This window comes from Streptomyces sp. NPDC001920, assembly GCF_053594495.1.
In genome coordinates, this window is sequence record NZ_JBSFEP010000015.1 from 110,590 (window position 1) to 166,228 (window position 55,639).

53 protein-coding genes and 1 pseudogene (2 of these 54 running past the window's edge) are annotated in these 55,639 nt (G+C 71.1%); 39 read left to right on the forward strand and 15 right to left on the reverse strand.

What is annotated here, in order from left to right:
* Together ACWCPI_RS25890 and ACWCPI_RS25895 are read right to left on the reverse strand one after the other, a co-directional pair.
* Positions 1 to 631, reverse strand: the 5' portion of a protein-coding gene (locus ACWCPI_RS25890; RefSeq protein ID WP_451040374.1) for an NAD(P)H-binding protein. It extends 302 nt beyond the left edge of the window; 631 of the gene's 933 nt are visible here — the first part of the coding sequence; it begins with the start codon at positions 629 to 631; its stop codon lies off the left edge, out of view.
* Positions 632 to 743: 112 nt separating this feature from the next.
* Positions 744 to 2,009, reverse strand: a complete 1,266-nt coding sequence (locus ACWCPI_RS25895) for an FG-GAP repeat domain-containing protein (RefSeq protein WP_451040375.1) — start codon at positions 2,007 to 2,009, stop codon at positions 744 to 746.
* A 301-nt stretch (positions 2,010 to 2,310) separates the two neighbouring features.
* Between ACWCPI_RS25895 and ACWCPI_RS25900 the strand changes: the two genes are divergently transcribed.
* Positions 2,311 to 2,634 (forward strand): ANTAR domain-containing protein, encoded by a 324-nt coding sequence (locus tag ACWCPI_RS25900; protein ID WP_451040376.1) that lies wholly within the window; start codon positions 2,311 to 2,313, stop codon positions 2,632 to 2,634.
* Between the two features lie 38 nt (positions 2,635 to 2,672).
* Here the strand turns inward: ACWCPI_RS25900 and ACWCPI_RS25905 are convergent, their stop codons facing one another.
* Complete coding sequence (locus tag ACWCPI_RS25905) at positions 2,673 to 3,632, reverse strand: helix-turn-helix transcriptional regulator (RefSeq protein WP_451040377.1); 960 nt, start codon at positions 3,630 to 3,632, stop codon at positions 2,673 to 2,675.
* 259 nt (positions 3,633 to 3,891) lie between these two features.
* On the opposite strand from ACWCPI_RS25905, the gene ACWCPI_RS25910 reads away from it, so the two are divergent.
* Both ACWCPI_RS25910 and ACWCPI_RS25915 read left to right on the forward strand, forming a co-directional pair.
* Entirely contained in the window at positions 3,892 to 4,440 is a 549-nt protein-coding gene (locus ACWCPI_RS25910) for a YciI family protein (protein WP_451040378.1), read from the forward strand.
* Between the two features lie 517 nt (positions 4,441 to 4,957).
* On the forward strand, positions 4,958 to 5,668 hold the full coding sequence (locus ACWCPI_RS25915; RefSeq protein WP_451040379.1) for a DUF2637 domain-containing protein: 711 nt from the start codon (positions 4,958 to 4,960) through the stop codon (positions 5,666 to 5,668).
* Between the two features lie 2 nt (positions 5,669 to 5,670).
* Here ACWCPI_RS25915 and ACWCPI_RS25920 read toward each other — a convergent pair whose 3' ends face one another.
* Both ACWCPI_RS25920 and ACWCPI_RS25925 read right to left on the reverse strand, forming a co-directional pair.
* Positions 5,671 to 5,970 carry a zinc-ribbon domain-containing protein gene (locus tag ACWCPI_RS25920; protein WP_451040380.1) on the reverse strand — a complete coding sequence of 100 codons (300 nt, stop codon included), beginning with the start codon at positions 5,968 to 5,970 and terminating at the stop codon, positions 5,671 to 5,673.
* Between the two features lie 105 nt (positions 5,971 to 6,075).
* Complete coding sequence (locus ACWCPI_RS25925; protein ID WP_451040381.1) at positions 6,076 to 8,370, reverse strand: heterodisulfide reductase-related iron-sulfur binding cluster; 2,295 nt, start codon at positions 8,368 to 8,370, stop codon at positions 6,076 to 6,078.
* A gap of 227 nt (positions 8,371 to 8,597) precedes the next feature.
* Between ACWCPI_RS25925 and ACWCPI_RS25930 the strand changes: the two genes are divergently transcribed.
* The 5 genes from ACWCPI_RS25930 (at position 8,598) to ACWCPI_RS25950 (ending at position 13,942) form a co-directional block, all read left to right on the forward strand.
* A complete protein-coding gene (locus ACWCPI_RS25930; RefSeq protein ID WP_451040382.1) occupies positions 8,598 to 9,641 on the forward strand; it encodes an MraY family glycosyltransferase in 1,044 nt (347 codons plus the stop codon).
* 115 nt (positions 9,642 to 9,756) lie between these two features.
* A complete protein-coding gene (gene dnaK / locus ACWCPI_RS25935; protein ID WP_388803989.1) occupies positions 9,757 to 11,604 on the forward strand; it encodes a molecular chaperone DnaK in 1,848 nt (615 codons plus the stop codon).
* A complete protein-coding gene (gene grpE, locus ACWCPI_RS25940; RefSeq protein WP_451040383.1) occupies positions 11,604 to 12,266 on the forward strand; it encodes a nucleotide exchange factor GrpE in 663 nt (220 codons plus the stop codon). The genes dnaK and grpE overlap by 1 nt, the downstream gene beginning before the upstream one ends.
* Before the next feature lie 42 nt (positions 12,267 to 12,308).
* Positions 12,309 to 13,490, forward strand: coding sequence for a molecular chaperone DnaJ (gene dnaJ, locus ACWCPI_RS25945; RefSeq protein ID WP_019753993.1), 1,182 nt, complete (start codon positions 12,309 to 12,311; stop codon positions 13,488 to 13,490).
* 5 nt (positions 13,491 to 13,495) lie between these two features.
* Positions 13,496 to 13,942, forward strand: coding sequence for a heat shock protein transcriptional repressor HspR (locus ACWCPI_RS25950; RefSeq protein ID WP_451040384.1), 447 nt, complete (start codon positions 13,496 to 13,498; stop codon positions 13,940 to 13,942).
* Positions 13,943 to 14,014: 72 nt separating this feature from the next.
* Here the strand turns inward: ACWCPI_RS25950 and ACWCPI_RS25955 are convergent, their stop codons facing one another.
* Positions 14,015 to 14,527, reverse strand: a complete 513-nt coding sequence (locus ACWCPI_RS25955; protein ID WP_451040385.1) for a hypothetical protein — start codon at positions 14,525 to 14,527, stop codon at positions 14,015 to 14,017.
* Between the two features lie 515 nt (positions 14,528 to 15,042).
* Between ACWCPI_RS25955 and ACWCPI_RS25960 the strand changes: the two genes are divergently transcribed.
* Both ACWCPI_RS25960 and ACWCPI_RS25965 read left to right on the forward strand, forming a co-directional pair.
* On the forward strand, positions 15,043 to 16,176 hold the full coding sequence (locus ACWCPI_RS25960; protein ID WP_451040386.1) for a sugar ABC transporter substrate-binding protein: 1,134 nt from the start codon (positions 15,043 to 15,045) through the stop codon (positions 16,174 to 16,176).
* 430 nt (positions 16,177 to 16,606) lie between these two features.
* The gene (locus ACWCPI_RS25965; protein ID WP_451040387.1) at positions 16,607 to 17,686 is read left to right on the forward strand and encodes a LuxR C-terminal-related transcriptional regulator; all 1,080 of its coding nucleotides are present in this window, start codon (positions 16,607 to 16,609) and stop codon (positions 17,684 to 17,686) included.
* Here the strand turns inward: ACWCPI_RS25965 and ACWCPI_RS25970 are convergent.
* Positions 17,613 to 17,918 (reverse strand): annotated as a pseudogene (locus ACWCPI_RS25970) (response regulator transcription factor); the annotation flags it as partial. The gene ACWCPI_RS25965 and the pseudogene ACWCPI_RS25970 overlap by 74 nt on opposite strands.
* 148 nt (positions 17,919 to 18,066) lie before the next feature.
* The gene (locus tag ACWCPI_RS25975) at positions 18,067 to 19,101 is read right to left on the reverse strand and encodes a helix-turn-helix transcriptional regulator (protein WP_451040388.1); all 1,035 of its coding nucleotides are present in this window, start codon (positions 19,099 to 19,101) and stop codon (positions 18,067 to 18,069) included.
* Positions 19,102 to 19,491: 390 nt separating this feature from the next.
* On the opposite strand from ACWCPI_RS25975, the gene ACWCPI_RS25980 reads away from it, so the two are divergent.
* Positions 19,492 to 19,788 carry a (2Fe-2S)-binding protein gene (locus ACWCPI_RS25980; protein WP_451040461.1) on the forward strand — a complete coding sequence of 99 codons (297 nt, stop codon included), beginning with the start codon at positions 19,492 to 19,494 and terminating at the stop codon, positions 19,786 to 19,788.
* Between the two features lie 170 nt (positions 19,789 to 19,958).
* Here ACWCPI_RS25980 and ACWCPI_RS25985 read toward each other — a convergent pair whose 3' ends face one another.
* On the reverse strand, positions 19,959 to 20,372 hold the full coding sequence (locus ACWCPI_RS25985) for a pyridoxamine 5'-phosphate oxidase family protein (protein WP_451040389.1): 414 nt from the start codon (positions 20,370 to 20,372) through the stop codon (positions 19,959 to 19,961).
* 128 nt (positions 20,373 to 20,500) lie between these two features.
* On the opposite strand from ACWCPI_RS25985, the gene clpB reads away from it, so the two are divergent.
* From clpB to ACWCPI_RS26000, 3 genes are all read left to right on the forward strand, one after another.
* Complete coding sequence (clpB, locus tag ACWCPI_RS25990) at positions 20,501 to 23,098, forward strand: ATP-dependent chaperone ClpB (protein WP_451040390.1); 2,598 nt, start codon at positions 20,501 to 20,503, stop codon at positions 23,096 to 23,098.
* Positions 23,099 to 23,237: 139 nt separating this feature from the next.
* Positions 23,238 to 23,765 (forward strand): YbjN domain-containing protein, encoded by a 528-nt coding sequence (locus ACWCPI_RS25995; protein ID WP_019756423.1) that lies wholly within the window; start codon positions 23,238 to 23,240, stop codon positions 23,763 to 23,765.
* A 328-nt stretch (positions 23,766 to 24,093) separates the two neighbouring features.
* A complete protein-coding gene (locus tag ACWCPI_RS26000; protein ID WP_451040391.1) occupies positions 24,094 to 24,648 on the forward strand; it encodes a Uma2 family endonuclease in 555 nt (184 codons plus the stop codon).
* Between the two features lie 82 nt (positions 24,649 to 24,730).
* Here ACWCPI_RS26000 and ACWCPI_RS26005 read toward each other — a convergent pair whose 3' ends face one another.
* Positions 24,731 to 25,933, reverse strand: coding sequence for a pyridoxal phosphate-dependent aminotransferase (locus tag ACWCPI_RS26005; RefSeq protein WP_451040392.1), 1,203 nt, complete (start codon positions 25,931 to 25,933; stop codon positions 24,731 to 24,733).
* Between the two features lie 332 nt (positions 25,934 to 26,265).
* On the opposite strand from ACWCPI_RS26005, the gene ACWCPI_RS26010 reads away from it, so the two are divergent.
* From ACWCPI_RS26010 to kynU, 12 genes are all read left to right on the forward strand, one after another.
* Complete coding sequence (locus ACWCPI_RS26010) at positions 26,266 to 26,901, forward strand: hypothetical protein (protein ID WP_451040393.1); 636 nt, start codon at positions 26,266 to 26,268, stop codon at positions 26,899 to 26,901.
* A 229-nt stretch (positions 26,902 to 27,130) separates the two neighbouring features.
* The gene (locus ACWCPI_RS26015; RefSeq protein ID WP_451040394.1) at positions 27,131 to 27,379 is read left to right on the forward strand and encodes a hypothetical protein; all 249 of its coding nucleotides are present in this window, start codon (positions 27,131 to 27,133) and stop codon (positions 27,377 to 27,379) included.
* Between the two features lie 388 nt (positions 27,380 to 27,767).
* Positions 27,768 to 28,301, forward strand: a complete 534-nt coding sequence (locus tag ACWCPI_RS26020; RefSeq protein ID WP_451040395.1) for a DUF2617 family protein — start codon at positions 27,768 to 27,770, stop codon at positions 28,299 to 28,301.
* A gap of 119 nt (positions 28,302 to 28,420) precedes the next feature.
* Positions 28,421 to 30,064 carry a polyamine aminopropyltransferase gene (locus tag ACWCPI_RS26025; protein WP_451040396.1) on the forward strand — a complete coding sequence of 548 codons (1,644 nt, stop codon included), beginning with the start codon at positions 28,421 to 28,423 and terminating at the stop codon, positions 30,062 to 30,064.
* Between the two features lie 230 nt (positions 30,065 to 30,294).
* The gene (locus ACWCPI_RS26030; protein ID WP_451040397.1) at positions 30,295 to 31,152 is read left to right on the forward strand and encodes an SRPBCC domain-containing protein; all 858 of its coding nucleotides are present in this window, start codon (positions 30,295 to 30,297) and stop codon (positions 31,150 to 31,152) included.
* A 75-nt stretch (positions 31,153 to 31,227) separates the two neighbouring features.
* Positions 31,228 to 32,025 (forward strand): aldose epimerase family protein, encoded by a 798-nt coding sequence (locus tag ACWCPI_RS26035; protein WP_451040398.1) that lies wholly within the window; start codon positions 31,228 to 31,230, stop codon positions 32,023 to 32,025.
* 19 nt (positions 32,026 to 32,044) lie between these two features.
* On the forward strand, positions 32,045 to 32,593 hold the full coding sequence (gene pyrE, locus ACWCPI_RS26040) for an orotate phosphoribosyltransferase (RefSeq protein WP_451040399.1): 549 nt from the start codon (positions 32,045 to 32,047) through the stop codon (positions 32,591 to 32,593).
* 171 nt (positions 32,594 to 32,764) lie between these two features.
* Positions 32,765 to 33,787 (forward strand): class II fructose-bisphosphate aldolase, encoded by a 1,023-nt coding sequence (gene fbaA / locus ACWCPI_RS26045; protein WP_451040400.1) that lies wholly within the window; start codon positions 32,765 to 32,767, stop codon positions 33,785 to 33,787.
* 92 nt (positions 33,788 to 33,879) lie between these two features.
* Positions 33,880 to 35,358 carry an MFS transporter gene (locus tag ACWCPI_RS26050; RefSeq protein ID WP_451040401.1) on the forward strand — a complete coding sequence of 493 codons (1,479 nt, stop codon included), beginning with the start codon at positions 33,880 to 33,882 and terminating at the stop codon, positions 35,356 to 35,358.
* A 64-nt stretch (positions 35,359 to 35,422) separates the two neighbouring features.
* Positions 35,423 to 35,836, forward strand: a complete 414-nt coding sequence (locus tag ACWCPI_RS26055) for a DUF3151 domain-containing protein (RefSeq protein ID WP_451040402.1) — start codon at positions 35,423 to 35,425, stop codon at positions 35,834 to 35,836.
* 151 nt (positions 35,837 to 35,987) lie between these two features.
* A complete protein-coding gene (locus tag ACWCPI_RS26060; RefSeq protein WP_451040403.1) occupies positions 35,988 to 36,848 on the forward strand; it encodes a tryptophan 2,3-dioxygenase family protein in 861 nt (286 codons plus the stop codon).
* Complete coding sequence (gene kynU, locus ACWCPI_RS26065) at positions 36,841 to 38,100, forward strand: kynureninase (protein ID WP_451040404.1); 1,260 nt, start codon at positions 36,841 to 36,843, stop codon at positions 38,098 to 38,100. The genes ACWCPI_RS26060 and kynU overlap by 8 nt, the downstream gene beginning before the upstream one ends.
* Positions 38,101 to 38,107: 7 nt before the next feature.
* On the opposite strand, the gene ACWCPI_RS26070 is transcribed toward kynU, so the two are convergent.
* On the reverse strand, positions 38,108 to 38,710 hold the full coding sequence (locus ACWCPI_RS26070) for a TetR/AcrR family transcriptional regulator (RefSeq protein WP_451040405.1): 603 nt from the start codon (positions 38,708 to 38,710) through the stop codon (positions 38,108 to 38,110).
* 198 nt (positions 38,711 to 38,908) lie between these two features.
* Here ACWCPI_RS26070 and ACWCPI_RS26075 point away from each other — a divergent pair, with 198 nt between their 5' ends.
* The 10 genes from ACWCPI_RS26075 to ACWCPI_RS26120 all read left to right on the forward strand — a co-directional run bounded on the left by ACWCPI_RS26075 (position 38,909) and on the right by ACWCPI_RS26120 (position 49,188).
* Positions 38,909 to 39,847, forward strand: a complete 939-nt coding sequence (locus ACWCPI_RS26075) for an alpha/beta hydrolase (RefSeq protein WP_451040406.1) — start codon at positions 38,909 to 38,911, stop codon at positions 39,845 to 39,847.
* Positions 39,848 to 40,122: 275 nt separating this feature from the next.
* A complete protein-coding gene (locus ACWCPI_RS26080; protein ID WP_451040407.1) occupies positions 40,123 to 41,220 on the forward strand; it encodes an alpha/beta hydrolase in 1,098 nt (365 codons plus the stop codon).
* Positions 41,213 to 42,421 carry an acyltransferase family protein gene (locus tag ACWCPI_RS26085; protein ID WP_451040408.1) on the forward strand — a complete coding sequence of 403 codons (1,209 nt, stop codon included), beginning with the start codon at positions 41,213 to 41,215 and terminating at the stop codon, positions 42,419 to 42,421. Before ACWCPI_RS26080 ends, ACWCPI_RS26085 begins: the two co-directional genes overlap by 8 nt.
* Positions 42,414 to 43,829 carry a histidine kinase gene (locus ACWCPI_RS26090; RefSeq protein WP_451040409.1) on the forward strand — a complete coding sequence of 472 codons (1,416 nt, stop codon included), beginning with the start codon at positions 42,414 to 42,416 and terminating at the stop codon, positions 43,827 to 43,829. The genes ACWCPI_RS26085 and ACWCPI_RS26090 overlap by 8 nt, the downstream gene beginning before the upstream one ends.
* Complete coding sequence (locus tag ACWCPI_RS26095) at positions 43,826 to 44,500, forward strand: response regulator (protein WP_451040410.1); 675 nt, start codon at positions 43,826 to 43,828, stop codon at positions 44,498 to 44,500. The genes ACWCPI_RS26090 and ACWCPI_RS26095 overlap by 4 nt, the downstream gene beginning before the upstream one ends.
* A gap of 287 nt (positions 44,501 to 44,787) precedes the next feature.
* Positions 44,788 to 46,122 (forward strand): sensor histidine kinase, encoded by a 1,335-nt coding sequence (locus ACWCPI_RS26100; RefSeq protein WP_451040411.1) that lies wholly within the window; start codon positions 44,788 to 44,790, stop codon positions 46,120 to 46,122.
* The gene (locus ACWCPI_RS26105) at positions 46,122 to 46,787 is read left to right on the forward strand and encodes a response regulator (protein ID WP_451040412.1); all 666 of its coding nucleotides are present in this window, start codon (positions 46,122 to 46,124) and stop codon (positions 46,785 to 46,787) included. Before ACWCPI_RS26100 ends, ACWCPI_RS26105 begins: the two co-directional genes overlap by 1 nt.
* 23 nt (positions 46,788 to 46,810) lie before the next feature.
* Complete coding sequence (locus ACWCPI_RS26110) at positions 46,811 to 47,245, forward strand: VOC family protein (RefSeq protein WP_451040413.1); 435 nt, start codon at positions 46,811 to 46,813, stop codon at positions 47,243 to 47,245.
* Positions 47,246 to 47,286: 41 nt separating this feature from the next.
* A complete protein-coding gene (locus ACWCPI_RS26115) occupies positions 47,287 to 48,507 on the forward strand; it encodes a cytochrome P450 (protein ID WP_451040414.1) in 1,221 nt (406 codons plus the stop codon).
* Positions 48,508 to 48,594: 87 nt separating this feature from the next.
* Entirely contained in the window at positions 48,595 to 49,188 is a 594-nt protein-coding gene (locus ACWCPI_RS26120; RefSeq protein WP_451040415.1) for a Uma2 family endonuclease, read from the forward strand.
* A 6-nt stretch (positions 49,189 to 49,194) separates the two neighbouring features.
* Here ACWCPI_RS26120 and ACWCPI_RS26125 read toward each other — a convergent pair whose 3' ends face one another.
* The gene (locus ACWCPI_RS26125) at positions 49,195 to 50,799 is read right to left on the reverse strand and encodes an ABC transporter permease (RefSeq protein WP_451040416.1); all 1,605 of its coding nucleotides are present in this window, start codon (positions 50,797 to 50,799) and stop codon (positions 49,195 to 49,197) included.
* A complete protein-coding gene (locus ACWCPI_RS26130; RefSeq protein WP_451040417.1) occupies positions 50,796 to 51,698 on the reverse strand; it encodes an ABC transporter ATP-binding protein in 903 nt (300 codons plus the stop codon). Before ACWCPI_RS26130 ends, ACWCPI_RS26125 begins: the two co-directional genes overlap by 4 nt.
* 73 nt (positions 51,699 to 51,771) lie before the next feature.
* Here ACWCPI_RS26130 and ACWCPI_RS26135 point away from each other — a divergent pair, with 73 nt between their 5' ends.
* Positions 51,772 to 52,278, forward strand: coding sequence for a GbsR/MarR family transcriptional regulator (locus tag ACWCPI_RS26135; RefSeq protein WP_451040418.1), 507 nt, complete (start codon positions 51,772 to 51,774; stop codon positions 52,276 to 52,278).
* A 79-nt stretch (positions 52,279 to 52,357) separates the two neighbouring features.
* On the opposite strand, the gene ACWCPI_RS26140 is transcribed toward ACWCPI_RS26135, so the two are convergent.
* Positions 52,358 to 53,218: a diacylglycerol kinase gene (locus ACWCPI_RS26140; RefSeq protein ID WP_451040419.1), complete on the reverse strand. Its 861-nt coding sequence runs from the start codon at positions 53,216 to 53,218 to the stop codon at positions 52,358 to 52,360.
* Between the two features lie 196 nt (positions 53,219 to 53,414).
* Here ACWCPI_RS26140 and ACWCPI_RS26145 point away from each other — a divergent pair, with 196 nt between their 5' ends.
* Together ACWCPI_RS26145 and ACWCPI_RS26150 are read left to right on the forward strand one after the other, a co-directional pair.
* Complete coding sequence (locus tag ACWCPI_RS26145; RefSeq protein ID WP_451040420.1) at positions 53,415 to 54,698, forward strand: adenylosuccinate synthase; 1,284 nt, start codon at positions 53,415 to 53,417, stop codon at positions 54,696 to 54,698.
* A gap of 132 nt (positions 54,699 to 54,830) precedes the next feature.
* A complete protein-coding gene (locus ACWCPI_RS26150) occupies positions 54,831 to 55,121 on the forward strand; it encodes a hypothetical protein (RefSeq protein WP_451040421.1) in 291 nt (96 codons plus the stop codon).
* A gap of 16 nt (positions 55,122 to 55,137) precedes the next feature.
* Here the strand turns inward: ACWCPI_RS26150 and ACWCPI_RS26155 are convergent, their stop codons facing one another.
* Positions 55,138 to 55,639 carry the 3' portion of a hypothetical protein gene (locus ACWCPI_RS26155; RefSeq protein WP_451040422.1) on the reverse strand. 149 nt of this gene lie beyond the right edge of the window, so the window shows 502 of its 651 coding nt (coding positions 150-651); the start codon falls outside the window, past its right edge; it ends in the stop codon at positions 55,138 to 55,140.

A 55,639-nucleotide genomic window follows, 5' to 3' on the forward strand; every position in this document is an offset into this window, starting at 1 on the left:
GGCCCTCCTCGGTGAGCGCGACCGCGGCGACGGCGCCGATGTCGCCCTCGTGCACCATGGCGCTCAGCCGGGCGACGAACGGCTCGCGGACCTCGTCCGAACTCCGGATCCCGTCCGCCCACTCCAGGGCGTTCGCCATGAACTCGACCGGCATGAGTACGGTCCACCCCACGCCCTCGTCGGCGCGTACGGCGTCCTCCAGCGGGGTGGGGCCGCCGCCGTGCAGCACGGTGACCCGGTGGACGCCGGCCGCACGGGCCAGCTCCAGGATCCGGGGGCCCGTCTCCAGCGGGGCGAAGTAGGGCCCGCCGAAGGTGATCAGGTGGAGGCCGGTGACGCCCTCCAGGGCCGGGATCAGGGTGTCGGGCTCGGTCAGGTCTCCCCGGACGACCTCGACGCCGGCCGGGAAGGCGGCCTTGGCGGGGTCCCGGGTGAGGGCGCGGACCTCGTGCCCGCGGGCCAGCAGCTCGGCGACGATCCGGCGGCCGACCGTGCCGGTGGCTCCACCGACAAGGATCTTCTGGTCCTGGTCCTGGTTCTGGTCCTTGGCCTGGGCCTGGTCCTGTGTGGTGGCCTGAGCCAGAGCCTGGGTCTGCTCCTGCTTCTGCTTCTGCGGCTGCGTCTGCGTCATGAAAGGAACGTAGAAGGACTTGCGGTCAGCTTCGGTCCGCAAGTCCGGTCGCCGCGGAGGACGGCCCGGCCCGGGTGGTCGGCGCGCGGGCCGGTGACCGACGGGGCGGTGCCTACGGCGTGAGGAACTCCGACGTGGAGAAGGAGACCGACGGCTCCGTCGCCACCAGCCCCTTCTTCACCCCCGGATACACGGCCACCGTGTCCTTGGTCTCGTCGGAATACGTCCGCACCACCAGCTCGTCCCGCCCGTCGCCGTCGAAGTCGCCGACCGTGACGACACGTGTGGTACCCCGGGCGGGCGGCCGCACGGTCACCATGCCCGCCGCCGTGAGACCGGCCGCCCGGCCCCGGAAGACGCGGACCTGCGAGCCGCTGGAGACGAGTTCGCTCAGACCGTCGCCGTCGAAGTCGGCGGCGTCGAGCACGGAGCCGGGGACGTCGAGAGTGCCGCGTACGGCCACTGCCGTGAGGTCGTAGCGCAGTGACGTTTCGCCCATGGTGCCGACCGCCGCGTCCAGGCCGTCCTCGCCCTTGCCGAAGGCGCCGAGGGCGACGTCGATGCCGGACGGCAGCGCCACTGCGGTGCGGGCGGGGCCGGCCGCGCCGCCGAGGACGAGGGCCGAAGGGCCCGCGCCCTGTGCCGTACGGACCACCAGGTCGTCGTATCCGTCGTCGTTGACGTCGGCGGACGGACCCGTCGGGGCGTTGCCGGGTGCCTGGACCGGCGCTCCCGCCGCCCTCGGGCCGCCCTCGCGGGTGAACGGGCCGCGCAGGAAGGACAGTCGGCCGCCCGACGCGTGGACGACCAGGTCCTGCGTGCCGTCGCCGTCGAAGTCGCCGCACACCGGCTGGTCGGGCCAGTCGTTGCCGACGCGGGCGGCATCGGGGATGGCGAGCTTGACCGCCTTGCCCGTGAGGCCCTGCGGGGAGCCGAAGAGGAGCTGGAGGGGGACCGGGGGCCTGCCCTGGCCGTCGAAGGGCGGGTCGGTGGAGACGACGAGGTCCGTGAAGCCGTCCTTGTCCAGATCGCAGGTGGCCTCCGCGTCGAACACCGCCGGCAGCCGGCCCTTGGTCGGGGCGGCCTGCCGCCCGGGGCTGAGCAACTGCCGGGCGCCCGGAGTGAGTCCGCGCTCGCTGCCGTAGACGATGCCGATGCCCGCGTCATCGGCGTGGGCATCGGCCTTGGCCAGGTCGTTGAGGACCAGGTCGCGGTGGCCGTCGCCGTTGAAGTCGTCCGGTGTCCTGCTGCCCTTGCCCCGGGGCACGGGCAACTGCGCGGGGGCGTCGGCGATCTGGACGGGGGTGTGCCGGGCCGGCGCGGCCTCCTTGTCCGGGGTGGGGCCGCAGGCCGCAGCGAGCAGGAGGGTGGTGCTCATGACCGCCGTACACATCCCGGCTCTTCGCGTGCGCACCGCTCACCTCGTCAGCACCAGGGGAAACAACCGGGTAATCATGCACGTGTGCGAGTCAGGGCGACAGTCCTGTGCCGGGATTTCGGCCCGGCGCCGGGCGGCCGGGCGCGCATTTCGGCCAGGGCGCCCATCCGGAGGCTGTGCGTGTTCGTTTTCCGGCCTGTGGCGGCGGCACGTTTCGTTTCACGCGCCACTGCGGCCGTGTGACCGGGGCAGGCGACCGTCAGGGGACACGACGATCCGATCGGAGAGCAGGACCCGCGGCATGACAGAGCAAGAGGAGCGGCTCAGGAGGGTCGCCGCCCTGGAGGAAGAGCTGGCGCAGATGCGGCACGCCCTCGTCTCGCACGCCGTCGTCGACCAGGCCATCGGGGTGGTGATCGTCTACGGGGGCCTGCCGCCCGAGGACGGCTGGGAGATCCTCAGGGAGATCTCCCAGCACACGAACACCAAGCTGCGTGAGGTGGCCGAGCAAATGGTGCGGTGGCCGCACCGCGGGTGGCTGCCGCCGGAGATCCGCCACCAGTTGGACGCCGCGCTGGGACGTCGCAGACCGCCCTCCCCCGAGTTCCGGACGGCCGCCGTGTGACCGCCGTCCGACCTCGCGCCCCGTCCGCCTCCGGCCGCTCAGCCGTGCAGGGTGCGCGAGGGGCTGGTGCCGTAGGTGTCCCGGTACAGCGCTGCGAAACGGCCGGGATGCGCGAAGCCCCAGCGCGCGGCGATGTCGCTGACGGTGACGTCGCCGGACGGCTGGGCGGCCCGCAGTTCGCGGTGGGCGTGCGCGAGCCGGGCCCGGCGCAGATAGGCGAGCGGGGTGGTGTCCAGGTGCCGGCGGAAGGCGTACTGCAGGGCTCGTACGGTGACGTGGGCCGCCGCCGCGATGTCGGCGACGGTGAGGGGCTGATCGGCGTGGTCGTCGATGAAGGCGACGGCCCGCCGCAGGGTGGTGGAGCGTGCGTCGGTGCGGTCCTGCGCGCTGTCGTCCGTGTCCGCCGCCGTGTTGGGGAAGGCCGCCAGGACCGAGGCGGCCAGCATCTGACTGCTCGTCGACGCGACCAGCGGCTGCTCGCGGACCGCCGGGTCGGCGAGCACATGGTCGCGCAGATAGATGATGGTCTGCCGCAGGTGCTCCGCCGCGGCGGGGGAGTGCGGGCGGTGCCCGGTCAGACGTACCGGCTCCCGGGGGGCCTCGGCACCGGTGGCGGCGACCCGGTCCAGCAGACGGGGGTCCAGCATCGTGATGTTGTAGCGGGCGGAACAGATGCGGCCCGCGTACGACAGATGGGGCGGCGCGAACATCACCAGGTCGCCGGGCCCGAAGTTGTCCCGGACACCTGGCAGGACGTGGTCCTGGATCGTCCCCTCGTGGACCATGCACAGGCAGATCTTCCCGAGCGGTGTGACCGAGTAGCTCATCTCGAAGTTCAGGTCGAGCTCGTCGACGCTGACCGACGCGATGGCGTCGCGCTGGATACGGGCCCTGCTGGCGCCGGGGGAGCCGCTGCCGATGCGCATCCGCGCGTAGGCACGACTGAGGAAGTCCTCCGTCACCTGGAGGTCGTCGCTGTCGAAGACCAGCGATTCCATCGCATCACCGCCCTGGCCGGCTTCTTTCCCACGCTGCCGCTCGCCCCGCAGGGCACGGGCCGACCCGTCCGCACGGTGGACGGCCGTGGGTACTCCTCCTGCTGCGCCTTCCCGCACAGCCGCGACCGACACCCGTCCGGTGCGCGGGCCCCGTCCGGCCGCGGAGTCGTCGAGCACGGAAGTGCCCCCCACGGGCGTGAAGTCCCGCTACGCGAAAGCCCGTTGAGAAGAAGGCCTGCCTTGGGCAGGGTCTGGGGCCATGGAGTTCTTCTGCTACCACCGTGACCGCCCCGGTTCGCTCGCCCTGCGCGAGGAGCTGCAGGAAGCCCACTGGACCTATATGGACGGGTACGCGAAGGAGCTGATCGCCCGCGGCCCGACCTTCGCCGCCGACGGCGAGACGCCCACGGGCAGTGTGCACGTCGTCGACCTGCCGGGCCCGGCCGCCGCCCGCGCGTTCGCCTTCGACGAGCCCAACCAGCGGGCCGGGGTGTACCGGGACGTGCTGCTGCGCAGGTGGCGCAACCTGCTGGGCCGCACGATGTGGGACTTCCCCGGTGGCCCGACCGGCGGCGACCGCTATCTGGTGCTCGGCCTCGGCGCGGGACGGGCCGTCGACCTCACCGTGCCGGCCGACCGCGACGAGCTGGTCGCGTACGGGCCGCTGCTCTCCGACGACGGCACCGCCTGGCTGGGCACGGCCGTGCTGCTCAGGGCTCCGGACCCGGAGACGGCGCGCGCGGTCCTGAGCGCGGACGGGTATGCGGATGTAGAGGTCCACGCGTGGGAGTTCGGCGGCCGGCGGTGACGACCGGCTTCCCCGGTGTCCGGCGCCGGAACCACCGGCCGGGTCGGCCGACGTGATGCCGGCCGGGTCGGCGAGCGCGTCCACCGACCGGGCGTACTGCGGTCGCCGCCCCTCCGGATCGCCCGCCGGCAGCGGCACCGTCACGGCCCGCACGAATGATTCGACAGGTCGCGCACGCGGTCACGCAGGGAGCGAGGTGTGCCCAGAGGTACGGTCCACACATATTCGGAATTTCATCGGGAAGCCGACGGTATTGGATATTCCAGATAATCACCGTTGACGGATATTCCCCCGAATGCCAGATGTCCTGCGCCGTCCGGTGCTCGTTAGGTGGACGTGACTTGGCAGGAAAGATATGCGGCTGAGGACGGCTCGCTCCGCCTCTGGCAGGCAGCTGATCAGACCACTGCGGAAAGCATCACACACTGCTCGGATCTGCTTGACGACTTCCTGAGAACCATCAGTCGGATGGAGAGTGAATATCTCAGGGAGTCAAGGGAAGTGGAGAACTTTTAAAATGAGGTCCGATTATGACGCGCTAGACGGACAGCCGCTCACCCAACAGGTCGACACGCAGCACTTCTGGCAGGTCCCCGATCCGACGATCACGTCCGAGGGCTGGGATCCGGACGCCGAACTGGCGCAGATGCTGAACACGACGCACGGGGTCGACCTGAACCCCGCTCCACCCCTGCCGACCACCGGCTCGCCCCTGTCGGACGCCGCCCGCCGCCCCCGCCGCCCGGTCAACCGGCGACGGCACCAGGCGAGCTCGCACTTCCTTGCCGGCAACCCGAAGGTCATCACCGTCGCGGTCCTGGTCGCGGCCATCACGGTGTGCGCGGTGACGATGCTGACCTGGTCCATCTCGTACTCGTACGACCAGCTCCGCGCCATCGCGCTGCTCGTGGTGTCGCCGAAGCTGGCGCAATGGTGGCCGCTCACGGTGTACGGGCCGTGGATGTTAGCGGGACTCTCCATCCTGCGAGCCGCGGTTCAGCGCAGAACCGCCCGGCGTTCCTGGGCCGTCATGCTGGTTTCCTCCGGCACGGCGGTGGCGCTCTGCATCGGCCAGTCCCCGCATTCCCTGCTCGCGATGGTGATCGTCGGAATTCCGCCGATCACGGCGCTGATCTGTTTTCGGGAACTCGTCGGTCAGTTCTCCTCCCGGCCCGGTCCCAAACACGCCGCCGACACCCTGGGCGGGGCCAAGCAGAACCGGTCCTGAGGTCAGTACCGGTAGGGCTGCTGCGGCGACTGCCCGTACGGCTGCCGGCCGTCGTGGGAACCGCCGGGAGCGGCCTGTGCCTGGAGCTGCTCGGCCTGCTCCGCGGTCACCTTCTGCTCGGCGCCGCAGAAGGTGCACTGCGTGGCGTACTTGGTCGAGAACGGGAACAGCGGCACGAAGAACAGCGTGAACTTCGTGACGCGCTTGCGGAGCGTGTGTGCGGCGGGGTTGCCGCACTGGCCGCACACGAGCGTCAGTATCGCGAGCTGGTAGAGGTAGCCCTTGGTGCCGAAGATGATCACGCGGTCGGTCCTTTCGATCAGTTCCTGCCCTCAAGCCTGCCGCACCACGACGCCCCCTGTCCCGCGTGGGAACAGGGGGCGTCGCGCTGTGCCGCGTGGGCCCGGTCACTTCACCGGCGTCGGCTCCGGCTCGCTCTCCGCCTCGGCCTCGCCCGCCGGGGGCTCGTCGTCCGGGACGGGCGTCTTGACGGACTCCAGCAGCAGCTGGGCGACGTCGACGACCTGGATCGACTCCTTGGCCTTGCCGTCGTTCTTCTTGCCGTTGACCGAGTCGGTCAGCATGACCAGGCAGAACGGGCAGGCCGTGGACACGATGTCCGGGTTGACCGAGAGGGCCTCGTCGACGCGCTCGTTGTTGATGCGCTTGCCGATCCGCTCCTCCATCCACATCCGCGCACCACCGGCGCCACAGCAGAAGCCGCGCTCCTTGTGGCGGTGCATCTCCTCGTTGCGGACGCCCGGGACGCTGGCGATGATCTCGCGCGGCGGCGTGTAGATCTTGTTGTGGCGGCCCAGGTAGCAGGGGTCGTGGTAGGTGATGATGCCCTCGACCGGCGTGACCGGGACCAGCTTGCCCTCGTCCACCAGGTGCTGGAGCAGCTGGGTGTGGTGGATGACCTCGTAGTCGCCGCCGATCTGCGGGTACTCGTTGCCGATCGTGTTGAGGCAGTGCGGGCAGGTGGCGACGATCTTCTTCGCCGACTTCGGCTTCTTCGACTCGGGCGTGACGTTGCCCTCGTCGTCCATCTCCTCGCCGAACGCCATGTTCAAAGCCATGACGTTCTCCATGCCGAGCTCCTGGAACAGGGGCTCGTTGCCGAGGCGGCGGGCGGAGTCACCGGTGCACTTCTCGTCGCCGCCCATGATCGCGAACTTCACGCCCGCCATGTGCAGCAGCTCGGCGAAGGCCTTGGTGGTCTTCTTCGCCCGGTCCTCCAGGGCGCCGGCGCAGCCGACCCAGTACAGGTACTCGACCTCGGTGAGGTCCTCGATGTCCTTGCCGACGACCGGCACCTCGAAGTCGACTTCCTTCAGCCACTCCAGGCGCTGCTTCTTCGCCAGGCCCCAGGGGTTGCCCTTCTTCTCCAGGTTCTTGAGCATCGTGCCCGCCTCGGACGGGAACGCGGACTCGATCATCACCTGGTAGCGGCGCATGTCGACGATGTGGTCGATGTGCTCGATGTCCACCGGGCACTGCTCGACGCAGGCGCCGCAGGTGGTGCAGGACCACAGGACGTCCGGGTCGATGACGCCGTTCTCCTCGACCGTGCCGACCAGCGGACGCTCGGCCTCGGTGAGAGCGGCCGCCGGGACGTCCTTGAGCTGCTCCTCGGACGCCTTCTCCTCGCCCTCCATGGTCTTGCCGCCGCCGGCCAGCAGGTACGGCGCCTTGGCGTGCGCGTGGTCGCGCAGCGACATGATCAGCAGCTTCGGGGAGAGCGGCTTGCCCGTGTTCCAGGCGGGGCACTGCGACTGGCAGCGGCCGCACTCGGTGCAGGTGGAGAAGTCCAGCAGGCCCTTCCAGGAGAACTGCTCGACCTGGGAGACACCGAAGACGTCGTCGTCACCGGGGTCGGTGAAGTCGATCGGCTTGCCGCCGGACGTCATGGGCTGCAGGGCGCCGAGGGCCGTCTCACCGGTGGCGTTGCGCTTGAACCAGATGTTCGGGAAGGCCAGGAAGCGGTGCCAGGCCACACCCATGTTGGTGTTCAGCGAGACCACGATCATCCAGATGAACGAGGTGCTGATCTTCACCATCGCGGTGAGGTAGATCAGGTTCTGCAGCGTGGTCACGCTCAGGCCCTTGAAGGCCAGGACCAGCGGGTACGAGGCGAAGTAGGCGGCCTCGTAGTGCTCGACGTGGTGGATCGCACCCTCCAGGCCGCGCAGCACGTAGATCGCGAGGCCGATGGTGAGGATGACGTACTCCACGAAGTACGCCTGGCCGGACTTGGAGCCGGCGAAGCGGGACTTGCGCCCGGCGCGGGACGGCAGGCTCAGCAGCCGGATGACCATCAGCACGGCGATGCCCAGGATCGTCATCACGCCGATGAACTCGATGTAGAGCTCGAACGGCAGGAACCCGCCGATGACCGGCAGCGTCCAGTCGGCCTGGAAGAGCTGTCCGAACGCCTGCGCGAGGGTCGGCGGCAGGGTCAGGAAGCCGACCGCCACGAACCAGTGGGCGATGCCGACGACGCCCCACCGGTTCATCCGGGTGTGGCCGAGGAACTCCCGTACCAGCGTCACACTGCGCGCGTAGGGGTTGTCGGTCCGGCTGCCGGCCGGTACCGGCTGGCCGAGCTTGAAGTACCGGACGAACTGGCCGATGGCGCGTGCGAGCAGCGCAACGCCGACCACGGTCAGGACCAGCGACACGATGATCGCGGCGAGTTGCATTTCGGGGCTCCTCGGGCCTGCGAGGGGTTCTTCGAGCGTCCCTCGAAGGGGGGCTTCGGGGGATCTTCGAGATTACTAAGCGGTAACTTATGTAGTCCGTCTGAGACTACCCCCATCTTCCGTCGCACTGTAGCCAGGTGCGGGGTGATCTGAATCGCTGAGGGTTGCCTTAAGATCCGATCGTGTTATTCATCACGAATTGGGGCATATCGCACTAACCTAGCGCCGTGCTGTACGGGATTGCCGCCGCCACGAGCGCCCTACTCCTCGCCGCCTTCCTCGCGGCGCTGTTCCGGCTGCCCGCGCTGCGCCTCGGCATCGTCGACCGTCGACGTCAGCGGCCCCTGCCGCTGCTCGGCGGTACGGGGGTCGCCCTCACCACCTGCCTGGTCGTCGCCGCCTGGGAGTGGGCGGGGGTCGCCCCGCTGGGCCCCGAGATCAGACGGCTGCTGATCGCCGCGGGCGCCGTCGCCCTCCTCGGGCTGGTCGCCGACGTGCGGCGGGTGAAGGCGCGGTTCCTGGTCGGCGGTACGGCCGTGGCGGCGGCCTGCGTGGTGCCGTACGGCGAGACGGGCTTCCTGTTCGGGGTGCCGGCGATCGGCTGGATCGTCGTCGTCAGCCTCGGTTTCAAGGCGCTCGACCACGCGGACGCGCTCGCCGGGACCGTCGGGGTCGTCACCGCCTTCGGCGTCGGTGTCTGCGCGGCGGCCGAGATGATGGACGAACTCGCCGTACTGCTGAGCGTGCTGGCCGCCGCGCTGACCGGTTTCCTCATGCACAACTGGCCGCCCGCGCGCATCGGTCTCGGATCGTGCGGGTCCCTGTTCATCGGGTTCGTGCTCGCCTCGTCGGCCGTGATGACCCGCGCCGGGCACCCTCCGGCCGCGAGCGCGGGTGTCCTCTACGCCCTCACCGCCCTGGTCACCGCCGACGTCCTGCTCGTGGTGGTGTCCCGCAGGCTGGCCGGACGGCCACTGCTGCGCGGCGGACCGGACCATCTCGCCCATCGCCTGCGCCGGCTCGGCCTGACCCCGCCGGGGGCCGCCGTCCTGCTGGGGGTGCTGGCCTTCTCCGGGGTGCTCGTCGGGGTCCTGGTGCACATGGGATGGGTCTCGCGGTCGAGCGCGTACTGGGTGGGGGCCGGGGCCCTGATCGTCGTACTCGCATCGCTGCGGATCAAGGTCTACGGGCCTCGGCGTCAACCCTCCTTCCCCCAGAGGGGGCCCGTGGGGACATCCAGTCGGCTGGCATCCACGCAGGTCAGAGGCTAGTTGCGTGTAAGGAACAGATAAGACTTGAGTGGGGTGGACTCAGCTCTGTTGACCGGGGGGAGGCCGTCATGCACACTTGAGTCCGTTCCACTCAAGTCAGCTGGAGGAATCAACCATGGCACGTGCGGTCGGCATCGACCTGGGCACGACTAACTCCGTCGTCAGCGTTCTGGAGGGCGGCGAGCCCACCGTCATCACCAACGCCGAGGGCGCCAGGACCACGCCTTCCGTCGTCGCCTTCGCCAAGAACGGTGAGGTGCTCGTCGGCGAGGTCGCCAAGCGTCAGGCGGTCACGAACGTCGACCGGACCATCCGGTCCGTGAAGCGTCACATGGGCACCGACTGGAAGATGGAGCTCGACGGGAAGCCCTTCAACCCGCAGCAGATCTCCGCCTTCATCCTCCAGAAGCTGAAGCGGGACGCCGAGTCCTACCTGGGCGAGAAGGTCACGGACGCGGTCATCACCGTCCCGGCCTACTTCAACGACTCCGAGCGCCAGGCGACGAAGGAGGCCGGCGAGATCGCCGGTCTGAACGTCCTGCGCATCGTCAACGAGCCCACCGCGGCCGCGCTCGCGTACGGCCTCGACAAGGACGACCAGACGATCCTCGTCTTCGACCTCGGTGGCGGCACCTTCGACGTGTCCCTGCTGGAGATCGGCGACGGCGTCGTCGAGGTGAAGGCCACCAACGGTGACAACCACCTCGGTGGTGACGACTGGGACCAGCGCGTCGTCGACTACCTGGTGCAGCAGTTCAAGTCCGGTCACGGCGTGGACCTCGCCAAGGACAAGATGGCCCTGCAGCGTCTGCGTGAGGCCGCCGAGAAGGCCAAGATCGAGCTGTCCTCGTCCACCGAGACCTCGATCAACCTGCCCTACATCACCGCCTCCGCCGAGGGCCCGCTGCACCTGGACGAGAAGCTCACCCGGGCTCAGTTCCAGCAGCTGACGGCCGACCTGCTGGAGCGCTGCAAGACCCCGTTCTTCAACGTCATGAAGGACGCCGGCGTCTCCATCAACGAGATCGACCACGTCGTCCTCGTCGGTGGCTCGACCCGTATGCCCGCCGTCGCCGAGCTCGTCAAGGAGCTGACCGGCGGCAAGGAGGCCAACAAGGGTGTGAACCCGGACGAGGTCGTCGCCATCGGCGCCTCGCTCCAGGCCGGTGTCCTCAAGGGTGAGGTCAAGGACGTCCTGCTCCTCGACGTGACCCCGCTGTCCCTCGGTATCGAGACCAAGGGCGGCATCATGACCAAGCTCATCGAGCGCAACACCACGATCCCGACCAAGCGGTCCGAGATCTTCACCACGGCCGAGGACAACCAGCCGTCCGTGCAGATCCAGGTCTACCAGGGCGAGCGCGAGATCGCGGCGTACAACAAGAAGCTCGGGATGTTCGAGCTGACCGGTCTGCCGCCGGCGCCGCGCGGCGTCCCGCAGATCGAGGTCTCCTTCGACATCGACGCCAACGGCATCATGCACGTGACCGCCAAGGACCTGGGCACGGGCAAGGAGCAGAAGATGACCGTCACCGGCGGCTCCTCGCTGCCGAAGGACGAGGTCGACCGGATGCGCCAGGAGGCCGAGCAGTACGCGGAGGAGGACCACCGCCGCCGCGAGGCCGCCGAGACCCGCAACCAGGGCGAGCAGCTCGTCTACCAGACGGAGAAGTTCCTCAAGGACAACGAGGACAAGGTCCCCGCCGAGGTCAAGACCGAGGTCGAGTCCGCCGTCGAGGAGCTGAAGACCGCGCTCAAGGGCGAGGACACCGCCGAGATCCGCACGGCCACCGAGAAGGTCGCCGCGGTCTCCCAGAAGGTCGGCCAGGCCATGTACGCCGACGCCCAGGGCGCTCAGGCCGCGGGTGGTCCGGAGGGCGCCGCCCAGGGTGGCAAGCCCGCCGACGACGACGTCGTGGACGCCGAGATCGTGGACGACGAGCGCAAGGACGGTGCCGCGTAATGACGGAGGAGACCCCGGGCTTCGAGGAGAAGCCCGACGTCCCCTCCGGCGCCACCCCTGACGACGCCGAGTCGAAGGCCGCGCCCTCGTCGAACAGCGAGGGAGCGGCCCCGGCCGGGGACGGAGCAGCAGACGCGGGCCTGGTGGCCCAGCTGGACCAGGTGCGCACCGCGCTCGGTGAGCGCACCGCGGACCTCCAGCGGCTCCAGGCCGAGTACCAGAACTACCGCCGCCGCGTCGAGCGTGACCGGATCACGGTCAAGGAGATCGCCATCGCGAACCTCCTGACCGAGCTCCTGCCCGTGCTCGACGACATCGGCCGCGCGCGGGAGCACGGCGAGCTCGTCGGCGGATTCAAGTCCGTCGCGGAGTCGCTGGAGACCGTCGCGGCGAAGATGGGCCTGCAGCAGTTCGGCAAGGAGGGCGAGCCCTTCGACCCGACGATCCACGAGGCCCTGATGCACTCCTACGCGCCGGACGTCACCGAGACGACCTGCGTGGCGATCCTGCAGCCCGGGTACCGCATCGGCGAGCGCACCATCCGCCCCGCGCGGGTGGCCGTCGCCGAGCCCCAGCCGGGCGCGCAGACCGTCAAGACCGAGGAGTCCGACGAGAACGCGGCGGCCGACGACAAGGAGAGCGGTGGCCCGGACGAGGGCTGACGTTGGACTGACGAACTCGACAGGGAAGGAGGGACGTCGAGGATGAGCACCAAGGACTTCATCGAGAAGGACTACTACAAGGTCCTCGGCGTCCCCAAGGACGCCACCGAGGCCGAGATCAAGAAGGCGTACCGCAAGCTCGCCCGCGAGTACCACCCGGACGCCAACAAGGGCAACGCCAGGGCCGAGGAGCGCTTCAAGGAGATCTCCGAGGCGAACGACGTCCTCGGCGACCCCAAGAAGCGCAAGGAGTACGACGAGGCTCGCGCCCTCTTCGGCAACGGCGGCTTCCGTCCGGGACCGGGCGGCGCGGGCGGCTCCTTCAACTTCGACCTGGGCGACCTCTTCGGAGGCGGCGCCCAGGGCGGCCAGCAAGGAGCCGGCGGCTTCGGCGGCGGCCTCGGTGACGTCTTCGGGGGCCTGTTCAACCGGGGCGGTACGGGCACGACCCGCACCCAGCCCCGGCGCGGCCAGGACATCGACACCGAGGTCACCCTCAGCTTCACCGAGGCGATCGAGGGGGCGACGGTCCCGCTGCGCATGTCCTCGCAGTCTCCCTGCAAGGCCTGTGCGGGCACCGGTGACAAGAACGGCACGCCGAGGGTGTGCCCGACGTGTGTGGGCACCGGCCAGGTGGCGCGGGGCTCGGGCGGCGGGTTCTCCCTGACCGACCCGTGCCCGGACTGCAAGGGGCGCGGCCTGATCGCCGAGCACCCGTGCCTGGACTGCAAGGGCAGCGGGCGCGCCAAGTCGTCCCGGACCATGCAGGTCCGCATCCCGGCCGGGGTGTCGGACGGCCAGCGCATCCGGCTGCGCGGCAAGGGCGCGCCCGGTGAGCGCGGCGGCCCGGCGGGTGACCTCTACGTGACCGTGCACGTCGGCGAGCACCCGGTGTTCGGGCGCAAGGGCGACAACCTCACGGTGACCGTCCCCGTGACCTTCACGGAGGCGGCCCTCGGCGGTGAGGTCAGGGTCCCCACCCTGGGCGGACCGCCGGTCACGCTGAAACTGCCGCCCGGCACACCCAACGGCCGCACCATGCGGGCGCGGGGCAAGGGCGCGGTCCGCAAGGACGGCACCCGCGGTGACCTGCTGGTCACCGTCGAGGTGAGTGTCCCGAAGGACCTTTCGGGGAAGGCTCGTGACGCGCTTGAGGCGTATCGCGAGGCAACCGCGGGTGAGGACCCGCGGGCGGAGCTGTTCCAGGCCGCGAAGGGAGCATGAGACAGATGGACGGTCGTCGACGCAACCCGTATGAACTGACCGAGGAGACCCCGGTCTACGTCATTTCGGTGGCGGCCCAGCTGTCCGGCCTGCACCCGCAGACCCTGCGCCAGTACGACCGCCTGGGCCTCGTGTCCCCCGACCGCACGGCCGGCCGGGGCCGGCGTTACTCGGCCCGCGACATCGAACTGCTCCGGCAGGTGCAGCAGTTGTCGCAGGACGAGGGCATCAACCTGGCCGGTATCAAGCGCATCATCGAACTGGAGAACCAGGTCGCCGCGCTCCAGTCCCGGATCGCCGAGATGCAGGCGGCCCTCGACGGCGCGGCGGCGGCGATGCAGCAGCGCGAGGCGGCGGTGCACGCGTCGTACCGCCGCGACCTGGTGCCGTACCAGGAGGTGCAGCAGACCAGCGCGCTGGTGGTGTGGCGGCCGAAGAAGGCCAGGGACTGAGCAGGGCGCGAGAGCGACAAGGGGCCCGGAGGGATGACCTCCGGGCCCCTTTGCGCGTACGCGTCGCGGACTTCAGGGGATGAGCTGTCCGATCGCGTCCGCGACCAGCATCCACATGGGCTGCGCGCCGGTGCCGAACGCGGCGGCGAGGGCGTACCCGAGAGCCGCGTCCAGGGCCTTTGGCGCCGCGTCCGCCCGCCACTCGGCCACCACCCTGCCGTCGCCCTCGCAGGTGAGAGCGGCGAGCCGCCGCCCGTTCCGCAGCAGGCGGCTGTCCGGCAGGGAGTCGGGCACCAGCCGCCAGACGTGTCCCGCGTACCGGACGTCGACCCGGTACGAACGCCGGGTCAGCCCTCCCTCCGCCGGGTACAGGCCGGCCTCCTCGCCGTCGACGGTGAGCGTGAGCCGGCCGGCGGTCCGGGTGCCGACGGGGATGTGCTCCTCGGCCTCGGTACCGGCTGCGCGGCTCAGTACGATCCGCGGGACCGCCTCGCCCTCGACGACGACATGACCGCGCTCGGTGTCCAGATGGACGGTCAGCGGGCCGAACAGGCTGTCCTCGACGGGGGTTTCGGTGGGCGTCATGAGGATGATCTTCTCAGACGCGGCCGGTCGACCGTTGCGGTGGCCGACCGGTCCTGAGGCCCGCACGTCCTTCCCCGTGCCGATCCTGCGGCCGCCGTCGAGGGGAGTCGTCCGTGTCCCGGTTCCAGCTGATATCGCCCTTCGAAACCCGTTGCGCGCTGTATGCCAGGAAAGGCGCCTTTCCTGCCGTGACCGCGGCGACCGTGCGCCTGGCTGGGTTCATTCGTTCCTCTGATCGAATGCGGGACGGCGGTCGGCAAGCCGCTCTGATCGCGACTCGCGCGGAATGGAGTCGGTTGTGTGGATCTCGCCTTCCATGCGATCGCGGTTCGGTGGAGGGGGCGTAAAGGGCGTTTGGAGGGGTTCCGTCATGTCTTCACATGCGCAGCGGAGCGTGGTGTTGCGCACTCGTTAAGTCATTCCGCTTGACGCTGGGGGCCGTCGCCGCGTTGTCTTTTCAGACATCTGGGCGCATTGGCGCCCGTGTCCCGATGGCACCAGAAGTGAGCTCCTCTATGCGTTCCATGCGCCCCACGCGTCGTCTCGCCACCGCCGTGGCCGCCGCGTCCACGATGACCCTTTCGCTGACCGCGTGCGGGACGCTGGGGGTCAGTGGGGACAGCAGCGCGGCGAGCCCGACCAAGGGCAACGACGTCACCGTGGGGCTGCTGCTGCCGGAGACGGCGAACACGCGCTACGACAAGTTCGACTACCCCATCATCAGGAACAAGGTCCAGGAGCTCACCGACAAGCAGGGCAAGGTCGTCTACCTGAACGCCGACGCGGACGCGGCCAAGCAGGCGAGCCAGCTGCAGAAGATGATCGACGACCAGGTCGACGTGATCCTGCTGGACGCCGTCGACTCGCACGCCATCGCCGACGGCGTGCAGAAGGCCAAGGACGCCGGCATCCCGGTCATCGCCTACGACCGCCTGGCCGAGGGACCCATCGAGGCGTACGTCTCCTTCGACAACGAACTCGTCGGCGAGGTGCAGGGCCGCTCCCTGCTGGAGGCCATGGGCGGCTCCAGCATCGACTCGTCCGACAAGATCGTCATGATGAACGGCTCGCCCACCGACCCGAACGCCGCGCAGTTCAAGGCGGGTGCCCTCTCCGAGCTCAAGGGCGCGGTCGACATCGCCAGGACCTACGACACCAAGGACTGGAAGCCGGAGAACGCCCAGGCCAACATGGCCCAGGCCATCGAGGCCATCGGCGTCAACAACCTCAAGGGCGTCTACTCCGCCAACGACGGCATGGCCGCCGGAGTCATCAAGGCCCTCAAGGCCGCGGGCGTGACCAAGCTGCCGCCGATCACCGGGCAGGACGCCGAACTGGACGCCGTGCAGCGGATCATCGCCGGTGAGCAGTACATGAGCGTGTACAAGTCCTACCCGCAGGAGGCCGAGAGCGCCGCGGAGATGGCCGTGGCCAAGGTCCAGGGCAAGGACATCCAGTTCGACTCGCTCACCCAGGACCAGGTCGACAGCCCGACCCACAAGGGCATCCCGGCCCTGCTGGTGCCCGTGGTCGCGCTGACCGAGGACAACATCAAGGAGACCGTCGTCGCCGACGGCATCTACGAGCTTTCCGACATCTGCACCGCCAAGTACAGGGCGGCTTGCTCGGAGATCGGGCTCGGCGGGTGACGTCAGCCGACTCCTTTGCGGGTGCGTGCGGTTGTTCCTTCTCCTGCCGCCGCACCCGCTGCTCTTCTCACCCCCTCCCGGCACGGTGTTCGCGAGTGTGACGTTCCCTGTCGCGGCCGTCAGGCGGACGTACGGCGACGCGGGGGCCACCCCATCAGCTTGTTGCAACCCGGCGTGCGGAGGCCCGGAGATACCGGGACGTACCGGTATCCAACGGCACCCCTCCCGGCGTGAGCCGTGTTGCGGAGCACGGCCTGTCCGCGCATAGTTGCGCTGCGGAAGCGCGAGCGAACCGTAGGGCCGAAGGGCTGCCCACGGTGGCCTTCGACCATGGCCACGCCTCGCAGGGCTGTCCCGGCAAGGGTGTCGACACCGCGCTCCGGAGGTGAGCGAGCCGGCGAAAGAGGCAAGGACCGGGGGTGGACGGGCGATGGCCGGGCACGGGACGGAGGAGCATCCACACGGTGCCGACCGGCTGTGCGAGGCCGGGGATCGCGTGTATTCCCGGGCCGTACGGCGCGGCCGGGTGCCGCGCCGGGATGCGGAGCCGGTGCCCTGCCTGCTGGAACTCGCGTTGCTGCACCCCGACCCCGACGACATGGACTGGCTGGTGCCGACGTCCCCGCAGGAGGTCATGACGCGGCTGTTGCGCGGGGTGTACGACGAGGTCAGCGCGAGTCAGCGGCGGGTCGGTTCGGCGGTGGCGGCCTTCGAGTGGTACGCCGGGCTGGGCCCGCAGCAGCCGCAGGCGGCCGGCGCGGAGGGCACGGCGATCCGGGTGCTGGACGGCCCCTCCCGCATCCAGGCGGCCCTGGACGCGGCGACGGAGGCGTGCACGGCGGAGGTGCTGACCGTGCAGCCCGGCGGTATCCGCCCCGAGCACGAACTGACCGAGGGCCTGCACCGGGCGTTGGCGTTGCGTGGGCGCGGCGTGCGGATGCGCGACCTGTACACGCATGTCGCCCGGCACGGCCAAGGCCTGCTCAACTACCTGGAACTCATGGGCGATGCGGTGGAGGCCCGCACGCTGGACGAGGTGATCGACCGGCTGATCCTCTTCGACCGCACGGTGGCCTTCATCCCCGCGAACGCCGACCGCACGATGGCTCTGGAGCTGCGGCATCCGGGGCTGGTGCACTACCTGGTGACGGTGTTCGAGAGGCTCTGGCGGCTGGCGATCCCGCTGACCGCGCCCCTCCCCGACACCGGCATCGAGGGCATCTCCCACCGTGAGCAGTCCATCGCCACGCTGCTCGCCGAGGGGCATCAGGACGCGGTGATCGCGGAGCGGCTGGGGATAAGCGTCCGGACGTGCCGGGCGCACATCGCGCGGTTGTCGGAGACGCTGGGCGCGGCGAGCCGTACGCAGCTCGGGGTGCGGATCGCGCAGGTGGGGCTGGACCGGCCTCGCGTGTCGTCGTCCGAGTCCGCGGTGGTCAGCGTGCCCGACGTGGCCGGGGTTCCGCGGATGCCGGGGATTCCCGGTCAAGAATCCCCGACCGGCCGATGAGGTAGCCGAGCTGGGCCCGGCTCTCACTGCCCAGCGTCGCCGCGAGCTTGGCGATGTGGACGCGGGCGGTGCGCACGTTCATGCCGAGGCGGTCGGCCATGACGGCGTCGGTGTGGCCTTCGACGAGAAGGGCGGCTATGGCGCGCTGGCGCGGGGTGACGCCGTGCAGACTGGGCTGCTGGACCGCCTCGGGGTACATCGGGGTGGCCAGGCGCCAGAGACGGTCGAAGGCGTCGAGGGCGGGCGCAACAGGCCGAGGTCGACGAGGCAGGGGGCGTCTTCGCCGCGCTCGACGGGCACGCGTCCCTCACGCAGGGCCTGTTCGTACAGGGTCCTGCCCGCCCGGCACAGCGCCTCCGCTCCGTGCGTGTGCGCCTCGCTCACTCGGGTCTGCCTCCGGCCGGCGCCGACTGGTCCTGTTGCAGGATCCCCGACTGGGCTATGAGGTAGCCGAGTTGAGCACGGCTGCCGCTGCCCAGGGCCGTGGCCAGTTTCGCGATGTGCGCTCGGCAGGTGCGCACGTTCATGCCGAGCCGGCGCGCTATGGCCTCGTCGACGTGTCCTTCCACCAGGAGTTTGGCGATGGAGTGCTGGATCTCCGTGATCCCGTCGGGGGCGGTCTCGTAGGGAGCGCCCGCGCTCAGCGGAACCGCTCGGTCCCACATGAACTCGAAGACCTTGATCAGGTAACCGATCAGCCCTCGGTGACGGAGTTCCAGGGCGACTTTCTGGTCGTCCCGGATGGGGATGAAGGCCGTGGTCTCGTCGCAGATGATGAGCCGCTCGACCACTCCGTCGATGGTCCGGTACTCGACCTTGCCGTCGGAGAGCTGGTCGACGTAGGCCAGTCTCTCGGGGCTGTAGCGGGCCGTGTGCGGGTAGAGGGTCCTGATGCGTACCCCGCGTTCGATCAGCGGCCGGTCACGTTCGAGTCCCTGGATGAGGCTGCGCTCGGGCCGGTGGCCGCTCGGCTGCACCGTGAGCATCTCGGTCTGGCACTGGGCGGTGGCGAGGTTGAGCGCCGCGTTGATCCGGTCGCTGCCTTCCAGCACGGTGATCGAGTCACTGGTGGTCGCCTGGGTACTGAGAGCCATGAACGGCGCGAAAACGTCGGACAGTTCGATGGACAACCGCCTGCGCTCGGTGATCTCGTGCTCCAGCGGGCTGAGCCGCTGGGCGAGGGCGACCGCCGGAGGCACTGGTCGCAGCCAGCTCGGGTCGTCGGGATCCGGGTGCAGAAGGGCGAGTTCCTCCAAGCAGGGAGCCGTTTGCGCGTCCGCTCGGGAGACACGTCCCGCGCGGATGGCGTTCGCGTAAAGTCGGCTGCCTTCCCGACACAACTCGGTCACCGCATGGGGATGTGTCGCTTTAGTCTGATTAGTCCCCAAATCTCCACCCCCCAGGGTCCTGAACATGCAGGAACATGATGCACCGATCGTGTGGCCATGAAGTGCCCGAATGAGCCATCGTCTTACTCGACGGGGGAAGAGGGGACCTTCAAGTGAGGACGAAGCCGACTATGCGTAACAAAATGCTTCGCTCGGTGCTTGTCGCCATCTTCTCCGCCGTCGTGGCCGTCGGAACCGCAACCGGCCTCTCCGGTACGAAGGGCGACAGCCTGGCGAAGGACAGTGTCTGGCCGGCGAGTGCCGAGGCTCACGTCCTGGCGGACAGCGTCTGGCCGGGCGCGGCCGCGTCCGAGGCTCACGTCCTGTCGGACAGTGTCTGGCCGATTACGTCCGAGACCGAGGGAGCGGGGAGCTGACGTGACCACCCCACCCGACGACCGCTCCTTCCGCCGCGAGATGGCCACCGCCTACCGCTCCGGCTGGCACTTCATCGACCTGGTCACCGCGATCCCCCACCCCGGTGACTCGCTGATGGTGACCGTCTTCGGTGAGCCGGTCGTCGTCACGCGGGACGACGAGGAGGACGTACGGGCGTACCGGTGTCTGCGGCGGCCTCGGGGGGCGCCGCAGCCAGTGCGATGTGCCATCCGGTACGGAATGATCTTCGTCAACCTCGATCAGCGCGACCACCGCCTGGTGGAGGCGGACGCTCCGGCCTCCAGGACCATTTCAGCCACCCCCCGCAGTGCCTGACGCGATTCCCCCGTCGTAACAGATCGCTCAGGTGCTTCCCCCCGCAGCGGCGTCACCGTGACCTGAACACGGTGACGCCGCTGCAGTTTTCAGGCGACATTTCCCCGTATCCGACCGTTACGGGGGTGGCCGAAACCGGGCGCCCGGTATCCGGCCACGCGGAACCCGGGTCACCCCTTCCCCATCGCCCGCCGCAACGCGATCTCGATCACCACCCGGTCGGGATTGGGGCGCGGCGTCCGCCCGTAGCGTTCGGCGTAGCGCCGCTCCGCCTCGGCGATCAGCTCCGGCTCGTTGCGGATGCGTGCCACTCCCTCCAGCGTCGCCCACCGACGGCCGTCCACCTGGCAGACCGCGACCCGTGCCCCGTCCTCTCCCGCGGCGAGTACATGGCCCACCTTCGCGCTCGACTTGCTCGCGATCACCCGAGCCAACCGTGCCTCGGGGTCGTATGTGACTCCGACGGGCACCACGTGCGGGGTGCCGTCCCGGCGCAGGGTCGTCAGGGTGCACAGATGCTTCTCCTGCCAGAAGGCGAGGTAGGGCGCGTCGGGTGCGCCGGGGTCCTGGGGGTATGCGGCCATGGGCGGACCCTAAGCCCTGGCGGACCGCCGTACATCTCCCGCTCCCACCTTGAGCGGAATAGACTCAACTTTGTGTACGCTGACTCAGTCAGTACTGGGCAAGCTGACGCCAGGAGGAGAACGGACACGTGGACGCAGAGCTGACCAACAGGAGCCGAGACGCGATCAACACGGCCAGCAACCGGGCCGTGACCGAGGGGCACCCGGACCTCACCCCGGCCCACCTGCTCCTCGCTCTGCTTCAGGGGCAGGACAACGAGAACATCATCGACCTGCTGGCCGCCGTGGACGCCGACCAGGCGGCCGTGCGCGCGGGCGCGGAGAAGGCGCTCGCCGCCCTGCCCAGCGTGACCGGGTCCACCGTCGCACCCCCGCAGCCCAACCGGGAGCTGCTCGCCGTCATCGCGGACGCCCAGGCGCGGGCCAAGGACCTCGGCGACGAGTACCTCTCCACCGAGCACCTCCTCATCGGCATCGCCGCCAAGGGCGGCCAGGCCGGTGAGGTGCTCACCCAGCAGGGGGCCGGTGCGAAGAAGCTGCTGGACGCCTTCCAGAAGGCGCGCGGCGGGCGCCGGGTGACCACCGCCGACCCCGAGGGGCAGTACAAGGCCCTGGAGAAGTTCGGCACCGACTTCACGGCCGCCGCGCGGGAGGGCAAGCTCGACCCGGTCATCGGGCGGGACCAGGAGATCCGGCGGGTGGTGCAGGTGCTGTCCCGCCGTACCAAGAACAACCCCGTGCTCATCGGTGAGCCGGGCGTCGGCAAGACCGCCGTCGTCGAAGGGCTCGCCCAGCGGATCGTCAAGGGCGACGTGCCCGAGTCGCTCAAGGACAAGCGGCTCGTCGCGCTCGACCTCGGGGCGATGGTCGCCGGGGCCAAGTACCGCGGCGAGTTCGAGGAGCGTCTGAAGACGGTCCTGGCCGAGATCAAGGACTCCGACGGGCAGATCATCACCTTCATCGACGAACTGCACACGGTGGTCGGCGCCGGGGCGGGCGGCGACTCCGCCATGGACGCCGGGAACATGCTCAAGCCGATGCTCGCGCGCGGTGAGCTGCGCATGGTGGGCGCCACGACCCTCGACGAGTACCGGGAGCGGATCGAGAAGGACCCCGCCCTGGAGCGCCGGTTCCAGCAGGTGCTGGTCGCCGAGCCGACCGTCGAGGACACCATCGCGATCCTGCGCGGGCTCAAGGGACGCTACGAGGCCCACCACAAGGTGCAGATCGCGGACAGCGCGCTCGTCGCCGCCGCGACCCTCTCCGACCGGTACATCACCTCCCGCTTCCTGCCCGACAAGGCCATCGACCTGGTCGACGAGGCCGCCTCCCGGCTCCGCATGGAGATCGACTCCTCGCCCGTCGAGATCGACGAACTCCAGCGCTCCGTCGACCGGTTGAAGATGGAGGAGCTGGCGCTGGAGAAGGAGACCGACCCCGCCTCCCGCGAGCGCCTGGAGCGGCTGCGCCGCGACCTCGCCGACAAGGAGGAGGAACTGCGCGGCCTGACCGCCCGCTGGGAGAAGGAGAAGCAGTCCCTCAACCGGGTCGGCGAACTGAAGGAACGCCTCGACGAGGCACGCGGACAGGCCGAACGCGCCCAGCGCGACGGCGACTTCGACACCGCCAGCAAGCTGCTCTACGGCGAGATCCCGGCCCTGGAGCGGGACCTGGAGGCCGCCTCGCAGGCCGAGGAGGAGGCCGCCAAGTCCACGATGGTCAAGGAGGAGGTCGGCTCGGACGACATCGCCGACACCGTCGCCGCCTGGACCGGCATCCCGGCCGGCCGCCTGCTGGAGGGCGAGACGCAGAAGCTGCTGCGCATGGAGGACGAGCTGGGCAAGCGGCTCATCGGGCAGACGGAGGCGGTGCGGGCCGTGTCCGACGCCGTGCGCCGCACCCGCGCCGGCATCGCCGACCCGGACCGCCCGACCGGCTCCTTCCTCTTCCTCGGCCCGACCGGCGTCGGCAAGACCGAACTCGCCAAGGCGCTCGCCGACTTCCTCTTCGACGACGAGCGGGCGATGGTCCGCATCGACATGTCGGAGTACGGCGAGAAGCACAGCGTGGCCCGGCTGGTCGGGGCGCCTCCCGGTTACGTCGGCTACGAGGAGGGCGGCCAGCTCACGGAGGCGGTGCGCAGGCGGCCGTACAGCGTGGTGCTCCTCGACGAGGTCGAGAAGGCGCACCCGGAGGTCTTCGACGTCCTCCTCCAAGTGCTGGACGACGGCCGGCTGACGGACGGTCAGGGCCGTACGGTCGACTTCCGCAACGCGATCCTGGTGCTGACCTCGAACCTGGGCAGCCAGTTCCTCGTCGACCCGATCAGGACCGAGGCGGAGAAGAAGGAGCAGGTCCTGGAGGTGGTCCGCGCCTCCTTCAAGCCGGAGTTCCTCAACCGGCTCGACGACCTGGTGGTCTTCTCCGCCCTGACCAAGGACGAGCTGGGCCGCATCGCCCGCCTCCAGATCGACCGCCTGGCCAAGCGGCTCGCGGAACGCCGCCTCACCCTGGAGGTCACCGACGAGGCCCTGGCCTGGCTCGCCGACGAGGGCATGGACCCGGCCTACGGCGCCCGTCCCCTGCGCCGCCTCGTCCAGACCGCCATCGGCGACCGCCTCGCCAAGGAGATCCTCTCCGGCGAGGTCAAGGACGGCGACACGGTCCGGGTCGACGCCTTCGGGGACGGCCTGATCGTGGGGCCGGAAACCGGCAAGACCCTGTGATGTCCGGGTACCCGGTGCACCGGGTACCCGGCTCGATCACCGGATCGAGTCAGCCGACGGCTGACAGGGCCGTCCGGGCTTGCCACCCCCCTCCCCGGATGAGGGAGGATGGCGGGATCCGTACGAAGGGAAAATCACGGTGAGCATCGACCCGTCCTCGATTCCGAACTTCGGGGGCCAGCAGCCGCAGCCCGGGCCTCCGCCCGGCCCCGTAATCCCGGATCAGGACCTCGTGAAGCAGCTCCTCGACCAGATGGAGCTGAAGTACGTCGTCGACGACGAGGGTGACCTCGCGGCGCCGTGGGAGCAGTTCCGTACGTACTTCATGTTCCGCGGCGAGGGTGACCAGCAGGTCTTCTCGGTGCGGACGTTCTACGACCGGCCCCACAAGATCGACGAGAAGCCCCAGCTCCTGGAGTCGATCGACGACTGGAACCGCCGGACCCTGTGGCCCAAGGTCTACAGCCACACCCACGACGACGGCACCGTCCGCCTCATCGGCGAGGCGCAGATGCTGATCGGCACCGGCGTGAGCCTGGAGCACTTCGTCTCGTCGACGGTCAGCTGGGTGCGGGCCGCCATCGAGTTCGACAAGTGGCTCGTCGAGCAGCTCGGCCTGGAGCAGGAGATCAACGACGCGGAGAAGCCCGAGGACGACGAGGAGTAGTCCTCGCAGCGCACGTGCCCACGGCGGCGTACCGGCGATCGACCGGACTCGCGCCGAGGGTGAGGGAGAGCCCGGCCCAGGGCGCCCGGCCGGCACACGGCCGGACGCCTGGGCCGGGCTCTCGCCGTCGAGGCCCGTCCACAGGCTGTGGACGGCTCGGCGGGGCGGCGGGCGGGCATGTCCGTGCGACAGGCCCCGCTGCGGAGCTCCGGCACCGGTGGTGAGCGGGCCGTACAACCTGTCCGGGCCGGTCTGCCGGCCGTGGTGACGGGCTCGGTGACGCGGCACTGTCCGTCGTATCCTGACCGCACACGGGAAGGAGCCGTCCATGAGCGTCGACGCGATCGTGCACACCGAGTTCCCCAAGGGGTACACGGTCCTGTTCGGGGCCGACGGAAAGGTGATCATGACCCCGCAGAGCGAAGAGCACTCCAGCACCATCAGGTCGATGCAGATCGACTCCGCTCTTGCCCTCGGCCGTCACGCGAAGGTCACCTCCGATGTCTACATCGACTTCCCCGCCGATGAGAACTCCGCCCCCGACCTCGCGATCCTGCGCGAGGACGCACGCAAGGAAGGCAAGCGCTACAGCTTCGAGGACGTCCTGCTGATCTCCGAGGTCGTCTCGGCCTCTTCCGCACGCAAGGACTACGACGACTGCACCGCGAAGTACGGTCGCTACGGAATCCCGATCTACCTGGTCGTGGACCCCTACGCCCAGGAAGTCGTCCTTCACACCCAGCCGACCGCCACCGGTTACATCGCCGCACACACCCACAAGTACGGCACGGGCAAGCTCCCCATCCCCCTGGCCGACGGCCGCACCTTCACCCTCGACCTCGACGAACTCCCGCGCCCGGATCCCGAGGCGGACGCCCGCTGACGAAGGACTTACCGGTGCGGCGGCGCGGGTTCGTGGCGGCTCGGGGCAGCTGTGTATGTGTGGCCGGTACGCCGGTCGGCCGTCATGCGGTCCGCGTCTTGAGCCGGTCGGCCGCCTCTTCCAACACCTCCGTGCGCTTGCAGAACGCGAACCGCACGAAGGGCGCGCCCTCCTCGCGGTGGTCGTAGAAGACCGCGTTGGGGATGGCGACCACCCCGGCCCGCTTGGGCAGCGCGCGGCAGAAGGCGACGCCGTCCCGCTCACCGAGGGGGCGGATGTCGGTGGTGACGAAGTACGTGCCCGCCGGCCTGAACACCCCGAATCCCGCCTCCGCCAGCCCCGACACCAGCAGGTCTCGCTTGGTCAGCATGTCCTCGCGGAAGTCGTCGAAGTAGCTGTCGGGCAGGGCCAGCGCCTCCGCGACCGCGTACTGCAACGGCCCCGACGAGACGTACGTGAGGTACTGCTTCGCCGAGCGAACGGCCGTGACCAGGCCGGACGGCGCGGTCACCCAGCCGACCTTCCAGCCCGTGAACGAGAACGTCTTGCCCGCCGACCCGATGGTCACCGTCCGCTCCCGCATCCCCGGGAACGTGGCGAGCGGCACGTGCTCGGCGTCGTCGAAGACCAGGTGCTCGTACACCTCGTCCGTCACCACGAGCAGGTCCCGCTCGACGGCCAGCTCGGCGATCGTGGCCAGCTCCGCGCGGGTGAGGACCGTGCCCGTCGGATTGTGCGGGCTGTTGATCAGCAGTAGGCGGGTGCGGTCCGTGACGGCGGCGCGCAACTCGTCGAGGTCGAGCCGGAAGCGCCGGTCGGCGTCGGTGCCGTCCGGCCGCAGGGTCACCGGCACCCGCGTCCCGCCCGCCATCGCGATGCAGGCCGCGTACGAGTCGTAGTACGGCTCCAGGGCGATCACCTCGTCACCCGGCTCCAGCAACGCGAGCAGCGCCGCCGCGATGGCCTCGGTGGCGCCCGCGGTGACCAGGACCTCGCCGTCGGGGTCGTACGACAGGCCGTAGCGCCGCTCCTGGTGCGCGGCCACAGCGGTGCGCAGCTCGGGGATGCCCGGGCCCGGCGGGTACTGGTTGCCGCGGCCCTCCCGCAGCGCCCGCACGGCGGCCTCGCGGACCTCCTCGGGGCCGTCGGTGTCGGGGAAGCCCTGGCCCAGGTTGATGGACCCGGTCCGCAGGGCCAGCGCGGACATCTCCGCGAAGATCGTCGTCCCGAACTCGGCGAGCCGGCGGTTCAGCAGGGGGCGGGAACTGGAGGTCATGCCGGTCATCCTGCGCCCAGGCTCCGGAGTTCCTCAACCTGCCTTCGGGATCTACGCCTGCGAAGGTGCCCCCCGGACCGTCTCCGAGCAGGGCACGAGTGGTCGGTTACTGTCGTCGTCCGTCGTTGTCGGCCGCTCTTGGACGACCCGGCTGACGCGGCCATTCCTCCGGCGTGTCGGCCAGGGTGCCGCTCGCCCGCGCTGACGGGTGGCCCGGACGCGGCTTCGCGGCTCGTGGGACGAGCAGGGTCCTCTCCAGCGCGGTCCGTCGCTCCGGGTCGGTGCCCGTCGGGGACCGTCATCCTTCTCAGAGGGCTGCGTAGAGTACCTGCGGTCATCGATTGGAGAAGACGTTGGACGCGGTCGAGTTCCCTCTCAGCGCCCGGGTGCGTGGGGCCCGGCGATGGCTCGTGGCCACGAGCGTGGCGGGTGCCGTACTCGTCGGAGCCGCCGTGGCGTCCGTGGTCGTCGACGCCTCCGGGTGGGTGTCGGTGCCGCGGGCGGTCCAGGCGGGTCTGGTGCTGGTGACGCTGTTCGTGCTGCCCGTCGCATGGGTGGGAGCGCACGCCGTGTGGGCGCTGCGCGGGCGAGCCGAGCTGTTCGGCGCCGCCGAGGAGCACCCGCGTCGGCGTCCCACCGACCGGCAGTTGGTCAGCCACCTGCGCAACGAGCACCCGCTCACACCACTGTGGTGGATGGTTGCCGTCCTCGGCGGCCTCGGCGCGCTCTGCCTCGGGATCGCGCTTCCGTTCGCCCTGGCGGACGGCGCCGTGCTCGCCGGTGTCCTCCTCGGCACCGGGCTCGCCGTGTCGCTCGCCGCCCTGGCGCTGGCCGTGCCCGGCATCCGCCGCGCCGCCCGCCAGGGCTCGAAGGACGAGAAGCGGCGTGCCGAACTGTGGTCCCTGCCCTCCGCTGTCGAACGCCGGCTCACGATCCCCCTCCTCGGCGCCGGCGACGGGGCACACCTCGGCGCCTGAACAATCGGTGGGCAAGATCACGGCCCCCGGACGGCGCAGTGAGCCCCGAACGGCCCCGAACTGGGCTTCTGTGCAGGTCAGGGGTCGTTCGCCGGTTGAACCCTCTGAAGTTCCTCAACTCTGCTTTGGCTCGCGAGAGGGCCGGGCATCTCCCTCGCACGCACCGAGCGGGAGGCGCCCACGGGGGACGCCTCGGTCCGCTTCGGGGGATCGGAAGGGGGCTGACGCCATGGTTACAGCCATTGTCGTGGCGCTGGTCGCAGTCGTGTTCGCCGTGATCTTCGTGTCCGTCGCGCGCAGCGGTGGACGCCCGGCCCAGCGCTCGCACAGCCGCAGGGGCCGCTCGCACGACAGCGGCGGCAGCAGCTGGTGGGCGGGCGGCGGGGACAGCGGCTCGTCCTGCGGCGGCGGTGGGTCGTCCTGCGGCGGCGGGTCGTCCTGCGGGGGCGGCGGCGGATGCGGTGGCGGAGGCAGCTGACACGGGGCAGCTGAGCTCCCCGGAAGGGGGAACCGCATCCGTACCGAGCGGGGCCGGTGCCTGACCGGCCCCGCTGTGCCGTTCCCCTGGGGCTCACGGTGGGCCGGGCGCGCTCCGGCGCACGCCTCGTTCGGTTCGGCGCACGCCGGAGTTGAACAGGTGAGCTGATAAGCCCTCTGAGGGATGGAAAGCCCACGAACTTGGGTAAAAACGCTGTGGCGGCGCCACAGTTCATGATTCCCTGACACTCACCCACGCAGCCCCTCGGACGTCCCGCGGACACCCATCTGACCGGCCGACTGGGCTGACCGGGCCGATCTCCCGGTGTCGGCCGGGTTCGCCGGAGACCGACACCTCCCCTTTCCTTGTGTGCTTGCGGAGCGGATCCATGCTCACGACCCTGAACACCGCCTACACCGACACGCGCGCGGCCGATCTCGCCTGGGCCCTGGGGCGCGAGCCGCTGCCCGCCCTGGCCACCCTGGACATCGAACTGACGGGTGCCAAACTCCAGTTGCGCCTGCTCGGCGCGTCCCACCAGGTGCTGCTGGAGGAGGAGCGGGGCGACTGCTCGGAGACGGTGGCCTGCATGCCCGGCAGCAGCACACCGCTGCCGCTCGGCGTGGCCAAGCGGGCGGACGACTGGGAGTACGAATTCGCGGCCCGGGTGGAGAAGCTGTCGCCGAATCAGTTCGCGGGCCGTGCACAGGAGTTGCTGGCGCTGGTCGCCGACCACCCGCACGGCCTCGCCGGCGTCTTCCCCGGCAGCCCGCACGCCTTCACCGCGCTGCTGGCCCAGCACCACGAGGGGCAGGTCCACTGGTGGACGTGGCACGCGTACCCGCAGGACGGGCAGTTGGTGGCGACCAGGACGAGGGTGGGGGTGCGCAGACCCGCGGCTCTTCGGCCGGTCAAGGCGTAGGGACGGCCGGACGAGCCGCCGACCGGCGATCGTCCTCGGCCGACTGCAAACGTCCGCCACCTCAACACCACACGTGTGGGTGACGAAGCGTGCCGCAGGCGTAACGTACCGTCGGCAGCGTGATCGAACCGCAGGCCCCCGCCCCACCCGGCACTCCGGCGCACCGGGGCGGCCGCGCGCGGCTTCCGGTCCGCCCGGGCACCGGGCGGTTCCTGGTCCTCGCGGGCGTCTTCGTCTGCGCCGCCTGCGGACTCGTGTACGAACTCGAACTGGTCGCACTCGCCTCGTACTTGATCGGCGACTCGGTCACCCAGGCTTCCGTGGTCCTGTCCGTCATGGTCTTCGCGATGGGCATCGGCTCCCTCGTCGCCAAGCGTCTGCGTCCGCTCGCCGCGGCCGGTTTCGGCGCCATCGAGGCCGTACTCGCCCTCGTCGGCGGGTGCAGCGCGCTCGCCCTGTACGCCGTCTTCGCGTGGACCGGAGACTGGGGCGGAATGTGGGCCAACGGGCCCCGCTGCCTCCTCGTCGCCTTCTCCCTCACCATCGGCCTGCTGATCGGGGCCGAAGTGCCGCTGCTGATGGAGCTGATCCAGCGCATCCGACGGCAGGACGCCGGCGGCGCCGTGGCGGACCTGTTCGCCGCGGACTACGTGGGCGCGCTCGTCGGCGGTCTCGCCTTCCCCTTCCTCCTGCTGCCGCTGCTGGGCCAGTTGAGCGCGGCCCTGATCACCGGCGCCGTCAACGCCGTCGTGGGCGGCGCGCTCGTCCTCGGCCTCTTCCGCGGGGACCTCACCCGCCGCGCCCGCTGGCTGCTGGTCGCCGCCAACGTCGCCGTGCTCGGCGTCCTCGCCTCGGCCGCCGTACTCGTGGACGACTTCGAACGGGCGGCACGGCACGCGGTGTACGGGCGGGACGTCCGCGTGGCGATCCGGACCGAACTCCAGGAGGTCGTCATCACCGGCGGCACGCACGGCCGCCCCCTCGACCTCTTCCTCGACGGCCGCCTGCGTGTCAGCGGCAGCGACGAACGCCGCTACCACGAGGCGCTGGTCCACCCCGCGATGAGCGGCGGGCACAGCCGGGTGCTGATCCTCGGCGGTGGTGACGGGCTGGCCGCGCGCGAGGTGCTGCGCCATCGAGGGGTGCACCGGGTGGATGTCGTCGAGGCCGACGCCGAGGTGGTGCGGCTGGCCCGCCGCGACCCCGCGCTGTCCGGGCTCAACGGCCACGCGTACGACGACGACCGCGTCCACGTCATGACGGACGACGCCTTCCACTGGCTGCGGGCGGCGCCGCCGGCGACGTACGACGTCATCGTCTCCGACCTGCCCGACCCCGGGATCACAGCCAGCACGAAGCTGTACTCGCAGGAGTTCTACGGCCTCGTCGGCCGCGCCCTGACCCCGCACGGCCGGCTCGCGGTCCACGCCGGGCCGGTGTCCTCCAGCCCCCGCGTCTTCTGGACGGTCGACACGACCCTGCGGGCGGCGGGTCTGGGCACCGCCCCGTACCGCGTCACGGGCGGCGTCGCGGGCTTCACCCCGGGCCCCGACCGCTCGACGGGCCGGACCCGAGCCCCGCGCGACTGGGGGTTCGTACTGGCCGGCCGAGGAGAACGACCGGCACTGCGGCTCCCCGCGGGGGAGGGGGCGCCGCGGACGGGGACCTTGACGCGGAAGGGGCTTTCGGCGGCGGCGCGGGCGGCGGAGGGGATGCGGGTCGCAGGGTCGGGGGCGTCGACGCTGGTGCATCCGCGGTACTGAGGGGCGACCACCGTGGTGGGCGTGGCGCGGCGATCACGGCTGGGCGGGGGAGAGCGCGGTTCGCTCAGGGGGCAGGCTCAGGACTCAGGACTCGGGGGGCAGGACTCGGGGGGGGGGGGCAGGGCTCAGGGGCCATAGAGGCCAGAGGCCAAGGCTCAGGGGGCTCGCGGTGGTGAGAATCCGCGGATGTGCGGGTGCGGTTCACGCCATGCTGGGTAGGCTCGCTCAGCATGGAGCATGAGGTGTTCGTTCCGGTCGAGGCCGAGCGGCTCAGGGCGGTGCTGGCCGACCCCGTCCGGGTTGCCCGGGCGGTCCCCGGGCTCCAGCAGGACGCGGGTGCCGAGCCCGTCGCCGGGCGGCTGAAGGTGCGGGTCGGCGGTCACACCATCACGTATCGGGGTGCCGTGCGCGTCTCCGCGCAGGACGACGGTTCGTACGCCGTCGAGGGCGACGCGACCGAGGCACGGGGCACCGGTTCCGTGAAACTCGCGCTGACGGTGCGGGTGGCGCAGGCCGAGGGCGGCTCCACGGTGCGGTTCGAGGGGACCGCTTCGGCGGACGGGCGGGTCTCGGAGTTCGGGGCGGAGGCGGTGGACGCGGCCGTGGCCCGGCTGCTGAACCGTTTCGCGGACCAGTTGGGCGCGGTCGCCGAGGAGACGGGGACGGACGCAGCGGAGCGCTGGGAGGAGTTGGCTCCCGGCGAGTTCGAGACCCGGGTCACCAGTGACTTCGAGACGACGCCGGACGCGGATGACGCCGCGGTGCCCGGGCCGGCGGCCCAGGCGGGGGCGGAGCGGGAGTCCGCGCCTGAGCCGGACGGCGGGGAGCGGGGAAGCGGCGAAGCCGAGACCGGCGCCGAGGCTGATGCCGAGGAGCCCGCCGTCGCCGAGGCGGCGCACGCCCGGCGGACGATGATCGGGCGCAGCGCGGAGGAAGTGGATCACGCGCCGCCACGGGGACGCTATGCGCCGGTGCCCGCGCCGCAGACGGTGGCGCCGAGTTCCGCGCTGCGGTGGGCCGCTCCGGCGGCCGCGGTGGTGCTGGCGTCGGCGATCGTGGCGGGGCGGATGCTGCGGCGTCGGCGCTGAGCGGCCCTGTGCGAGGCCCGCTGCGGGCGGGACGCGGTCTTCAGCGGGGCTTGATCGTCCCAGTAGGGTCGTGCCGTGCCTAACGAAGACATCACGCTGACCGCGGGCGACGCGGAGGTGGACGTGCTGCCGGGGAACGGCGGTCGCGTCGGGGGGCTGCGGGTCGGAGGCAGGGAACTGTTGCGGCAGGGGGAGCGGTTCGGGTGTTTCCCGATGGTCCCCTGGTGCGGGCGGATCCGGGACGGCCGGTTCCTGGACGGTGCCGTCGTCCGGCAGCTGCCGCTCAACGCCCCGCCGCACGCCATCCACGGCACCGCCCGCGACGGCGCCTGGCACGTGGCCCGGGTCGTGGCCGACGAGGCCGTGATCACGTACGACCTCACCGAGCCCTGGCCGTACACCGGTCGCGTCACCCAGATCGTGCGGCTCACCGAGGGCAGCCTGACGCTCACCATGTCCGTCGAGACGTACGAGGCCTCCTTCCCGGCCCAGATCGGCTGGCACCCCTGGTTCAACCGGAACCTCGGCGGCGAGGGCACCGAGGACGTCCGGCTCGACTTCAGCCCCGCCTGGCAGGAGGAGCGCGGCGAGGACCATCTGCCGACCGGGAACCGCGTCGAGCCGAAGCCCGGCCCCTGGGACGACTGCTTCGGCATGCCCGGCGGGGTCGACGTCACGCTCACCTGGCCGGACCAGCTGGAGCTGAAGGTCGCCAGCCGTGCGGAGTGGGTCGTCGTCTACGACGAGCAGGAGGCCGCCGTCTGTGTGGAGCCGCAGACCGGGCCGCCCAACGGGCTGAACACCCTGCCCCGGCTCGTCACGCCGCTGGAGCCGCTGGAGGCCTCGACCACCTGGAGCTGGCGGCGGCTGTGAGCTGTCTAAGCTGACAGGCATGACTGAGGTACGTGGCGAGCTGCTGCAGCAGATCAAGGACAAGGCCGTGGTGCACGGCAAGGTGACCCTGTCGTCGGGGCTCGAAGCCGACTACTACGTCGACCTGCGGCGCATCACCCTCGACGGGGAGGCGGCCCCGCTGGTCGGGCAGGTGCTGCTCGACCTGACCGCCGACCTGGAGTTCGACGCGGTGGGCGGGCTCACCATGGGCGCCGACCCCGTCGCCGCCGCCATGCTGCACGCCGCCGCCGCGCGTGGGAAGCGGCTGGACGCCTTCGTCGTCCGCAAGGCCGCCAAGGCGCACGGGCTGCAGCGGCGGGTGGAGGGGCCGGACATCGCCGGCCGGCGCGTGCTGGTGGTCGAGGACACCTCCACCACCGGCGGCTCCCCGCTCGCCGCCGTCGAGGCCGTGCGCGAGGCGGGCGCCGAGGTCGTCGCCGTGGCGACGATCGTCGACCGGGCCACCGGCGCCGCCGAGAAGATCCAGGAGGGCGCGGGTGTGCCGTACCTGTTCGCCTACTCCAAGGACGAGCTCGGCCTCGACTGACCTGGTCCCGGCGGACATCCGTCTCGGCTGGTGACAGGCGCTCGGAGCATCCCGGTTCGTCTGGGAAGATGGGCGCCGACGACGACGTCACACCTCCCAAGGTCTAGGTCAGGGCCGTAAGAAAAACGCAGTAACGCAGTACGTCAACCCGCACACTCAAGGAGCGGACAGATGCCCATCGCAACCCCCGAGGTCTACAACGAGATGCTCGACCGGGCGAAGGCAGGCAAGTTCGCCTACCCGGCCATCAACGTGACCTCCTCCCAGACCCTGCACGCGGCCCTGCGCGGTTTCGCGGAGGCGGAGAGCGACGGCATCATCCAGATCTCCACGGGTGGCGCCGAGTTCCTGGGCGGTCAGCACAACAAGGACATGGTCACCGGCGCCGTCGCCCTGGCCGAGTTCGCGCACATCGTCGCCAAGAAGTACGACATCACCGTCGCCCTGCACACGGACCACTGCCCGAAGGACAAGCTCGACGGGTACGTACGCCCGCTGCTGGCCGTGTCGGAGGAGCGCGTCGCCCGCGGCGAGAACCCGCTGTTCCAGTCGCACATGTGGGACGGCTCGGCCGAGACCCTCGCCGACAACCTGTCCATCGCGCAGGAGCTGCTGGAGCGCGCCCGCGCCGCGAAGATCATCCTTGAGGTCGAGATCACCCCGACCGGCGGCGAGGAGGACGGTGTCTCGCACGAGATCAACGACTCCCTCTACACCACCGTCGACGACGCCATCCGTACGGCGGAGGCGCTCGGGCTCGGCGAGAAGGGCCGCTACCTGCTCGCCGCCTCCTTCGGCAACGTCCACGGCGTGTACAAGCCGGGCAACGTCGTCCTGCGTCCGGAGCTGCTGAAGGAGCTGAACGAGGGCGTCGCCGCCAAGTTCGGCAAGGCGTCCCCGTTCGACTTCGTCTTCCACGGCGGCTCCGGTTCCACCGAGCAGGAGATCGCGACCGCGCTGGACAACGGCGTCGTCAAGATGAACATCGACACCGACACGCAGTACGCGTTCACGCGTCCGGTGGCGGCCCACATGTTCCAGAACTACGACGGCGTCCTGAAGGTCGACGGCGAGGTCGGCAACAAGAAGACCTACGACCCGCGGACCTGGGGCAAGCTCGCCGAGGCGTCCATGGCCGCGCGTGTCGTCGAGGCATGCTCGAACCTGCGCTCCGCGGGCACGAAGATCAAGTAGTTTCAGAAGATCAAGCGGTTCCACCGGATTCCCGGTGGACCTCCGAGCCCGGCGCCTGCCCACGGCGCCGGGCTCGCTGTATACCTGGGGGCATGCCCGACGTCCGGCTGGCCTCACCGCAGGGCAGGTGGATCCTGCTCACCACCGTTCTCGGCTCCAGCATGGCCATGCTGGACTCGACCGTCGTCAACGTCGCCCTCCCACGGATCGGCGAGGACCTCGACGCCGACCTCGCCGCACTCCAGTGGACCGTCAACGCGTACATGCTCACGCTGGCCGCGTTGATCCTGCTCGGCGGTTCGCTGGGGGACCGGTACGGGCGGCGCAGGATCTTCGTCATCGGGGTCGTCTGGTTCGCCGCCGCCTCGCTGCTGTGCGGCATCGCCCCGAACGCCGGGGTGCTCATCGCCGCCCGGGCCCTTCAGGGCGTCGGCGGGGCGCTGCTCACACCGGGCTCGCTCGCCCTCATCCAGGCGTCCTTCCATCCCGACGACCGGGGGCGGGCCGTGGGCCTGTGGTCGGGGTTCGGGGGCATCGGCGCCGCGGTCGGGCCGTTCCTGGGCGGCTGGCTGGTGGACGGGCCGGGCTGGCGGTGGGTGTTCCTGCTCAACGTCCCGCTGGCCCTGCTGTGCGCTCCCGTCGCCGTACGTCACGTCCCCGAGTCGGGCGGCGGCGGGCACGGCCGCTTCGACGTCCTGGGCGCGGCCCTCGGCGCCCTGTCCCTCGCCCTGGTGACGTACGCGCTGATCGAGGCCCAGGAGGGCTCGCTCGTCGTGGCCGTCACCGCGGTGGCCGGTGTGGCCGCGGGGGTCGCCTTCGCCTACGTCGAGAAGCGCCGCCCCGACCCGATGATGCCGCTCGACATCTTCTCGTCCCGCCAGTTCACCGCGGTCAACCTGGTCACGCTCTGCGTCTACGCGGCTTTCGGGGGCTTCTTCTTCCTCGCCGCCCTCCAGCTCCAGGTCGTCGTCGGCTACTCCGCCCTCGGTGCCGGCACGGCCCTGCTGCCGACGACCGTCCTGATGCTGCTGTTCTCGGCCCGCTCGGGCGCGCTCGCCGACCGGATCGGCCCGCGCATCCCGCTGACGGCCGGGCCGCTGCTGTGCGCGGCCGGGCTGCTGCTGATGCTGCGGGTGGGCCCGGACGCCTCGTACGTCGTCGACGTCCTGCCCGCCCTGCTGGTCCTGGGCCTCGGCATGGTCACCCTGGTCGCCCCGCTCACCGCCACGGTCCTGGCCTCCGTGGACACCGCCCGCGCGGGCCTGGCCAGCGGCATCAACAACGCGGCGGCCCGGGCGGCGGGCCTGGTAGCGGTGGCCGCGCTGCCGTTGCTGGCGGGGATGAGCGAGGAGGCGTACCGCTCGGCCGACGCCTTCGACGAGGCGTTCGGGCGGGCGATGCTGATCTGCGCGGGCCTGCTGGTCCTCGGAGCCGCGGTGGCCCTGGCGACGGTACGCCCCCTGCCACCGGACTGCCGCAGGCCGGAATGCCTCCACCACGGCTCGATCACGGCCCCGCCGCTGGAGGGGGTGCGGAGCGGGGGGCGGCTTTCGGGGGAGGAGAGTCGGTAGGGCGGGTTTGCCGGGGGCAGGGTGCCGACGTCCGGTGGGTGCGGTGATGGCCCACACTGAACCCATGGCCATTCACGAAAACCTGCTCGGGGGCCCGCCCCCGACCCACCTCCCCGACGACCCCGAGCCGCGCGAGCTGCTCGCCGGCGGCACCGCCCCCGCGGACGTCGCCGCGAAGTACCCGACCTCCTCCCTGGCCTGGGCCCAGCTGGCCGACGAGGCGTTCGAGCGGGGCAGCGTCGTGGAGTCGTACGCCTATGCCCGTACGGGCTACCACCGCGGCCTGGACTCCCTGCGCCGCACCGGCTGGAAGGGCCACGGCCCGGTCCCCTGGGAGCACGAGCCGAACCGCGGATTCCTGCGGGCGCTGCACGCCCTCGCCCGCGCCGCGGGGGCGATCGGCGAGCAGGAGGAGTACGAGCGCTGCTCGCAGTTCCTGAAGGACTCCTCGCCGACGGCGGCCCAGACGCTGGGCTAGCCGGATCGTGACAGCGGCCCGCCCCGGCGGTGTGACCAGGGCGGGCCTTGCGATGTCCGGGGCGATCCCTGAGGATGCCGAGTGGGGACCGGGGCCCCTTTGCCGATAACGGCAGGGCGGACCGCTACCCGGAGTTACACAGGAGACAGCGATGTCCCAGCCGGCTCACCAGGCCACGGACACTTCCGCGCAGACCCAGGAGCCCGAGACCCCGAATCTCGACTTCGCGGGCACCACGCCGTACGAGGACTACGTCAAGGCGGACGTACTCACCCACCTCCAGCACACCCTCTCCGACGACCCCGGAGAGATGGTCTTCCTGGTCACGACCCAGGTGATGGAGCTGTGGTTCACGGTCATCGTCCATGAGTGGGAGACCGCCGCGCGCGCCCTGCGCGAGGACCGCGTCGGCGTGGCGATCGACGCCCTGAAGCGTTCCGTACGCGAGCTGGAGGCGCTGAACGCCTCCTGGACGCCGCTCGGACAGCTCACGCCCGCCCAGTTCAACGCCTACCGCAGCGCCCTCGGCGAGGGCTCCGGATTCCAGTCGGCGATGTACCGCCGGATGGAGTTCCTGCTCGGTGAGAAGTCCGCCTCGATGCTGGTCCCGCACCGCGGCGCACCCCGCGTCCACGCGGAACTGGAGAAGGCGCTGCACGAACCGAGCCTGTACGACGAGGTGCTGCGCTTCCTCGCCCGGCGCGGCTGCGCGATCCCCGAGGCCGTCCTGAAGCGCGACGTCGCGCAGCGCTACCAGCCGTCGGAGGCGGTCGAGGCCGCCTGGACCGCGATCTACTCCGGCGACCAGAACGCCGAACTCACGCGTCTCGGCGAGGCGTTGACCGATGTCGCGGAACTGGTGTGGCGCTGGCGCAACGACCACCTGGTCGCCACCCGGCGCGCGATGGGCGCCAAGGCGGGTACCGGCGGTTCGGCCGGGGTGGCCTGGCTGGAGAAGCGGGCGCAGAAGAACGTGTTCCCGGAGCTGTGGACGGCGAGGTCCCATGTCTGAGCCGACCGGACACGACACCGCCGGCACCGCACCCCGCGTCAAGGCCGAACTGCTCACGCGGGCCGAACTGGCCAGGAAGGCGGAGAAGCTCGACGCCGCAGACGAACTCGCCGGCAAGCGCGCGGAGTTCGTGCTCGACGAGGTCGTCTACCTCGACGGCAACTCCCTGGGCGCCCTGCCCGCGAACGTGCCGGGCCGGATCGAGGACGTCGTACGGCGGCAGTGGGGCCGGTTGCGCATCCGGTCCTGGGACGAGAGCGGCTGGTGGACCGCGCCCGAGCGGATCGGCGACCGGATCGCCCCGCTGGTCGGCGCGGCACCCGGCCGGATCGTGGTGGGCGACTCCACGAGCGTCAACGTCTTCAAGGCACTGGTGGGCGCGGTACGGCTGGCGGGGCCCGGCCGCGACGAGATCCTCGTCGACGCGACGACCTTCCCCACGGACGGGTACATCGCCGAGTCGGCGGCACGGCTGACCGGCCGTACGCTGCGGCCGGTGACGCCCGCAGAGGTGCCGGACGCGCTCAGCGAGCGTACGGCCGCCGTCCTGCTCAACCACGTCGACTACCGCACCGGCCGGCTGCACGACCTGCCGTCCCTCACCGCAGCCGTGCACGCGGCGGGCGCGGTGGCGGTCTGGGACCTGTGCCACAGCGCGGGCGCGTTGCCGGTGGGCCTGGAGGAGCACCGGGTCGACCTGGCGGTCGGCTGCACGTACAAGTACCTGAACGGCGGCCCGGGTTCACCGGCGTATCTGTACGTACGCGGTGATCTCCAGGACCGCTTCGACTCGCCGCTGCCCGGCTGGAACTCGCACGCCGACCCCTTCGGCATGCGCGGTGACTTCGAGCCGGCGGCGGGTGCCCTGCGCGGGCGGGTCGGCACGCCGGACATCCTGTCCATGCTCGCCCTGGAGGCCGCGCTGGACGTCTGGGACGGTGTGTCGATCGAGGCGGTACGGGCCAAGTCCCTGGCGTTGACGGACTTCTTCCTGGAGTGCGTCGAGGCGTACGCGGGTCAGGGGCGCGTCGAGTCCGTGACCCCCGCCGCCCACGACCGACGCGGCAGCCAGGTGGCCCTGCGCTGCGAGAGTGCCGAGGAGGTCATGAAGCGGCTCATCGAACGAGGGGTCGTGGGCGACTTCCGGCATCCCGACGTACTGCGGTTCGGCTTCACACCGCTGTACGTCGGGTTCGCGGACGTGGAGCGGGCGGCGCGGGTGCTGGGGGACGTGCTGCGCCGAACCTCGTAGGGCCCGGCTAGACGGTGTACACCCCCGCCACGGCAGCCGCGTGCGCGGCCCGCGCGGCGCGCTCCGCGGCGGGGGCGTCCGGGATCACGCCCGTCGTCAGCAACTGGTGGTAGAGGGGTGCCGACACCGCCCGTACGACCGCCCCGGCGTCGGTCCCGGTGGGCAACTCGCCCCGCGCGACGCCCTGTTCCACGCACGGCGCCCACTCCGCGACCCGCACCTCGTAGAAGCGGCGCAGTGCGGTCGCCGTCCGTTCGTCGCAGGTCGCCGCGGCGATGACGGCGCGGAACAGGGCGCCCTGCCGGGGGTCCGCCAGCGTCCGCTGCACCAGCGCGGCGTTGGCCCGCAGGTCCCCCAGCACCGTGCCGGTCTCCTCGCGCGGCAGCGACTGCTCGGCCATGTCGGCGAGCAGGTCGGCCACCAGCCCGGTCACCGAGCCCCACCGCCGGTACACGGTCGTCTTGCCCACCTCCGCGCGCCGGGCGACGTCCGCCAGGTCGAGGCCGTCGAACCCCTGCTCGGCCAGCACGTCTCCGGCCGCCCGCAGTACGGCCGCACGGACACGCGCGGTACGCCCCCCGGGACGCAGGGTGCCGGGTTCGGCGGACATATCAGCCTCCTTGGTGCGCGTACGGTGTGCGCCGCCAGCGTAACGGAACTGCGGAGCCGTTTGACCCTCACCGAGCGTGACATCCCCGTGTCCGCCCATGTCACCGGCCTGGTACCGTCCCCGCCAACGGCCGAATCCCCACCTGGTCCGCCACCCCCGCTTCCGTCCAAAACCGTTTCGTCGCTGAGAGGTTGGAGCATGCCGGACGACGTCGCAGCAGCCCGGGCCGCCGCCGAGGAGAAGTCGGCCTTCTCGCACCCGCCCGTCGATCCCGACGCCCTCGCTTCGTACGGTGACCACCCCGACCAGGTGATCGACTTCTACGCCCCGCGCGCCGAGCCGGGTCCGGGCGCTCCGGCCCCGCTGGTCGTCCTCCTGCACGGCGGGGCATGGCGGGCTCCCTACGACCGCCGGCATGTGACGCCGTTCGCGGAGTTCCTGGCGCGGCGGGGGTTCGCCGTGGCCAACGTGGAGTACCGGCGGGGCGCGGAGGGCGCGGAGGGCGCGGAGGGCGCGCTGAGGTCGGGCGGGAGTGCTTCGGGGCCGGCGGGTCCAGGGGCGGGCGGCGGGCCGGTCGCCGGGCGCTGGCCGGCGACCTTCGACGACGTCGCCGCGGCGCTGGACGCGTTGCCGGCGCTGGCGCGGGAGGCCCTCCCGCAGGCCGATCCGCGACGGACCGTGCTCGTCGGGCACTCCGCGGGCGGCCATCTGGCCCTGTGGGGGGCGGCCCGCCACGTCCTGCCCGCGGACGCCCCCTGGCGCACCGCCGGCCCGGCGTCCCTGCGCGGCGTGGTCGCCCTCGCCCCGATCGCGGACCTCGCGGTCGCCGACAAGCTGGACGTCTGCGGCGGAGCCGCACGCCAACTCCTCGGCGCCGACGTGGAGTTCGCCGAGCGCCAGCCGTACGCCGACCCCGCTCTGCTGCTTCCGACCGGCATCGCGACGACACTCGTGCAGGGCCGCGCGGACCTCGTGGTGCCGCAGGCGGTCGCCGAGTCGTACGCGGACGCTGCGGCGAAGGCGGGGGAGGTCGTCGGGCTGACGTTGCTGGAGGACGTCGGGCACTTTCCGCTGATCGACCCGGCGGCCGACGCGTGTGCGGTGGTGGCGGAGGAGATCGGGCAGCTGGCCTGGTGAGGCGTCGCCCCGCACGAGGACGCGGCTGGGGCGGGTTGGGGCATGAACGCGGGCTCGGACGTGAACGCGGGCTGGGCACGAACGCGGGCCGGGCACGAACGCGGGCCCGGCATGATCGCAGGCCGGGCATCGGTGACGGCGGCCCTTTCATACCCGTAATACCTGAGAGCTACGTCGCAGGTGAGTTCCCTGGCGGGACGCGGACGACGGGTCCGCGTCCGTAATTTCCCTTCCAGGCAAGCCCGATGGCCGGGCGGACCGGGAGGGAAGCGACCATGGGGCGGACGACGGGGGCCGGTGCGGCGGGCGCGTCGGGCAGCAGGCAGGAGCCGGGCGGTGGGCCGGGCAGGCCGCACGAGCCGGATGAGCTGCACAGGGACCACCGCACCGGCAGATGGCGCCGCCTTCTGCTCGCCTCGCTGATCACCGGAGCCCTTGTCGTCCCGCTGTCCGGCGCCGCACGCCCCGAGATCCCCGCGCCGGCCCCGGCCGCCCTCGCACCGGTGACGGCGGTGACGCTGGACGAGGCCTACGCGGCCAACCGGGCCAACGCCGCCGAGGCGGCCCGTATGGCCGCGGCCCACGGCGACCGCGAGCGGGCCGCGGCCGACCGCGCGATGGCCGACCCGTCCCGCCGCTTCCTCTCCTTCGACGGCCGGGGCGCCGGCCTCGCGACGGAGGTCTTCGGCGACCTGGCCGACGCCGACCGCATCGCGGTGCTGGTCCCGGGATCCGACACCTCGATCGACACGTACGGCCGTTTCCGCAGCGCCGCCCGGGCCCTGCACGAGAGGCTCGTCCAGGAGGCCCCGCGGGGCACCCGGGTCGCGGTGGTCGCCTGGCTCGGTTACGAGACGCCGGGCACCGTCAGCACCACGGTCACGACGGCGGGCCGAGCCGAGGAGGCGGCGCCAAAGCTGCGGGCGTTCGTACGGCAGCTGCGCGCCCTCCCGGACGGCGGGCCGAAGGGGCGGGCCGGCACCCGGCCGCACTCACCACGGATGTCCCTGCTCTGCCACTCCTACGGCTCGGTGGTCTGCGCCGGTGCCGCCGCCCACCTGGACGTCGACGACATCGCGCTGATCGGCAGCCCTGGCACCGGGGCCGACACCGCCGCGGACCTGCACACCACGGCGCGCGTCTGGGCGGCCCGGGGCAGCGACGACTGGGTGGCGCAGGTCCCGCACATCCGCATGGACCTGCTCGGCACGACCGTCGGCTTCGGTACCGACCCGATGTCCCCGTCCTTCGGCGCCCGGGTCTTCGCGGCGGGCGAGGGCGGCCACAGCGACTACTTCAGGCCCGGCTCGGCGTCCCTGGCCAACCTGACCCGCATCGTCCTGGGCGAGACCGCGGAGGTGACCCGTGGCTGAGCGTGGCACCTGGCAGGGGATACGCCGGGGCGCCGCCCGCGTCGACGCCGCCACGCCCGCGGAACGCGACCGGGCGGTCGACGCCCTGCGGGCCTTCGCCATCGTCGGCGTCGTGCTGGGCCACTGGCTGGTCACCGCGCTGGTCGCGAAGGGGGCGACCGGCCTGCGCACCGCGAGCCCGCTGCAGTACATGCCCTGGCTGGCCCCGATCTCCTGGGCCTTCCAGACTCTCGCGGTGTTCTTCCTGGTGGGCGGCCATGTGGCGACCCGAGGTTACGCCTCGGCCCGAGCCCGCGGTACGACGTACGGACAGTGGCTGACGTCCCGGCTGTCGCGTCTGTTCAAGCCGGTGGCGGCCGTCCTCACCCTGTGGACGGTGACATCGGCTCTCCTGCTCCTCACGGGCACGGACCTCGCCACCGTTCACACCCTGCTCAAACTCGCCCTGTCCCCACTGTGGTTCCTCCTGGTCTTCGCGGCGCTCACCGCGGCAACGCCCCTCCTCCTGCGCGTCAACCCCCTCTGGCCCCTGGCCGTCGTCCTCCATGTGGACCTGCTCCGCTTCGGCCTGGGCGCCCCGGCGTGGCTCGGCTGGGTGAACCTGGCGGCCGGCTGGCTGGTGCCGTTCACCCTGGGCGCGGCCTGGACCCGGGGCGAGTTGGAGCGCCGCCGCGCCGGCTGGATCCTGCTGGTCGGCGGCGCCGCGGTGACGGCGGCGCTGGTGGCCGCTGCGGGATACCCGGCGTCGATGGTCGGCGTCCCCGGCGCCGGTGTCTCCAACCTCAACCCGCCGACACTGGCCGCCGTGACCTTCGGCCTGACCCAGTGCGGTCTGGCGCTGCTCCTGCGCGGGCCACTGCGCCGTGCGATGCGCAGACCCCTGCTGTGGGCGGCGGTGGCGCTGCTCAACCTCTCCGCGATGACGATCTTCCTCTGGCACCAGACGGCCCTGATGGCCACCACGGCTGCCGCCCTGACGGCAGGTCACCTCCCGGGCCTGCACACCCTGCCCGACCATGTCGGCTGGGTGGCGGCCCGCCTGGCCTGGCTACCGCTGTTCACCGCCGCGCTGGCCCTGTGCCGGACGGCGTTCCGCCCCTGTGAACAGGGCCCTCGCCGTCCGGTGAACCGTAAGTCCCGGGTGATCCACTCCCAACGCACACCACGGAACCGGGAAAAGAAGGCATCGCACCATGCCTAGGGTTGACCACGTGAACGAAGAGGAGGGGTCCCGCAGGCCCGACGGTGCCCGCCCCCCACAGGGGCCGCCCCCACCCGCTCCCACGGTCGGACGCCGCCTGACCCAGCACCTGCGCAAGCCCTTCGGCACGCCTTGGCGCCGCTGGCTGACCATCCTCATCGCCTTCTGGATCGCCCTCGGCGTCTCGCTGGCCGGCGGCAATGAACTGAGCGTCAGCTACGGCCTGACCACCGCCCAGGGCCTGCTCGCCGGTTTCACTCAGGGCCTCACCCTGGTCCTCGCCCTGTGGCGCCCGGGGCGGGCCTGGGCCCTGAGCCTCGCGGCGACGATCGTCACCGCCCTGGTGGCCCGCCCCCGCCTGCCGGACGTCGTACCGCCCGACCCCAACTGGCCCTGGAGCACCCCCGCGGTCATCGCCCATGCCGCCGTCTTTCTGCTCCTCGCCCTCCGCGTCCCCACCCGCAACGCCGTCGCGGCCCTCGCCGCGTCGGGCCTGGCGACCTTCGTCCTCCAGGGCGTCATCGGTGCCCGGCACTACTCCGCCACCGGCACCGTCGCGGTCGCGGTGTTCGCCGTGGCCGTGCTGGTGGGCACGGCCCTGCGCGGCCGCAAAGAGGCCCGCACCCAACTCGTCGCACAGGAGACCCTCACCGCGGCGGAGCGGGCCCACCGCACCCTCCTGGAGGAGCGCAGCCGTATCGCCCGCGAACTGCACGACGTCGTCGCCCATCACATGTCCGTCATCTCGATCCAGGCCCAGGTGGCTCCCCACCTCGTGGAGAACCCGTCCCACGAACTGAAGGAGAACCTGGAGGGCATCCGCCAGAACGCCCTGGACGCCCTGACCGAACTCCGCCGCGTCCTCGGCGTCCTGCGCTCGGAACACCCCGACGCCCCGGACCCCAACGACGCGACCGGCACCGGCACCGCCTCCGCCCCGCACGCCCCCCAACCCACCCTCGACCGGCTGGAGGCGCTCGTGGAGAACACACGCGCCGCCGGCCTGACCGTGACCGTCGAGATCACCGGGCGGCGCCGCCCGCTGCAGCCCGGCGTGGAACTCTCGGCGTACCGGATCGTGCAGGAGGCGCTGAGCAACATCCTGCGGCACGCTCCCGGCGCCGTCGCCCGCATCGCCGTCCGCTACGAGTACGACGGGCTGACCATGCGCATCACCAACTCACGGCCGGAGCGCCCCGCCCCGCCCTCGCAGGGCGCGGGCCACGGGCTGCTGGGCATGCGGGAGCGGGCCGCGATGCTCGGCGGCGCCCTGTCGGCGTACCCGTCGAAGGACGGCGGTTATGTGGTGAGCGCGTACCTTCCCGCGCACCAGCGCATCGAGGGCATCGGCTACGTCCCCGACAATCCCAGTCACGCCAACCACCCGATCGAGGACGGCACCGCATGACCAGCAGCCCCATCCGCGTACTGATCGCCGACGACCAGCAGATGGTCCGGCAGGGATTCACCGTGCTGCTCAACACCAAGCCCGACATCGACGTCATCGGCCAGGCGGTCGACGGACTCGACGCGGTCGCGAAGGTCGCCGAACTCGCCCCCGATGTCGTCCTGATGGACATCCGCATGCCCGAACTCGGCGGCATCGAGGCCACCCGGCGCATCACCACCGACACACCGCACATCAAGGTCCTGGTGCTGACCACCTTCGATCTCGACGAGTACGTGTACGAGGCACTGCGCGCGGGAGCCTCGGGCTTCCTGCTGAAGGACGCCTCCGCCGACCAACTCGCCGAGGCGGTACGGGTGGTCGCCGCGGGCGACGCCCTGCTCGCGCCCGGCATCACCCGGCGGCTGATCTCCGAGTTCTCCCGCCTGGACAATCGGCCCCGCGCCCCGCTCAAGGAACGAGTCGGGGACCTGACCGAGCGCGAGACGGAGGTCCTCGCCCTGATCGCCCAGGGCCTGTCGAACGCGGAGATCGCCGAGCGTCTGGTCGTGGCCGAGCAGACCGTGAAGACCCACGTGGGCCGGATCCTGGTGAAGCTGGGCCTGCGGGACCGGACGCAGGCGGCGGTGTTCGCGTACGAGTCGGGGCTGGTGCGGCCCTCCGGGTACTGAGCGGACCGGGGTTGCGGGAGGGATGCCGGCCGGGCGGCCGTGCGAAGGGGCGCACCGACCGCGCCCGGCCCCACGGCCTGACACGCGGCGGCACGACGGCAGGCCGGGAGACGAAGGCAGGACGCAGCGACCGGCGCCCCGGCGACCCGACGCCTCGGCGCCCCAGGCGACCCGGCGACTGACGACCCGACGACCTGCGGTGATACCCGTAGTACCTGAGAGGGACCCGAAGGAACCCCTCTCACTGGGGACGACCGCGGCAGCACTGTGCGCCTACCGTTCTGTACGTGACCGAGACGACCCAGATGCCGACCCCGCCGACGGGCGACGGCGCCAAGCCACGCAGTCCGGAGTTCCGGCTGGCCGCGGATGCCTTGCACGGGCTGCGGCAGGACCTGTTCCATGACGCGTTCGCCTACCGGCCGCTTACCCGCCTGCCCGTGGACGGCCCGCTGACCCGGCGACTGCCCGGCCGCCTGAGGGACTACGCGGCCTGGCGGGCGCACGCCTTGATCACCGCGGCCGCACTGCTCACGCTGGCCATCGGCAGTGTCGACGGTGGGCCGTTCCTGCTGACCGGTCCGCTCTGCGCCCTCCCCGTCCTGCTGACCATGGCGCGCCCCGTCGGGGCCTTCTGGCTGTCCATGGCCGCCACCCCGGTCGTCTCGGTGCTCAGCGGCAGCCTGGGTGATTGGCCGTGGGCTCCCGCTGCCTTCGCCTGCCATCTGACGGTGCTGACCGTCGTGGCCGTGCGCACCCGGCCGCGTACGGCGGCATGGATGTGGGCGCTGACGGCGGCGTACGGCCTTCTGGCGGAGGCCGGATTCGGCCCCGGCTACTACTACGGCACGAACACCGGCCCCATGCTCGTCATATCGGCGATGATCCTGCTCTGCGTCGCCGTCCGGCACATACGCCGCGAGGCCAGGCAGGAGGTCACCGCCCAGCAGACGGAGACCGCGCAGGAGCGCTCCCGGCGCACCCTGCTGGAGGAGCGCACCACCATCGCCCGCGAGCTGCACGACGTCGTGGCCCACCACATGTCGGTCGTCGCCATCCAGGCGGAGGCCGCCCCCTACCGGGTGGAGAACCCGCCGCCGGAGCTGGAGCGGGCCTTCGCCACCATCCGGGAGAACGCGGTGGCGGCCCTCACCGAGCTGCGCCGCGTCCTCGGTGTCGTCCGCGCCGAGGACTACGAGGCCCCGGACGCCCCGCAGCCCACGCTCGGCGACCTGGACGCCCTGCTGGCCAACGTGCGGGACGCGGGACTGACCGTGGAGAAGGCGGTGACCGGCGCGGTGCGCGAGCTGCCGCCCGGGGTGGAGCTGTCGGCGTACCGGATCGTCCAGGAGGCCCTGAGCAACAGCCTGAGACACGCGCCGGGTGCGAGCGCCCGCGTCGAGATCGGGTACGTCCTCGGCGGCCTGGGCCTGCGCATAGTCAACGGCCCGCCGCCCACGCCGGCCCTCCTCAAGCCATCGCCGGGTGCGGGGCACGGCATCACCGGGATGCGCGAGCGGGTCACCATGCTGAACGGCGAGATGACGGCGGGCCGTACCGAGGACGGCGGCTATGAGGTGACGGTGTTCCTGCCGGTCGCCATGACGGCAGGGGACGGCTGATGAACATTCGGGTGCTCATCGCGGACGACCAGATGATGGTGCGCGAAGGCTTCTCGGTCCTGCTGAACGCGATGCCGGACATCGAGGTCGTCGGCGAGGCCGTGAACGGCCGCGAGGCGGTGGAGCGGGTACGGGAACTCGACCCCGACGTGGTGCTGATGGACATCCGCATGCCGGAGCTGAACGGCATCGAGGCCACCCGGGAGATCGTCGCGGCCGACGGCGCCGCGAAGGTGCTGGTGCTGACCACCTTCGATCTCGACGAGTACGTCTACCAGGCACTGCGTGCGGGAGCCTCCGGTTTCCTGCTGAAGGACGCCTCGGCACGCCGGCTGGCCGACGGGGTGCGGGTGGTGGCGGCCGGGGAGGCGCTGCTCGCGCCTTCGGTGACGAAGCGGCTGATCACGGAATTCTCGAAGCTGTCCGACGCCCCGCGCGCGATGTCCTGCGCGCACGCGGCCTACGGGGACCTGACCGAGCGGGAGACGGAGGTGCTGGTGCTGATCGCCCAGGGCCTGTCGAACGCGGAGATCGCCGAGCGGCTGGTGGTGGCCGAGTCGACGATCAAGACCCATGTCAGCCGGATCCTGGTGAAGCTGGGTCTGCGGGACCGAACGCAGGCGGCGGTGTTCGCCTACGAGGCGCGCTTGGTCACTCCGGGCTGAGACGCCGGGGCTACGGTGAGGGCATGGAACAGCGCATCACCCTGATCACGCTGGGAGTCTCCGATCTCGCCCGTTCCAAGGCCTTCTACGAGGCCCTGGGCTGGCGCGGGCAGGAGGTCGAGGAGACCGTGTTCTTCCAGGCGGGCGGCCTGGGACTGGTCCTGTGGGGGCGGGAGAAGCTGGCGCGGGACTGCGGTGTGGAGCCAGGGCCGGCGGGTGGGTTCGGCGGGATCGTCCTCGCGCACAACGTCCGCTCGCAGGCGGAGGTCGACGCGCTGCTCGCGGCGGTGCAGCGAGCCGGCGGCACCGTGACCAAGCCGGCGGCCGTCAACGCGATCGGGTTCTACTCCAGCGCCTTCGTCGATCCCGACGGGCACGCCTGGGAGGTCGCGTACAACCCCGGGTTCCCGCTCGCCGAGGACGGCTCGGTCACGCTTCCCGACTTCGGCACCCTCTAGACCCCTGGTCAGAGAGGGGGACGGCGGTCTAACGTCCGTGCATGGCAGCTCGTTGCGACCTCGCTTTCGACCCGTGGGACCCGGCGTTCCTGGCCGACCCGTACCCCGCCTACGCCGAACTGCGTGCCCGGGGCCGGGTGCACCGCTTCGAGCCCACGAACCAGTGGCTGGTACCGCACCACGCGGACGTCTCGGCGCTGCTGCGGGACCGGCGCCTGGGCCGGACGTACCAGCACCGTTTCACCCACGAGGAGTTCGGGCGGACGGCGCCGCCGCCGGAGCACGAGCCGTTCCACGTGCTCAACGACCACGGGATGCTCGACCTGGAGCCGCCGGACCACACCAGGATCCGGCGGCTGGTGTCGAAGGCGTTCACGCCGCGCACGGTGGAGCGGCTGAAGCCGTATGTGCGGGGGCTGGCCGGGGATCTGGTGTCGGCGCTGGTCGAGAAGGGCGGCGGCGATCTGCTGGCGGACGTGGCGGAGCCGTTGCCGGTCGCGGTGATCGCCGAGATGCTGGGCATCCCCGAGTCGGACCGGGCGCAGCTGCGGCCCTGGTCGGCGGACATCTGCGGGATGTACGAGCTGAACCCGTCCGAGGAGACGGCGGCGCGCGCGGTTCGCGCGTCGGTCGAGTTCTCGGACTACCTCACGGAGCTGATCGCGGCCCGCCGCAAGGAGCCGGGGGACGACCTGATGTCGGGCCTGATCGAGGCCCACGACGAGGGCGACCGGCTCACCGAGCAGGAGATGATCTCCACGGCGGTCCTCCTCCTCAACGCCGGCCACGAGGCCACGGTGAACGCCACGGTCAACGGTTGGTGGGCGCTGTTCCGCAACCCCGACCAGCTCGCCGCCCTGCGCGCCGACCACTCCCTGATCCCGTCCGCGATCGAGGAGCTGATGCGCTACGACACCCCGCTGCAGCTGTTCGAGCGCTGGGTGCTGGACGAGATCGAGATCGACGGGACGGTGATCCCGCGGGGCTCGGAGATCGCGATGCTGTTCGGCTCCGCGAACCACGATCCGGAGGTCTTCGCCGACCCCGACCGCCTCGACCTCACCCGCAAGGAGAACCCGCACATCTCCTTCAGCGCGGGCATCCACTACTGCATCGGGGCTCCGCTGGCCCGCATCGAGCTGGCGGCGTCGATGGCGGCGCTGCTGGAGCGGGCGCCGACCCTGCGGCCGGCGGCGGAGCCGGAACGCAAGCCGAACTTCGTGATTCGCGGACTGGAAGGGCTGAGCGTCGAGGTGGGCTGATCACTCGTTCTGCTGATCGCCGAGCGAACCCCGTTCGTGGTCGTCGGTGCCTCGTCACGCTGGTGCCTGCCTGCGAAGGGAGGCACCATGACGGTTATGGCAGAGCGTGCGTCGTCTCAGTTGTCGGTGGACATGTTCGAGCGGATCGCTGATTTCGCCGAGCGGGAGGACGAGACCGTCAGGTTCGAGTTCATCGGCGGACGGATCGGGCTCAGGAAAGTGACAAACGGCAACCACGGCGCGATCACCATGTGGCTGATCCGTCAGTGCATGCGTGCTCGGCCAGAACTGGACCTCAATCCTCTTCAGGGGCTCAAGGCCGAGGCATACCGCAAGGGCCGCGCCCGGCCTGACGGCGTGCTCGCCCCTGTCGATCACTTCGTGGGCCAGGGGGACTGGGCCGACCCCCGGGGCGTGCTGATGGCCGTCGAGATCACGTCCTACGACTCGGACACCCATCGGCGCGACCGGGTCGAGAAGCCTCGGGCGTACGCCGAGGCGGGTATCCCGGTCTATCTGCTGATCGACCGGGACAACCTGTCCATCCTCGTGCACAGTGATCCGGACCTGGAGGACGGTTACCGCGACATCCACGTGGTCAGGCTCGGCGGCAAGGTCGCTCTCCCTGACCCCGTCGGAATCGAACTCGACACCGAGGAGCTCAAGCAGTACGTCGACTGATACCGGTCACGTGGTCACGTCCCGCCGCCGCAACCCCGCCAGCCCCGCGGCGACCAGCACCGCCGCCAGTGCCAGCAGGACCAGCACCGGCCCCCACTGCATCCCTCCGCCCGGCAGCTTCGGCAGGTGCCCGAACGGCGACAGATCCAGCACCGCCTGCGGTACATCGAGGGCAGGCCCCACCCACCCGAGCAGCAGCACCGCCCCGGCGACACCCCACGCCGCCATGGCCGCCCGCGGCAGCACCCCGTACAGCAGGACCGCCAGCCCGCCGACGACCCACACCGCCGGGAGCTGCACCAGGCAGGCCCCCAGGATCGGGCCGACCTGCTTGCCGTGACCGGCCGCGAAGCCGAGCCCCGCGAGCAGCATGATCAGCGCGGAGCCGGTGAAGGCGATCACCAGATGCCCGGCGGCCCAGCGCAGTCGGCCCACGGCGTTCGCGAGGATCGGTTCGGCCCGCATCGAGGTCTCCTCGCCGTGCAGCCGCAGCACCGACGCCACGACGAACAGCGCCGCGACCAGGCCGAGCATGCCGATCATCGAGGCCAGGAACGCGTCCGTCAGCCCCGCCTGCCCACCCATGCGCGCGAAGATCTCACGCGCCTTCTCGTTGCCGCCGACGATGTCGGCCACGCCGTCGGTCAGCCCGCCGTAGACGACCCCGGCGAGGAAGAACCCGATGCTCCAGCCGAGCACGCCGCCGCGCTGCAACCGCCAGGCCAGGGCGCCCGCCGTGCCGAGGCGGCCCTCGGCGGGGCCCGGCCGGGCGGGCAGGAAGCTCATGCCCACATCGCGGCGTCCGGCGAGCGCGTACGCGGCCATGCCCTGCGCCGAGGCCGCTGCCGCGAACAGCAGCAGCACCCACCAGCGTTCGCCCGCGAAGGGCCGCAGGTTCTCCAGCCAGCCCAGCGGTGACACCCACGTCAGCGCCGAGGAGCCGTCGTCCGACGCCGAGTCGCCCGCCGCGCGCAGGACGAAAGCGGCGCCCAGCAGACCTGCCGTCAGCCCGCGCGCCAGTCGCGCGCTCTGGGTGAACTGGGCGACGATCGCCGCCATCGTCGCGAAGACCATGCCGACCCCGGCGAGCCCGAGCCCGAAGGCCAGCGCACCGGAAGCGCCCCGACCGGCGAGTCCGGCCGCCACCAGCAGGGCGAGCACGGCGTTGGCGACGGCCGCCGTCAGCAGCGCGGCCGTCAGGGACGCCCTGCGCCCCACCATCCCGGAGGCCACCAGCTCCTGACGGCCGCTCTCCTCCTCGTCCCGGGTGTGCCGTACGACGAGGAGCAGGCTCGTCACGGCCGCGAGCGCGCCCGCGTACACACCGACCCGCCAGGCGGTCAGGGCACCGATCGAGTCGCCGAGGGTGGGGCCGATCAGCGCGCGGAAGGAGGCGTTGGCGGCGGTGTCCCGCACCAGGTCGGCGCGCTCGGCCGGGGTGGCGTACAGGTTCTCCAGCGTGTTCGGCATGGAGAGGATCATCAGCGCGTTCACGGCGACCCAGACGGGGATCATCACCCGGTCGCGGCGCAGCGCGAAACGCAACAGCGTCCCCGTGCCGGCGAGTTGGCGCGAGCCCGACGGCCGTACCCCGAAGGCCGCGGCGGTCATCGGGCCACCTCGCTCGCGTCGTTCTGGTAGTGCCGCAGGAACAGCTCCTCCAGGGTCGGCGGCGTCGACGTCAGCGATCGCACGCCGGACTCGCCGAGCGACCGCAGGACGGCGTCGAGTTTGTCGGTGTCGACCTGGAGGCGGACGCGGTGCCCCTGGACGTCGAGGTCGTGGACGCCGGGCAGGCGCGACAACCCGTTGGGCGGGCCCGCCAGTTCGGCCGTCACACTGGTCCGGGTCAGATGGCGCAGGTCGGCGAGCGAACCGCTCTCGACCGTACGGCCCTTGCGGATGATGCTGACCCGGTCGCACAGTTCCTCGACCTCGCTGAGGATGTGGGAGGACAGCAGGACCGTGCGGCCGCGCTCGCGCTCCTGCACCACGCAGCGCTGGAAGACCTCCTCCATCAGCGGGTCCAGGCCCGAGGTCGGCTCGTCGAGGATCAGCAGGTCCACGTCGGAGGCGAACGCGGCGACGAGGGCGACCTTCTGCCGGTTGCCCTTGGAGTAGGTGCGGCCCTTCTTCGTCGGGTCCAGCTCGAACCGCTCGATCAGTTCGGCCCGGCGCCTCTTGTCGAGGCCGCCGCGCAGCCGGCCGTACAGGTCGATGACCTCGCCGCCGGAGAGGTTGCGCCACAGGGTGACGTCGCCGGGGACGTAGGCGATCCGGCGGTGCACCTCCACCGCGTCGGCCCAGGGGTCGCGGCCGAGCACCTGGACGCTGCCGGAGTCGGCGCGCAGCAGGCCGAGCAGCACACGGATGGCGGTGGACTTGCCGGCGCCATTGGGACCGAGGAAGCCATGGACCTCGCCGGACTCGACGTCCAGATCGAGCCCGTCGAGGGCATGGGTCCTGCCGAACGACTTGTGCAGCCCGGAGACCGTGAGTGCCTTCGTCATGCTTCAGAACGTACGCTTGTTTCAGGAATTTGTGAAGTTAAGGAAGTGAGTGAATCGCCGATAGGATGGGCGCATGACGGAATCAGCCGAATCCGGCCGGAACGCGGAGGCCGTGTCGAAGTTCGTGGAGGGCTTCGCGGCGCAGCTCGTCGAGGCCGGGATGCAGCGCATGGCCGCGCGGGTCTTCGCCGCGCTGCTCGCGTCCGACTCCGGGGCCATGACCTCCGCCGAACTCGGCGAGCAGCTCCAGGTCAGCCCGGCGGCCATCTCAGGGGCCGTGCGCTACCTCGCCCAGGTGCACATGGTCTCCCGCGAGCGCGAGCCCGGCTCACGACGGGAGCGGTACCGGGTGCACAGCGACCAGTGGTACGAGGCGCTGACCAACCGCGACGCCGTGCTCAAACGCTGGGAGCAGACCCTGCGCGAGGGCGTCGACAGCCTCGGACCCGCGTCCCCCGGCGGGCAGCGCATCGCCGAGACGCTCGCCTTCTTCGAGTTCCTGGAGGGCGAACTCGGCAAGCTGATGGAACGGTGGCGGGAGCACCGGGACCAGACCTTCGGCCGGGGAGGCACCCGCTAGGAGTTCCGCGGGGGCACCCGCCTCCCGCCCGGGGCACCCGGCAGCCCGCCCCGCTCACCGCCCCGGCAGCCGGCACAGCTCACCGCCCCGGCAGCACCAGCCGCAACCCGCCCTCCCCCACGGTCCACGTCCGTCTGCGCAGCGGTCCCGAGACCGTCGCGTCGGCCCGGTAGCGGAAGTGGGCGCCCGACACCGTCACCGTGCGCCCTTCGGCCCGCAGGGGGGCGGCCTCCGCGCCCACCGAGGACGGCCGTACCTCCACCTCGGCCACACCGGTGGCCCCCGGCGTCACCGACACCGCCTCCACCGGCTGGTCGAGGTCCACCAGCGTCGCCCCGTCGACCTCGACGCGCAGCCGCGACGGCCCGGACACCGCGGGGAGTGTGCCCCGGGCCGGCACCAGGGTCCGTACCAGCGACTGGCAGGTCCGCAGCCACGGCCGCGCGACACCCGCTCCCACCGCGGTCGCCCCGGCCGGCTCGGCGTCGAGATCCCGCACCGGCGGGATCCGCAGCGCGCCCAGCACCACGCCGTCGCTGTCGTCCACGAGGAGGTCCAGACGCCGCTCCGCGCCCTCCAGCACGGCACGGGCCGCCGCCACCGCCCCCGTCGGCACCCCGAGGGAGTCCGCCAGGGACAGCGCCCGCCCGACCGGCACCATCGACAGCACGCACTCGGCCAGCTCCCGCTGCCGGTGCAGCAGCGACACGGCCCGCGTCAGCGCATGGTCGTCGCCCACGAGCACCGGCCGGCGCGACCCGCGCCTGGCCAGGGCCCGCGCGAATTCGTCCGGACCGTCCGGCAGGCACACCTTCGTCGCCGCACCCGCGCTGAGCACGTCTTTCGCGATCCTCACGGACTCCCCGTCCGTCCTGTGAGCGATCGGATCGATCACCACCAACAGCTGATCGGACGTCGCGAAAGTCGCCACCTCGGCCATGCCTCGCTTCCTCGGGTAGCATCTTTGTGCAAGAGCCCCTTGCGCTATTGCGCCAGGGGCTTCGTCTATTCCGGGGCCATCCGGTCCGACGGCGTGCGGCCAACGACGGTCGCCACCGATCGTGGTGTACACGGCGGAGACCCTCCGTGTACACCCCTGACCTTGGACATGCCCCGCCCGGAAGGGGTGTACGCGCGTGCCCGCACTTGTGCTGCTCGGTGCTCAGTGGGGTGACGAAGGCAAGGGAAAGGCGACGGACCTGCTAGGCGGCTCCGTCGACTACGTGGTGCGTTACCAGGGTGGTAACAACGCCGGCCACACGGTGGTCGTGGGCGATCAGAAGTACGCCCTGCACCTGCTCCCTTCCGGAATCCTGTCGCCGGGGTGCACCCCGGTCATCGGCAACGGCGTCGTCGTCGACCCGTCGGTCCTGCTCTCCGAGCTGAGCGGTCTGAACGAGCGCGGCGTCGACACGTCCAAGCTCCTCATCAGCGGAAACGCGCACATCATCACGCCGTACAACGTGACGGTCGACAAGGTGACGGAGCGCTTCCTCGGCAAGCGGAAGATCGGCACCACCGGTCGCGGCATCGGCCCGACCTACGCCGACAAGATCAACCGCGTCGGTATCCGCGTCCAGGACCTCTACGACGAGTCGATCCTGACCCAGAAGGTCGAGGCGGCCCTCGACGTCAAGAACCAGGTCCTGACCAAGCTCTACAACCGCCGCGCGATCGCCGTCGAGCAGGTCGTCGAGGAGCTGCTGGGTTACGCCGCGAAGATCGAGCCGTACGTCGCCGACACCGTCCTGGTCCTCAACCAGGCGCTCGAGGACGGCAAGGTGGTCCTCTTCGAGGGCGGCCAGGGCACGCTCCTCGACATCGACCACGGCACGTACCCCTTCGTCACCTCGTCCAACCCGACCGCGGGCGGCGCCTGCACCGGCGCCGGCGTGGGCCCGACGAAGATCAGCCGCGTGATCGGCATCCTCAAGGCGTACACCACGCGCGTCGGCGCGGGCCCGTTCCCGACCGAGCTGTTCGACGAGGACGGCGAGGCGCTGCGCCGCATCGGTGGCGAGCGGGGCGTGACGACCGGCCGTGACCGCCGCTGCGGCTGGTTCGACGCCGTGATCGCCCGCTACGCGACCCGTGTGAACGGCCTGACCGACTTCTTCCTCACCAAGCTGGACGTGCTGACCGGCTGGGAGCAGATCCCGGTCTGCGTGGCCTACGAGATCGACGGCAAGCGCGTCGAGGAACTGCCGTACTCCCAGACCGACTTCCACCACGCGAAGCCGGTCTACGAGATGCTGCCGGGCTGGTCCGAGGACATCTCGAAGGCCAAGTCGTTCTCCGACCTCCCGAAGAACGCCCAGGCCTACGTCAAGGCGCTGGAGGAGATGTCGGGCGCGCCGATCTCAGCGATCGGCGTGGGCCCGGGCCGGGACGAGACGATCGAGATCAACTCGTTCCTGTGAGCCGATGTCAGAAGAAGGGGCGTCCCGTCGGGGCGCCCCTTCTTCTGATGGAGCAGTGAGCGAGCGAGGTGCGCATACCGCCCATAACGTGATGCCGTACGACTCAGCGGCGAACAGAAGAAGGTGAGCGTCATGCGCGTGCTGCTCCAGGCCCATCTCGACACGGAGAAGTCGAACGCCGTCATCCGCAGCGGCAAGATGCCCGAGGTGGTGAAGGGGCTCATGGACAAGATCAAACCGGAGTCCGCCTACTTCACCACCGACCACGGGGTCCGCACGATGTTCATGGTCTTCGACCTCCAGGACCCCTCGGAGATGCCGTCGATCGCCGAGCCGCTCTTCTACGAGCTGGGCGCCGATCTGGACTACACGCCGGTGATGAACGCCGAGGACCTGCAGAAGGGGCTCGCCAAGATGAAGTAGGGCGGCTCCGGACGGGTCAGCTGAAGACGATCATCGACCCCTGCGCCAGGCTCCGCGTCGCCGCCGCGTGCAGCCCCAGCCACACATGCCGTTCGCGGGCGAAGGGGCTCGGGTCGTAGGGGGCGGGGACGGCCGGTTCCTCCAGGGCCGTGGGGCCCTGCGGGGGTTGGGGGGCGGCCGGAGGGTTGGCCGGGTCGATGCCGATCGCCTGGGCCACGAACTCCAGCTCGCGCAGGAGGGACTGGGAGGAGCCGAGCGGGCCGCCGCCCGCCAGGAGTGCGTCGCTGGAGAGCGGGTCCGGGAAGTCGACGGGGACGTACGCGCCGGCGTGGTCGTAGTGCCAGACCAGGTGCGACTGCTTGGCCGTCGAATCGAACATCTCCAGCAACTGCTCGTAGTCGCCGCCCAGTTCGTCCACCGGGGTGACGGGCAGGCCGCAGACCTGGAGCAGGTAGGCGCGGCGCAGGAAGTGCAGCGCGTCGTAGTCGAATCCGGCGACCGGCGCGACGTCACCGGAC

Excerpts from the sequence above, each read along its gene's own strand:
- ACWCPI_RS25905 (WP_451040377.1), bottom strand. The coding sequence starts at position 3,632 with ATGGAATCGCTGGTCTTCGACAGCGACGACCTCCAGGTGACGGAGGAC.
- ACWCPI_RS26105 (WP_451040412.1), top strand. The coding sequence starts at position 46,122 with ATGAACATTCGGGTGCTCATCGCGGACGACCAGATGATGGTGCGCGAA.
- ACWCPI_RS26000 (WP_451040391.1), top strand. The coding sequence starts at position 24,094 with ATGAGCGTCGACGCGATCGTGCACACCGAGTTCCCCAAGGGGTACACG.
- ACWCPI_RS26030 (WP_451040397.1), top strand. The coding sequence starts at position 30,295 with ATGGAGCATGAGGTGTTCGTTCCGGTCGAGGCCGAGCGGCTCAGGGCG.
- fbaA (WP_451040400.1), top strand. The coding sequence starts at position 32,765 with ATGCCCATCGCAACCCCCGAGGTCTACAACGAGATGCTCGACCGGGCG.
- ACWCPI_RS25895 (WP_451040375.1), bottom strand. The coding sequence starts at position 2,009 with ATGAGCACCACCCTCCTGCTCGCTGCGGCCTGCGGCCCCACCCCGGAC.
- ACWCPI_RS25925 (WP_451040381.1), bottom strand. The coding sequence starts at position 8,370 with ATGCAACTCGCCGCGATCATCGTGTCGCTGGTCCTGACCGTGGTCGGC.
- ACWCPI_RS26130 (WP_451040417.1), bottom strand. The coding sequence starts at position 51,698 with ATGACGAAGGCACTCACGGTCTCCGGGCTGCACAAGTCGTTCGGCAGG.
- ACWCPI_RS26055 (WP_451040402.1), top strand. The coding sequence starts at position 35,423 with ATGGCCATTCACGAAAACCTGCTCGGGGGCCCGCCCCCGACCCACCTC.
- ACWCPI_RS26150 (WP_451040421.1), top strand. The coding sequence starts at position 54,831 with ATGCGCGTGCTGCTCCAGGCCCATCTCGACACGGAGAAGTCGAACGCC.
- ACWCPI_RS26075 (WP_451040406.1), top strand. The coding sequence starts at position 38,909 with ATGCCGGACGACGTCGCAGCAGCCCGGGCCGCCGCCGAGGAGAAGTCG.
- ACWCPI_RS26140 (WP_451040419.1), bottom strand. The coding sequence starts at position 53,218 with ATGGCCGAGGTGGCGACTTTCGCGACGTCCGATCAGCTGTTGGTGGTG.
- ACWCPI_RS26015 (WP_451040394.1), top strand. The coding sequence starts at position 27,131 with ATGGTTACAGCCATTGTCGTGGCGCTGGTCGCAGTCGTGTTCGCCGTG.
- ACWCPI_RS26005 (WP_451040392.1), bottom strand. The coding sequence starts at position 25,933 with ATGACCGGCATGACCTCCAGTTCCCGCCCCCTGCTGAACCGCCGGCTC.
- ACWCPI_RS26135 (WP_451040418.1), top strand. The coding sequence starts at position 51,772 with ATGACGGAATCAGCCGAATCCGGCCGGAACGCGGAGGCCGTGTCGAAG.
- ACWCPI_RS25950 (WP_451040384.1), top strand. The coding sequence starts at position 13,496 with ATGGACGGTCGTCGACGCAACCCGTATGAACTGACCGAGGAGACCCCG.
- ACWCPI_RS26020 (WP_451040395.1), top strand. The coding sequence starts at position 27,768 with ATGCTCACGACCCTGAACACCGCCTACACCGACACGCGCGCGGCCGAT.
- ACWCPI_RS25985 (WP_451040389.1), bottom strand. The coding sequence starts at position 20,372 with ATGGCCGCATACCCCCAGGACCCCGGCGCACCCGACGCGCCCTACCTC.
- ACWCPI_RS25960 (WP_451040386.1), top strand. The coding sequence starts at position 15,043 with ATGCGTTCCATGCGCCCCACGCGTCGTCTCGCCACCGCCGTGGCCGCC.
- dnaK (WP_388803989.1), top strand. The coding sequence starts at position 9,757 with ATGGCACGTGCGGTCGGCATCGACCTGGGCACGACTAACTCCGTCGTC.
- dnaJ (WP_019753993.1), top strand. The coding sequence starts at position 12,309 with ATGAGCACCAAGGACTTCATCGAGAAGGACTACTACAAGGTCCTCGGC.
- ACWCPI_RS26060 (WP_451040403.1), top strand. The coding sequence starts at position 35,988 with ATGTCCCAGCCGGCTCACCAGGCCACGGACACTTCCGCGCAGACCCAG.
- ACWCPI_RS25980 (WP_451040461.1), top strand. The coding sequence starts at position 19,492 with ATGGCCACCGCCTACCGCTCCGGCTGGCACTTCATCGACCTGGTCACC.
- grpE (WP_451040383.1), top strand. The coding sequence starts at position 11,604 with ATGACGGAGGAGACCCCGGGCTTCGAGGAGAAGCCCGACGTCCCCTCC.
- ACWCPI_RS25965 (WP_451040387.1), top strand. The coding sequence starts at position 16,607 with ATGGCCGGGCACGGGACGGAGGAGCATCCACACGGTGCCGACCGGCTG.
- pyrE (WP_451040399.1), top strand. The coding sequence starts at position 32,045 with ATGACTGAGGTACGTGGCGAGCTGCTGCAGCAGATCAAGGACAAGGCC.
- ACWCPI_RS26110 (WP_451040413.1), top strand. The coding sequence starts at position 46,811 with ATGGAACAGCGCATCACCCTGATCACGCTGGGAGTCTCCGATCTCGCC.
- ACWCPI_RS26080 (WP_451040407.1), top strand. The coding sequence starts at position 40,123 with ATGGGGCGGACGACGGGGGCCGGTGCGGCGGGCGCGTCGGGCAGCAGG.
- ACWCPI_RS25910 (WP_451040378.1), top strand. The coding sequence starts at position 3,892 with ATGGAGTTCTTCTGCTACCACCGTGACCGCCCCGGTTCGCTCGCCCTG.
- kynU (WP_451040404.1), top strand. The coding sequence starts at position 36,841 with ATGTCTGAGCCGACCGGACACGACACCGCCGGCACCGCACCCCGCGTC.
- ACWCPI_RS26090 (WP_451040409.1), top strand. The coding sequence starts at position 42,414 with ATGCCTAGGGTTGACCACGTGAACGAAGAGGAGGGGTCCCGCAGGCCC.
- ACWCPI_RS25975 (WP_451040388.1), bottom strand. The coding sequence starts at position 19,101 with ATGTTCAGGACCCTGGGGGGTGGAGATTTGGGGACTAATCAGACTAAA.
- ACWCPI_RS26070 (WP_451040405.1), bottom strand. The coding sequence starts at position 38,710 with ATGTCCGCCGAACCCGGCACCCTGCGTCCCGGGGGGCGTACCGCGCGT.
- ACWCPI_RS26050 (WP_451040401.1), top strand. The coding sequence starts at position 33,880 with ATGCCCGACGTCCGGCTGGCCTCACCGCAGGGCAGGTGGATCCTGCTC.
- ACWCPI_RS25900 (WP_451040376.1), top strand. The coding sequence starts at position 2,311 with ATGACAGAGCAAGAGGAGCGGCTCAGGAGGGTCGCCGCCCTGGAGGAA.
- ACWCPI_RS25955 (WP_451040385.1), bottom strand. The coding sequence starts at position 14,527 with ATGACGCCCACCGAAACCCCCGTCGAGGACAGCCTGTTCGGCCCGCTG.
- ACWCPI_RS26115 (WP_451040414.1), top strand. The coding sequence starts at position 47,287 with ATGGCAGCTCGTTGCGACCTCGCTTTCGACCCGTGGGACCCGGCGTTC.
- ACWCPI_RS25915 (WP_451040379.1), top strand. The coding sequence starts at position 4,958 with ATGAGGTCCGATTATGACGCGCTAGACGGACAGCCGCTCACCCAACAG.
- ACWCPI_RS26125 (WP_451040416.1), bottom strand. The coding sequence starts at position 50,799 with ATGACCGCCGCGGCCTTCGGGGTACGGCCGTCGGGCTCGCGCCAACTC.
- ACWCPI_RS26120 (WP_451040415.1), top strand. The coding sequence starts at position 48,595 with ATGACGGTTATGGCAGAGCGTGCGTCGTCTCAGTTGTCGGTGGACATG.
- ACWCPI_RS26095 (WP_451040410.1), top strand. The coding sequence starts at position 43,826 with ATGACCAGCAGCCCCATCCGCGTACTGATCGCCGACGACCAGCAGATG.